Here is a 54,395-nt window from a genome sequence, read left to right as displayed (position 1 = left end):
GGGAAGAGCGGAAGGTGGTGCGGCGGTAGGGGCCTAGCGGGCGGCCGACAAAATTGGATTGGCCGGCGGGACAGCGCCCCCCTCTGTCCTGCCGGACATCTCCCCCACTTGGGGGGAGATCAGCTGTCACCGCTGCCTTCGCCAATGGTCAACGTTGCAGGATAAGAGCCGGCGCTCCAACTGCGAATCTCCCCCCTCGTGGGGGAGATGTCCGGCAGGACAGAGGGGGGCGCGAAGGAACGCGATACTTGCCATTCGCGGAGCGCCACCTCAATCATACAACCTCAACGACACCCCCAGCGACACCGGCAACGGGTTCCACCAGCCGGTGCGCAGGCCGGCGGTGCGCAGTGCCGCCGTCGTCCAGGTGTTGCAGCCGATCAGCGCGTTGAAATTGCCATTGGCCTCATAGAAGCGATCGAAGCTGGAATAGGCAGCACTGTCGATAACCATCGGCCCGTTCGACCCCTGTTGGAAATTCGCTTGAATGTAATCGAGCAGCGCGGAGAAATGCGCCTCGTCGATGTCGAAGCCGGCGACGTTGGGATGCGGCTCTTCAATTGCGCCGGCGACGTCGACATGCATGACCGAGGCATCGAGCGTCAGCGCCTTCAAGACAGGCGCGGCCTTCAGTTCGGACCAGTTTGGCGTCTCCAGATAGAAGGCGCGGCCGCCCCAGCCGAAGACGAAATAGCGTGCGGCCGGCGCATCGGCAGGCTGGCCGGCCTCGACGAGAAAACGGAAGCGCCGGCGTACATCATAATCCAGCGGTATCGCAATGTCGGTATGGATCGCGTTCTTCAGAACCAGTATGTGCCGGGTGCTCTCGCCTGCGGCTCTCGCTGCCGGCCAGAGCGGGTGCGGCACCAATGTTCCGATCGCCGCGGCTAGAGGCGCCGCCGCCACTAATGTCGCAAGGTATCGCAGGAATTTTCGCATCAGGCGCGGTAGGTCCGTCGCATTTGCCGCCGCGAGACTGGCCGAAGCCGTTCGTGACTTCGTCATCCTCGGGCTTGACCCGAGGATCCATGCCGTGACCTTTGCCGTAGGGCGCAACGGCGCAGAATTCTGAACCGCAACGAAGCCCCGATGTCACGGCATGGATTCTAGGGTCTGCGCCGCGTCGCTTCGCTCCTTGCTCCGCCCTAGAATGACGAAGCGGAGAGGCGCTTCGAGCACCCTGTTACCGGCCGCCGCTTCAGTGCAGGATCTGCGACAGGAACAGTTTCGTGCGCTCATGGCGCGGATTATCGAAGAACTCGGCCGGCGTGTTCTGCTCGACGATCTGGCCCTGATCCATGAAGATCACCCGGTTGGCGACCTTGCGGGCAAAGCCCATCTCGTGGGTGACGCACAGCATGGTCATGCCTTCTTCGGCAAGGCCAACCATCGTCTCCAGCACTTCCTTGATCATTTCCGGGTCGAGCGCCGAGGTCGGCTCGTCGAACAGCATGATGCGCGGGTTCATGCAGAGCGAGCGGGCGATCGCCACGCGCTGCTGCTGGCCGCCGGAGAGCTGTCCAGGATATTTGTTGGCCTGCTCCGGGATCTTGACGCGCTTCAGGAAATGCATGGCGATTTCCTCGGCCTGCTTCTTCGGCGTCTTGCGCACCCAGATCGGCGCCAGCGTGCAGTTCTCCAGGATTGTCAGATGCGGGAACAGATTGAAGTGCTGGAACACCATGCCGACCTCGCGGCGCACCTCGTCGATCTTCTTCAGATCGTTGGTGAGTTCCTTGCCGTCGACGATGATCTTGCCCTTCTGGTGCTCTTCCAGGCGGTTGATGCAGCGGATCATGGTCGACTTGCCGGAGCCGGACGGACCGCAGATGACGATGCGCTCGCCACGCATCACCTTGAGGTTGATGTCCTTCAGCACATGGAACTCGCCATACCATTTGTGCATGCCGACGATGTCGATGGCGACATCTGTCGTCGAGATGTGCATCTTCTTGGCGTCGACCTTGAGGTCTTCCGCGCTGACGGCGTTTTCGGTGGCCATGGCCAATTCCCCTTTTTATCGTTTGTAGCCGGTGTCCAGCCGGCGCTCGGTGTACATTGAATAGCGCGACATGCCGAAGCAGAACAGCCAGAACACGAAGGCGGCGAAGATCAGGCCGGACTTCGGGGTCTGCGGCGTCGCCCAGTTGGGATCGGAGAAATTCTGCTTCACCACGCCGAGCAGGTCGAACATCGAGATGATGAGCACCAGGCTGGTATCCTTGAACATGCCGATGAAGGTGTTGACGATGCCGGGAATGACCAGCTTCAGCGCCTGCGGCAGCACGATCAAGCCCATCTTCTGCCAATAGCCGAGGCCGAGCGAATCGGCGCCCTCATACTGGCCCTTCGGGATCGCCTGGAGGCCGCCGCGCACCACTTCCGCCATATAGGCGGCGGCAAACAGCGACACGCCGATCAGCGCCCTGAGGTACTTGTCGAAGGTAACGCCCTCGGGAAGGAAAAGCGGCAGCATGACGCTCGCGAAGAACAGCACGGTGATCAGCGGAATGCCGCGCACCGTCTCGATGAAGACGACGCAAAGCCATTTGACGATCGGCATCTGGGAGCGACGGCCGAGCGCCAGAGCGATGCCCAGGGGCAGCGACACGGCCATACCAACGAAGGAGAGGCTGAGCGTCACCAGCAGCCCACCCCAGCGCGAGGTCTCGACATGCGGCAGGCCGAACACGCCGCCGACCAAAAGGAAGTGGGCGACGACCGGCAGCACGAGGAAGAGCAGGATGGCGTTCAGCCCCTTGCGCGGCACGCGCGGGATCAGCATAGGCACCAGCAACACCACGAACAGGATGGCGACCAGGATAGGCCGCCAGCGTTCCTCGATGTGATAGGTGCCGAACATGAACTGGCCGAACTTGGCGTTGACGAAAGCCCAGCAGGCGCCGGTCCAGCCGTCGGGCTGGATACCGCCTTGCGAGACGGTGGCGCAGACCGTGCGGTCCGGCCCGGTCCACACTGCGTTTATGAAGGCCCAGTTGATGACCTGCGGCAGGATCCAGGCGACTATGGCGATGCCGAGGATGGTCAGGATAGTGTCGCCAACCGAGGCGGTCAGGTTCTTGCGCACCCAGGCATAGGCGCCGCGCTCGCCAGGAGGCGCCGGCTGCGCCAGCGTCATCTCGGTGCGCACCCAGGACATGTCGTGTTCCTGCATGGCTCTACCTCTCCACCAGCGCCATCCTGGCGTTGACCACGTTCATCACTGCAGAGGTGACGAGGCTCAGCACCAGATAGGCGATCATCATGAGAAACACGCCCTCGACCGCCTGGCCGGTCTGGTTGAGCACCGTGCCGGCGGTGGCGGTGAGATCGGGGTAGCCGATGGCGATCGCCAGCGACGAGTTCTTGGTCAGGTTCAGATACTGGCTGGTGAGCGGCGGGATGACGATGCGCATCGCCTGCGGGATCACCACCAGGCGCAGGATCGGGCCGGCACGCAGGCCGAGTGCAGCCGCCGCTTCGCTCTGGCCTTTGCTCACGCCCTTGATGCCGGCGCGCACGATCTCGGCGATGAAGGCGGCCGTGTAGAAGGAAAGCGCCAGCAGGAGCGACAGGAACTCAGGCTTGATCTGAAATCCGCCTGTCAGATTGAAGGTCGACTGCTTCGGGAAGTCGAAGGTAAGCGGCATGCCGGCGAGCAGGAAGGCGAGCACGGGCAGGCCGACGATCAGGGCGACCGAGGTCCAGAACACCGGAAATTGCTGGCCGGTGGCCATCTGCCGCTGGCGCGCCCGGTGCGCGACAAACCACGCCATGGCGAGCGCCACGACGAAAGCGACCAGAACCAGCCAGGAGCCGTCGCCCCAGACACCGCGCGGAAAATAGAAGCCGCGCTGGTTGAGGAAGGAGCCGAACGGCAGGTGATAGCTCTCGCGCGGCGGCGGCAGCACCGCGAGCACGCCCGAATACCAGAAGAAGATGACCAGCAGCGGCGGGATATTGCGGAAGATCTCGACATAGACCGTGCAGATCTTACGGATCAGCCAATTTTGCGATAGCCGGCCGATGCCAATGATGAAGCCGACTATGGTGGCCAGGACAATGCCGGCGGCGGCAACGATGATTGTGTTGAGCAAGCCGACGATGAGCGCACGGCCATAGGTTGCGTCCGACGTATAGGCAATCGGCGTGTCGGAGATATCGAAACCGGCCCTGTTCCTGAGGAACTGGAAGCCTGAAGCGATATGAAGGCGCTGGAGGTTCTCGATGACGTTGTTGACGATCCACCAGATCGAAACGAACAGAAGAATTACGACCAGCGTCTGAAAGAACAGGGCGCGTATTTTCGGGTCATTGATGAAGGAGCCGCGACCCGGCTCCTGCCGAAGGATTTCCTGCGAAGCCATAGACGATCCCCTGAAAAGAGAAACCGGGAGGCAGACGACCTGCCTCCCGGATCACATTTCAATCAGCGAACCGGCGGACCATATTGCAGGCCGCCCTTCGTCCACAGAGCGTTGATGCCGCGCGCGATCTTGAGCGGGCTACCCGAGCCGACATTGCGCTCAAACATTTCACCGTAGTTGCCGACCGCCTTGATGATGTTGACAACCCAGTCGTTGGAGAGGCCGAGATCGGCGCCGTATTTGCCATCGGGCTCAGTGCCAAGGAGGCGCTGGATGTTCGGATCGGTCGACGACTTCATCTCCTCGACATTGGCCTGCGTGATGCCGGCTTCCTCGGCATTGAGCAGCGCGAAATACGTCCACCGCGCGATGTGGGCCCATTGATCGTCGCCCTGGCGCACGGCCGGGCCGAGCGGTTCCTTGGAGATGATCTCGGGCAGCACGACGTGGTCGGCGGGCGAGGAGAGCGTCAGGCGGATGCCGTAGAGGCCGGACTGGTCGGTGGTGTAGGCGTCGCAGCGACCGGAATCATAGGCGGCGTTGACCTCTTCCAGCTTCTCGAACACGACGGGGTTGTACTCCATCTTGTTCTTCTTGAAGTAGTCGGCGAGGTTGAGCTCCGTGGTGGTGCCGCTCTGCACGCAGACCGCGGCGCCCGAAAGCTGCAGCGCGGAGTTCACACCTGGCAGCTTCTTGGCGTTGATCATGAAGCCCTGGCCGTCATAATAGGTGACGCCGACAAAATCGAGGCCGAGCGCGCTGTCGCGGTTGCTCGTCCAGGTGGTGTTGCGCGAGAGGATATCGATCTCGCCCGACTGGAGGGCGGTGAAACGCTCCTTGGCGCTGAGCGGCGTGAACTTGACCTTGGAGCCGTCACCGAAGACGGCGGCCGCGACGGCGCGGCAGAAATCCGCATCGATGCCCTTCCAGTCGCCCTTGTCGTCCGGCGCCGAGAAGCCGGCGAGGCCGGTCGAGACGCCGCACTGGATGAAGCCCTTCTGCTTGACGGTGTCGAGCGTGCCGGCCGAAGCGGCGGACGCCATGAGCCCGAGCGCGGCGGCGCCAAGCATGCCCAATGCAATGTGTTTCATGACCCACAGACCCTTTTCTGTTACAGGCGCCCCTAATTGCAGGCGACGCTTGATCTTTTTTCGTTTGTGAATGCAGCTCCCACTTAGGCCCGCTCCCGGACCCGCATCGTTTCGCCGATGCACTGCCTCCCATTCACGAAACGCATCGAAGGCGATTATTCCTGTGAGGTCAAGGGAAATGACCGAATTGCGACACGTTTGAAAACCGATTGCCGCAAATCACCGAATTGCAGCCAAAAGCGCTCGCAAATTGGTCAAGAGCTGCAGCCGGGACTGGCAAGTCCGGCGCCATCGAAATTTTGGCCATTACCTGAACTCCCGCCTCTTACTACTTGTTGGCGCCAATGGAAGGACTGGCGTGATTCGTAGCGAAGAAAGGCGCGCCGGGCTGCCTCCGGCGCATCGTCGCCGGAGGCCTGCAAGGGGCACGAAAGGTGAGCCGGCGACCTCTCATTTGGCCCATCCAAACACCATCGCTTGGCAGGTTCGCAGCGGTTGCGCGACCAGTTCCACCGCTCTATGGCTGAGCTCCTGACACACTGCGACGAGCGACGAACTATGGGCGACGAGCGACGAACTATGGCGACAGACGGCAGCAACATCGGCATCAACACGCGGCTTGCCCATTCCGGCAATAACCCGCGCGACTATTTCGGCTTCGTCAATCCGCCGGTCGTGCATGCCTCGACGGTGCTTTACCCCGACGCCGCCTCGATGGCCTCGCGAAGCCAGAAATACACCTACGGCACGCGCGGCACACCGACGATGGATGCGCTCACGCTCGCCGTCGATGCGCTGGAAGGCTCGGCCGGCACGATCGCCGTGCCGTCGGGACTGGCTGCGGTGACGATTCCCCTGCTCACCTTCGTCTCGGCCGGCGACCATGTTTTGATCGTCGATTCGGTCTATCACCCGACGCGGAATTTCGCCGATACCATGCTGAAGCGGCTCGGTATCGAAGTCGAATATTACGATCCGCGCATCGGCGCCGGGATTGCTTCGCTGATCAAGCCCAACACCAAGGTGGTGTTCACCGAGTCGCCGGGATCGAACACCTATGAGGTGCAGGACATTCCGGCGATCGCCAAGGCGGCGCATGCAGCAAATGCCATCGTCATGATGGACAACACCTGGGCGACGCCGCTCTACTTCAAGCCGCTCGACCACGGCGTCGACATCTCGATCCATGCGGCAACCAAATACCCGGCCGGCCATTCGGACGTGCTGCTCGGCCTGGTCTCGGCCAATGAGGCTTGCTGGAAGCAGCTCTATGAAGGGTTCTGCACGCTGGGCTGCTGTTCGGGCCCGGACGACATCTATCAGACGCTGCGCGGCCTGCGCACCATGGGGGTGAGGCTGGAGCAGCACCAGAAGAGCGCGCTCGAAATCGCGCGCTGGCTGGAGGAGCAACCGGGCGTGGCGCAGGTGCTGCATCCGGCGCTGCCGAGTCATCCCGACCACGCGCTCTGGAAGCGCGATTTCTGCGGCTCGAGCGGCGTCTTTTCGATCGTTCTGAATGGCGGCCGACAGAAGGCGCAGCACGCCTTCCTCGACGCGCTGACCATCTTCGGCCTCGGCTACTCCTGGGGCGGCTATGAGAGCCTTGCCGTGCCGGTCTTTCTGGGGGACCGCACCATCGCCAAGGGCTCCTATGCCGGGCCGCTGATCCGCCTGCAGATCGGGCTGGAAGACGTCGACGACCTCAAGGCCGACCTTCAGCGCGGCCTCGCCGCCGCGGCCGAGGCCTGAGCGACGGGCTAGTGCCGTTGCCAAACTGAATCCGCGGACGGCCGTAAGACCTTGGCGCGATTGAGAAAGCCGAGGCCGCTGGCAGCATGTCGCAGGCGATCCGCGCTGCAATAATATTCTCTCCAGCCGCGAATATACGGATTGGTTTGGCTTCCAAATCCGTGGCTTCGGCGGCATTGCGGGCAGCGCAAATTCCACCATTCGACAGTTCAAGCCATTCGACCTGGGGCTGCCATGGCGTTCCGCCTCTTCGTTCCGATCCTTGCCGGCGCGACGCTGCGCGAGCGCCTGCTTGCCTGCATCGGCGCGACCATCGGCATCGCGCTGACCGGCGTGATCAGCGGGCTCGCCATGGGCAACGGACCGCATGTGGCGATGCTGGTGGCGCCGATGGGCGCGTCCGCCGTGCTGCTCTTTGCCGTGCCGTCGAGCCCGCTGGCGCAGCCCTGGTCGATCATCGGCGGCAACACGATCTCCGCGCTGGTCGGCGTGACGGTGGCGCATTTCGTGCACAACCCGGTGATCGCCTCCGGGCTGGCGGTGGCGCTGGCGATCGCAGCCATGTCTTTCACGCGCTCGCTGCATCCGCCGGGCGGTGCGGCAGCCCTCACCGGCGTGCTTGGCGGGCCGGCCGTGATCAGCGCCGGCTTCCTGTTTCCCTTCGTGCCGGTGGCGCTGAACTCGATCATATTGGTGACGCTGGGTTTCCTGTTCCACAAGCTGTCGCGGCGCAACTATCCGCATGTGCATCAGCCCGCCGCCGGCAGCCACGGCACAGCCGACCGGCCGCCGGCGGAGCGCGTCGGCTTCCGGCCCGAGGATGTCGATGCCGCCCTGGCGGCACTCGACGAGACCTTCGACATCGACCGTGACGACATCGAAAGGCTGCTGCGCCAGGTCGAGCTGCAGGCGATGGTGCGCGCGCATCGGACGCTGCTCTGCCGGGACATCATGTCCCGCGACGTGATCTCGATGTCGGAGAACGCCACCGCCGACGAGGCGCGCAAGCAGCTTCTCGACCACAATATCCGCACCCTGCCGGTGGTCGACGCCGAGGCGAGGCTGGTCGGCGCCGTCGGCCTGCGCGAACTGACGCAAGCGACCGACACCGTGAAGGGCGTGATGTCGAAGGCCGGCACGGCCTCGCCCGAGACGCCGGCGATGAGCCTGCTGCCGCTGCTGACCGACGGGCGCAGCCATGCGGTGGTGATCGTCGACGCCGGACGGCATATTCTCGGACTCATCACCCAGACCGATCTGCTTGCCGCCGCCGCCCGCGCGCAGGCTGCAGACAGGCCGCCGCTGAAAGCTGTAGCATAGCGCGCGACTGGATCGGGAAAATCCGGGAACCTTTTGCCGGCAGGCGCGTCCAATTGCCCGGATGCAACACCTGTTGGGAGATCGGGGCGCGATGATGAAGTCAGCAAGTCAGGCCGCCGCGGTTTCGGCGGCGGAGGCCGGCGAGATGGCGTTGGTGCACCGGGCCCTGGCACGGGACCCGGGCGCCTTTCGCTTGATCATCAAGACGCACAACCAGCGGCTCTACCGCATCGCGCGCGGCGTGGTGCGCAACGACGCCGAGGCCGAGGACATCGTGCAGGAAGCCTATATGCGCGCCTTCGCCAGCCTCGACAGCTTCCGCGGCGATGCCTCGCTCTCGACCTGGCTGTCGCGCATCGTCATCAACGAGGCGCTCGGCCGGCTGCGCAAGAGAAAACGCATCGTGGCAATGCCTGAAAACCCTGACGCGCAGATCATCCGGTTTCCGTTGAATTCAAATGACTTGAACCCTGGCGACGATCCGGAGCGGACAATGGCGCAGCGGCAGATCCTCGGGCTTGTCGAGCGGGCGACCGACAGCCTTCCCGATGTCTATCGCACGGTCTTCGTCGCCCGCGTCATCGAGGGATTGAGCATCGAGGAAACCGCCGACCTGCTCGGCATCAGGCCGGAAACGGTGAAGACAAGGCTGCACCGGGCGCGTGCCTTGGTGCGCAAGGCGCTGGACGACGAGATCGGCCCGGTGCTGCTCGACGCTTTTCCTTTCGCCGGCCGGCGCTGCGAACGGCTGACGCGGGCGGTGATGAAGAGGCTCGGCTTCGAGGGCTGAGGCGCGTTCAGATTTCGCGAAGCCCGCGTTGAGGAGAGGCATCGCGGATGAGCTTTTCGGCCAATCTCCAACATGCAATGTCCAACATGTGTGTCCCGCGACTTTTCCCGGGAACGTTTCGCCCTCTCCCGCATCCAATGGCCGTCAACCCAGGATGAAGCCCGGTGCCTCTGTGCCGGGCGAAGGAGATGCCATGTTTATCCGACCGACCGCAGCCCTCGCAGCCTTCCTCCTCGTCAGCGCAGCGCCGCTGGCTGGAGCCGCCGAGAAGCCGACCGACCCGCAGATCGCCCATATCGCCTATACGGCCGGCGTGCTCGACATCGAGGCGGCGAAGCTGGCGATCCAGAAGTCGAAAACCAAGGAGGTCGTCGACTTTGCCAAGGATATGGAGCGCGACCACGAGGCGGTGAACAAGCAGGCTCTCGACCTGGTGAAGAAGCTGAAGGTGAAGCCGGAAGACAACGCCACCAGCCAGGCGCTGACCAAGGCGGCGAAGGAAGAGCGCGCCAAGCTGGCAAAGCTCGAGGGCACTGCCTTCGACAAGGCCTATATCGAGAACGAGGTCGCCTATCACAAGCAGGTCAACGGCGCGCTCGAAACCCTGCTCATTCCTTCGGCCAGCAATGCCGAGCTGAAGAGCCTGCTCGAGACCGGGCTGAAAATCTTCCAGGGACATGAGCAGCATGCCGAGCATGTCGCCGGCACGCTGAAATGAGGGCGGGCGCATTATCGCTGCTCGGCTCGCTGGCGCTGGCGCTTGTCGCGCCGCCGGCGCTCGCCGCCACCATCGAGGTGACCATCGACAGGCTGGTCTACTCGCCGGCGAGCGTCGAGGCCAAGGTCGGCGACACGATCGAGTGGGTGAACAAGGACGTCATCGCCCACACCGCGACAGTGAAGGGCGGCTGGGAGGTGATGATCCCGCCGAAATCGAAAGGCAGGATCACGCTCAAGCAAGCGGGAGCGGTCGACTATTTCTGCCGCTTCCACCCCAACATGAAGGGTCGCCTCAACGCGGCGCCCTAATCCGCCGCGGGATCGCGCCGAAGCGAGGCGCGCCGTGCCTCGCTGAGCCGGGTGACGTGCGTCCATGAGCCGTCATAGATGGGCTGGCGCCGCTCGATCCAGGCGCTGAGCCCTTCGCCGAGGTCGGCGGTCGGGGCCATGCGGGCGAACTGCTCGGCCTCGACCAGCAGGCCCTCGGCGATGCCAAGGTTGATGCCGCGCGCCACCGCGGTGAGAATGCCAGCCACCGCCGCGTGCGAATGGCGGATGATGCGGTTCGCAAGATCGAGCGCGGCCGGCATCAGCTCCTCATGCGGCACGACTTTGTTGACCAGCCCGAGTTCCAGCGCCCGCGCGGGCGAGAAAGGCTCGCCGGTAAGCAGCAGTTCGAGCGCGCGTTTGCGCCCGGCAAGCCTCGGCAGGCGCTGCGTGCCGCCGAAGGTCGGCGGCATGGCGAGTTTTATTTCCGGCTTGGCGAACAGGGCGCGGTCGCTGGCGACCGCCAGCGGCACCGCCTCGGTGATCTCGCAGCCACCGCCGAAGGCAAGGCCGTTGACGGCGGCGATGACCGGCTTGCGGAACGCTTCCAGCCGCGCCGTCAGCCGCTGGCCGCGCATGACGAAATCGCGCAGCGCGACATCCGTGCCTTCGGCCACGCTCAACGCGAATTCGTGGATGTCGCCGCCGGCCGAGAAGGCGCGCTCCCCTGCCCCGGTGAGGATCACGGCACGCACGGCATCGTCGGTCTCTATCCTGTCGAGGATCGCCAGCAGGCGGTCGATAAGGCCGTAATTCAGGGCATTGAGCTTTTCGGGGCGGTTGAGCGTCAGCACCGCGACGCGGTCGCGGATGTCGCAAAGCACGGGCTCGGTCATAGTGTTCTCCTTAGCCGTTCGTTTTCTCCGCAATTCCGAACGGAAGGCGCTGCGCAGTTTCCTGGAATTGCTCTATGGAACGGCTGCAAGGGATCAGCTTCCGGCTTGTTTGTATATTCACTAGTCGGTATACTTGACGGATGACCGAGAAGCCCAATCCAACCAGGAAACGCCTCGTCGACGCGGCGGCAAAACTCTTCTATGCCGAAGGCATCGGCCGCGTCAGCGTCGATGCCGTGGCGGAAAAGGCGGGGCTGACCAAGCGCACGCTCTACTACCACTTCAAGAGCAAGGACGAGCTGATCACGGCCTATCTCGACAGCCGCGACCAGCCGAACCTCAAGCAGATGGCCGGCTGGTTCGAGGCGGCGCAAGGCGGCGCGGACAAGAAGGTCGCGGCGATCTTCACCCATCTGGCGCGCGTGGCTCGGCACGTCAAATGGAAGGGCTGCGGCTTCCTGCGCACGGCCGCCGAACTCGCCGCGATGCCCGGCCATCCGGCGGTGAAGGCGGGCTCGCGCCATAAGAGCAATTTCGAGAAATGGCTGGCGGGCGAGCTTTCTAGCCATGGCGTGCGCGAGCCGAAGATGCTGGCGCGCGAGATCGTGCTTCTGATGGACGGCGCCTTTTCCAGCATGCTGATCCACCACAATCCCGACTACATCACGGCCGCCGGCCATGCCGCCGCGACGCTGGTGCGGGCGCGGATGGCAGCGGCGTAGACCCCGCCCGGCATCCTGACCCCGTGGACCGCGACGGGCGAGTCCGGCGGCCTCAGCCGCGCGCTGCCCCCTCCTCTGCCAGCAGCCAGTCGATCATGGTGGCGGCGGGCGCGGGCGGACGGTCCGGTGCGAGAATCGAGAGAGCGCGGCCGGTCGGCACGCGCAATTCGGGAAACGGCGCCACCAGCGAGCCGGCGGCAAGAGCGCGCGACACCAGCGCCTCATGGCCCATCAAAACGCCGGCACCGTCGACGGCGGCCTGCACAGCCATGCTGTAGAGCGAGAATTCGGAACCTGTCTCGATCGACGGGCCTTTCACGCCGGCGACTTCGAACCAAAGGCTCCAATCCTCCGTCCAGGTGGTGTCCCAGAGCAGGAACTGCGAGGAAAGTTCGGCCGGCGTCTTCAATTGTCTGGCCAACGCCGGCGCGCAGACAGGAAAGATGACGTCGTCGCAGAGCTTGAAGGATCGGCCGGCGCCCGATCTGGTGAGGAAAATAGCGAGGTCGAAAGGCTCGCGCCGGAAGTCCGGCGGCTCTTCCAGCGCATGAATGGAGGGGCGCAGCGCCGGATGCGCCGCGCGTAGGGCCGGCAGCCGCGGCGCCAGCCAGAGCTGCGCGATCGAAGGCAATGCCGCGACGCTGACCTGCGGCCGGGGCGCCGAGATACGCAATTCCTGGACGGCGAGCCCCAATGCGTCGAAGGCGGTGGAAAACGAGGGTAGCGCCGAACGCCCAGCATCGGTGAGGTGCAGGCCTTGCGCGTGACGCACGAAAAGCGGAGCGCCTAGCCAAGCCTCCAGCGCCTTCACCTGATGCGAGACGGCGGCGGGGGTCACGCCGAGTTCGTCCGCCGCCTTGGCAAAGCTTTCATGGCGTGCCGCCGCCTCGAAGGCCCTGAGGGCGTTGAGCGGCGGCATGCGCGGTCGCGGCGGATTGACGGCCATCTGCAGCTTTCCCAATGCCGCGCCGCCTGCCATGACGGCGCGGCAATGCTTCGAGCGAAAGAACGGCGACCGCCTGCGCTCGCCTCCAGGACCTCAAGTCTATTTGAGGGCCACCGGAGCGAGCTTGCCGTCGACCTTCCGCCACTCAAATACGACGAAGCCCGGCTGCTTGATATCCCCTTTGTCGTCATAGGAGATGGTGCCAAGCACGGTCGGGATGGCCGCTCCCGAATGGAGATACTCGGACGCCGCCTTCGGGTCGTCGACCTTGGCCTTGGCGATCGCCTCGGCGAGGATCTGGGTGGCGGCATAGGCGTAGAGCGTGACGGCTTCAGTGGGCACGTTCTTCGCCTTCAGGTCGGCGACCGCGTCTTTGGCTTCGGGAAAGCTCGCCGGATCGGGGAAGGACGTCATCAGCGTGCCGGCCGCGCCATCGCCGCCGATGGCGCCGAACTCGCTGTTGGATATGCCGTCGCCGCCCATCAGGACCGTCTTGACGCCCTGGTCGTGCATCTGGCGCACGATCAGGCCGGCCTCTGTGTGCTGGCCGCCGTAATAGACAAGGTCGGCGCCCGACTCCTTGATCTTGGCGACAAGCGCGCTGTAGTCCTTCTCGCCCGGGTTGATCTCCTCGCGCAGCACCTCCTTGCCGCCGCCGGAATTGTAGGCCTTGGCCATCTCGTCGGCGAGGCCCTTGCCGGCCGTCGACTTGTCGTCGACGATCGCGACCTTCCTGCCGGCAAAACGCTCGAGCACGAATTTCGCGGCGATGATGCCCTGCTGGTCGTCGCGGCCGCAGGCCCGGAACGCGTCCCATAGGCCTCGCTCAGTCACCATCGGGTTGGTGGCCGTGGGCGTGACGAAGAGCACGCCGTTTTCCGCATAAATCTCCGAGGCCGGAATGGTGACACCGGAATTGTAGTGGCCGACGACATAGTGCACGCCGTCGGCGACGAACTTGTTGGCGACCGACACGCCCTGCTTGGGGTCGGAGACATCGTCACCGACCGAGACGCTGAGCTTTTGACCGAGCACGCCGCCATTGGCGTTTATGCGCTGGATCGCCGTCTCGACGCCGACGCGGTACTGCTCGCCATAGGCGGCGTTCGGCCCCGACATCGGGCCGGCGACGCCGAGCACGATATCCGCCCTGGCGACGCCGGCGGCGGCGGCCATCAGGGCAGCAGTCATCAATCGCAGAATCATGCGCATGGTCATTCCCCTTTGTTGAAGAAGGCGGGCTTCTCGCCCGCGGCCCTTGCTTTTGACGAAGCGGGCTCCCTGCCCGCGGGTTCAGGCGCTCAGCTGACGAAATGCAGCTTCGTGAACCGGCGCCGGAATGCACTCACATCCGCCGCGACATCCTCCACGGCATCGTTGCCACGCAGTCCCCTGGCGATGAGGGCGGCAAGCTCGGGCATGTCCTTCTCCGTCATGCCCCAGCGCACGATCTCCGGCGTGCCGAAGCGCAGGCCGTTCATGTCGCCATCGACCCCCGTGACCGGCAGGCCGATGCCGCAGGTGAGGATGTTCGCACGCCTCAGCCGCTTCGCTGCCGCCTGGCCGCCGCCGAACTCCGCCGCCTCGATGGCGAACTGGTGCGAGGCGGTGTGCCCCTTCGCGGTCGAGAACACCGGCAGGCCGCGCTCAGCCAGCGCGCTTGCCAGCGCCTTGGCGGTGCCGGCCATGGCGGCGGCATAGGCGCGGCCATGCGCCTTCCAGTCGAGCATGGTGATGGCCAGGGCGGCCGCCTTGGCGGCATCGAAATTGGCGGTCATGCCGGGAAAGGCGATGCGGTCGAGCTTTTCGGCGATCTCGGCGTCGTTGGTGACGATCAGCCCCGAAGGCGGCCCGCCGAGGCTCTTATAGGTGCTCATTGTCATCAGATGGGCGCCCTCCTCCAGCGGCTGCTGCCAGGCCTGTCCGGCGATCATGCCGCAAAGATGCGCGGCATCGAACAGCACCAGCGCACCGACCTCGTCGGCGATCGCCCTGATTTCCTGGATGGGATGCGGCAGCAGATTGAAGCTGCTGCCGATGGTGATCATCTTCGGCCTGATCTCAAGGGCAAGCGCGCGGAGCCTCTCGACATCGACCGTGTAGCCGCCGGCATCGACGGGCGCGGCATGGATCTCCAGCCCGTACAGACCGGCGCAGCCCGCCACATGATGCGTGACATGGCCGCCGATGGCGGGCGGCGGCGCGATGATGGCGTCGCCTGGCCGCGCCGCGACCATGAAAGCGTAGAGGTTGGCGATGGCGCCGGAAGGGACGCGGATTTCGGCATATTTCGCGCCGAAGACTTGCGCCGCAAGCTCGGCGGCGATGACCTCGATGCGTTCGACGCCCTCCAGCCCCATCTCGTATTTGTCGCCGGGATAGCCGAGCGACGGACGCGAGCCGAGCCGGGCGGCAAGCGCGGCCTCCGCCTTCGGGTTCATCACATTGGTCGCCGGATTGAGGTTGATGCAGTCGGCCTCGTGGATTTGCCGGTTGAGCGCGATGCCGCCCTCTATCGCGGCGAGCACGGCGTCGTTCCCCTGCCCGCTTGTGGCGGTCGCCAGCGCCTGGATAAAATCCTCGCAATGGGCGGGAACCCAGGGCCTGCGGGCAAGAGCGGTCATCGAAGCCTCCCTGTTGCCGGATGCGATGTCCGGCTCGTCAGGGCATGGTGGAGGCTTGGCCGGCCGGGCGCAAACGAGTAGTTCTAGCGGCTAGGCTTAGAAAATTTAGGGGTAGGAATTAGGGCAATGCGCCTGACTTAGGTGGTGCAATGCAGGAAGCGGATGGTCATTATAAGGAGAGTCTTTATAACGGTCGATCTGATCATGACCACCAAGGGGAGACGATGCGCTACATACGTCCGCAATCAATAGAAGAGGCCGCCGGCCTGTTGGCCAGCGCGGCCGGCCCGGCCGCGATCCTTGCCGGAGGCAGCGACCTTCTGGTGAGGATGAAGGGCGGCTTCATCGAGCCCGAGCTGATCGTCGACATCAAGGCGATAGCGGGCCTTAGCGAAATCAAGGAAACGGCAGACGGCTTCAGCATCGGCGCCGCGGTGCCCTGCGCGGTGCTCGGCGAGAACGCGGCGCTGAAGAAGGCCTGGCCCGGCGTCGTCGAGGCGGCCAAGCTGATCGGCTCGAAGCAGGTGCAGGGACGCTGCACAATCGTCGGCAATCTCTGCAACGCCTCGCCCGCCGCCGACAGCGTGCCGGCGCTGGTGGCTGCCGGCGCTAAGGCTGTTGTTGCCGGGCCGAACGGCAGGCGCACGATTCCCGTGGAAGCCGTGCCGACCGGACCGGGCCGTACCTCGCTGGCCAAGGGCGAGATCATCGAGGCGATCCTGCTCGACAAGCGCGCGCCAAATGCGGGCGACGCCTATCAGCGCTTCATTCCGCGCACCGAGATGGACATCGCCGTGGTCAGCGCCGGCGTGAACCTGACGCTCGGCGAGGCGGGCGCGATCAAGTCGGCCCGCGTGGCGCTGGGCGCCGCGGCGCCCACGGTGCTGCTGGTCGAGGAGGCGGCCGAGGTGCTCGTCGGCTCGAAGCTGGATGAGGCGACGCTGGAGCGGCTCGCCAAGATTTGCGCGGGCGCCTGCCGCCCGATCGACGACAAGCGCGGCACCATCGAATTCAGACGGAAAGTTGCGGGTGTGCTGGCGAAGCGTGTCGCCACCACCGCCTATGAGCGTGCAGGAGGCAAATGATGGCCGGTGTAGCGGTTTCAACCACAATCAACGGCGATCACGTCGAATATCTCTGCCAGCCGGACGAGACGCTGCTCGACGTGCTGCGCGACCGGCTGGGACTGACCGGCGCCAAGGAAGGCTGCGGGACCGGCGACTGCGGCGCCTGCAGCGTCATCGTCGACAACCGGCTGGTGTGCTCTTGCCTGGTGCTCGGCGCCGAGGCCGAAGGCCGCCAGATCGAGACCATCGAAGGTATGGCGCATGGCGACCAGTTGCATCCGCTGCAGCAGAAATTCCTCGAGCACGCGGCCTTGCAATGCGGCATCTGCACGCCAGGTTTTTTGATTGCGGCCAAGGATCTGCTCGAGAAGAACCCCTCCCCGACCGAGGAGGAAATCCGCTTCGGGCTGGCTGGCAATCTCTGCCGCTGCACCGGCTATGACAAGATCGTGCGCGCCGTCCAGGACGCGGCAAACGTGATGAAGGGAGCCTGAGATGAATTTCGATCCGCGCTACTCGGGACGCAGCTTCTCATCCGTCGGCACGCGCCCGCTCCGCCCCGACGGCGTCGACAAGGTGACGGGACGCGCCCGCTACGGCGCCGACTTCAACATGGCCGGGCAGCTGGTCGGCCGCGTGCTTCGCAGCCCGCACGCCCACGCGATCATCAAGAAGATCGACACGTCGAAGGCCGAAAAGCTCGCCGGCGTGAAGGCGGTGATCACGGCGAAAGACCTGCCGGACCTGACCGATGGCGATGCCGGCATGTTCGACACCCTCGACAATTGCATGGCGCGCAAGAAGGCGCTCTATGACGGCCATGCCGTGGCCGCGGTGGCGGCGATCGACGCCCGCACCGCTAGGCAGGCGCTGAAGCTGATCGAGGTCGACTATGAGGTGCTGCCGCATGTGACCGATGTCGACGAGGCGATGCAGCACCACGCCCCGCTCATCAACGACGCCATCTTCACCGAGGGACTGGAGGAAAAGCCGGTCAAGCCGTCCAACGTCTCCAAGCGCACGCAATACGGCCATGGCGACGTCCACCAGGGTTTTGCCCAGGCCGATTTCGTCGTCGAGCGCTCGTTCAAGACCGAGCAGACGCATCAGGGCTATATCGAGCCGCATGCCTGCGTGGCGAGCGTCAATCCCGACGGCACGGCCGATCTCTGGGTCTGCACGCAAGGTCATTTCGTCTATCGCCAGCATTGCGCCCAGCTGCTTGGCCTCGAAGTCTCGAAGCTGCGCGTCACCTCTTCCGAGATCGGCGGCGGCTTCGGCGGCAAGACCCATGTCTGGGCCGAGCCGGTGGCGCTGGCCCTGTCGCGCAAGGCCGGCCGCCCGGTGAAGCTGGTGATGACCCGCGACGAGGTGTTCCGCGCCTCGGGGCCAACCAGCGCCACCTCGATCGACGTCAAGATCGGCGCGAGGAAGGACGGCACGATCACCGCCGCCGAAGCGACGCTGCGCTACACCTGCGGCCCCTATGCCGGCATGTGGGCGGAGATCGGCGCCATGACGGCCTTCGCCTGCTACAAGCTGGAGAACGTCAAGACCGTCGGCTACGAGGTGCTGGTCAACCGGCCCAAGACCGCGGCCTATCGCGCGCCTTCGGCGCCGATGGCGGCGTTCGCGGTGGAAAGCGCTGTCGACGAGCTCGCCAAGGAGATCGGCATCGACCCAGTCGAGTTCCGCATCAAGAATGCTGCGCAGGAAGGCACCCGCGCCTCCTACGGCCCGGTCTACGGCCCGATCGGCATCGGACCGACGCTCGAGGCGGTCAAGGAGCACCCACATATGCGCGCGCCGCTGGCTCAGAACCAAGGCCGAGGCATGGCCTGCGGCTTCTGGTTCAACTTCGGCGGCCAGACCTGCACCGACTTGAACATCGGCATGGACGGCACGGTGTCGCTCGCCGTCGGCACGGTCGACGTCGGTGGTTCCCGTGCGTCGCTGTCGCTGGTGGCGGCGGAAGAGCTCGGCATCGACTACAGCCAGGTCAAGGCGATCGTCGCCGACACTTCCAGCCTCGGTTACAACGACATGACCGACGGCAGCCGCGGCACCTTCTCCTCCTCGATGGCGACCATCTCGGCCGCCCGCAACGCCATCAAGGTGCTGCGCGAGCGCGCCGCGCAGATGTGGGACATCTCGGTCGACGACGTTGCCTGGGAAAAAGGCCACGCGGTCGCCAAGGGCGAGAAGCACGGCAATCTCGGCAAGCTGTCGCTGAAGGAGATCGCCGCACAGTCCGGCAAGACCGGCGGGCCGATCGCCGGCCATAGCGAACTCGTCGCCGACGGCGCGGGCGTCTCCTTCGCCACCCATATCTGCGACGTCGAGGTCGATCCCGAGACCGGCTCGACCAGGGTGATCCGCTACACGGTGGTGCAGGATGCCGGCAAGGCGGTGCACCCGACCTATGTCGAGGGCCAGTACCAGGGCGGCGCCGCGCAAGGCATCGGCTGGGCGCTCAACGAGGAGTATATCTACGGCAAGGACGGCCGCCTGCAGAACCCGGGCTTCCTCGACTACCGCATCCCGGTGTGCTCCGACCTGCCGATGATCGACACGCAGATCCTGGAAATCCCCAACCCCAACCACCCCTACGGGGTGCGCGGCGTCGGCGAGACCTCGATCGTGCCGCCGCTGGCGGCGATCGCCAACGCGGTGTCGAACGCGGTGGGCGTGCGCATGAGCCACATCCCGATGTCGCCGCCGCGGATTCTTGCAGCGCTCGAGGCCGAACGGGAAGGCTAGCATGCTGAAAAGCGCGAAGCGGTTTTCAGCTCACGTCACGGTCCAATGAGGATCAGGCGATAATGGTCCAAGTCACGCTCTGGGGCTCGCTCAGCGCCGCCGCCGGAGGCAAGGACAAGCTCGACATCGAGGCCAAGGACATCAGGGAGCTGTTCCGCAAGCTTGCGGAACAGCATCCCGCGTTCGAACCCCTGCTCGATCGCGGCATCGCGGTCGCGATCGACGGGACGATCTATCGCGACACCTGGTCGAAGGAACTGCCGCCGGGGGCGGAGATTTTCCTGCTGCCGCGGCTGGCGGGTGGATAGGCGGAGCGGCCGACCGCCTTCGCCGGATTCGCGCTGAGCCTCACCCCTTTTTGACAGAGCCGGCAGTGACCTCATCCTTGTGCGCGGCAAAGGCTTCCAGGACCTCGGTCTTTTCGGCCTTCGGAACCTTGAAGCGGTCGAGCGTCCGCCCCAGTTCCGCTGCGACCTCGTCGAATTCGGCGGGAGAAATCTTCAGCTCCTTGTGGGCCTCCTCGAGGCCGAGCGGCGTCGCGCCCGGCTCGGTGGCCACGAACTTGAAGGGGCCGCCGGAAACATCGCACACCCACAGCGTACGCATGAACTTGAGGCCCGGCAGCCGTTCGAGGTTCTTGGTGTGCCATTTGCGCAGTTGCGGGTTCTTGGACTTCTTGCCGACGATGGGGTTTTTCACGACGGCGTCGCTGAAGTGATCGACCACGGCTGCGATGACGAACACGCCCCCCAGCCGATCGTATAGACTCTTGTCCGGCGCGGTCTGCTTGGTCTGCGCCAGCGCATCGCCGGCGGGCAACATGGCGGTCGACGCGGCCGCCGCCAGCACGGCGACGACGCTTCGTCTCGAAAGAGAGGTCGAAACAGCCGTTTTCATCTCTGGTACCTCCGTTGGGCCAGAGCCGGCCGCTCTGGCGGCTTCAATGCGTGATTGCGGGACATATGCACTTTGCCTCAAACGGCATCGTATGAGGAACTAACGAAACTGCGCCCGAAATATTCCTCCGGCGGACCGGCAGCCTGGCGTCTATTCACGATGGCTAAAATTTTGCGTGACGGAGACGGATACATAAACGGCGTCGCGCGTTAATGCGCCTATGGCTGACGGGCTCTTCCATGAATCGTGGCCTCGCGGAAACGGCGAGATGGCGCGATTCATTCGTGAATATCCCTGGTCGGAAAGCCCGCTCGGGCCGATCGAGACATGGACGCTCAGCCTGAGGACGACGGTCGACCTGATGCTCGCGGCCGAAGCCCAGATCGTGCTTTTCTGCGGGCCGGAGTTTGTCGCGCTCTACAATGACGCCTACGCGCCGACCATCGGCGACAAGCATCCGCGCGCGCTCGGCCGTCCCGCCGAGGAAAACTGGTCCGAACTCTGGACCGACCTCGAGCCGCTGCTGCGCGGAGTTCTCGAAACCGGCGAAACCTTCTCGGCCAGGGACCGGCCTTTCTATATCGAACGATCCGGCCTGGTCGGCAAGACGGTCTATTTCGACATCTCCTATTCCGCGGTGCGGGCGCAGGACGGCACGGTTGAAGCCGTGCTCTGCATCGTTTCGGAGACCACGGCCCGGGTGCTGGCGGCAGCAAAGGTGCGCGAAAGCGAGCAGCGGTTTCGCGCGCTGGTCAATGCCAGCTCCGACGTGGTTTACCGGATGAGCCCGGACTGGCAGGAAATGCATGAGCTGGACGGCCGCGGCTTCCTGTCGAGCGCCCAGGGGCCGGCGATCCGCTGGCGCGACGAATACCTGTTCCCGGAAGACCAGGCGAGCATCCAGGCGGCGATCGAGCGCGCCATCATGGAGCGCGGCGTGTTCGAGCTCGAGCACAGGGTGCGGCGCGCCGACGGGTCCGCCGGCTGGACCACCTCACGGGCAATCCCGATCGTCGATGACACCGGCAGCATCCTGGAATGGTTCGGCATGGCCGCCGACATCACCGAGAAACGGGCGAGCGAACAGCAGATCCAACTCTTGATGCGCGAGGTGAACCACCGCGTCAAAAACCAGTACGCGGTGATCCTTTCCATGATCCGCGAGACGAGCAAGCGCGCGACCGACCCGCGCGCGTTCGAACACCAGATCCGCGAACGCATCATGGCGCTGTCGCGCTCGCACGACCTTTTGGTGCTGAACGACTGGCGCGGCGCGGGCATGGCCGACCTTGTGCGCGAACATCTGCGGCCGTTCGGACACGAAGAGCGCATCTCGCCATCCGGGCCGGACGTGACGCTGCGGCTGAACGCGGTGCAGAACATCGGCATGGCGCTGCATGAGCTGGGCACCAACGCGACGAAATACGGCGCCCTGGCCGGCGACGCCGGAACCGTGCGAATGGACTGGCGGGTAGCCCCGGCCCCCGAAGGCAGCGACTTCGAGCTGGTCTGGGAGGAACATTTTTCCGAACCTGCCGCGGCCGCGGATGCCAAGCCGCACAAAGGCTTCGGCAGCGTCGTTCTCCAACGCGTCGTCCCCACCAGCCTCTCCGGCAGCGCCTCCATGGAACGGCTGCCCGGCCTCGTTCGCTGGACGCTCTCGGCGCCGCTCCCCAACGTGGTTGTCGCCCGCGGGGCGGAGCTGGACGGCGATGAGCAGATCGGCGGGCTGACGTGACGCCGGTTTCATCCTGGGAGACCGAACAGGGCGGCTCGCCGCCACGTCGGAAGCTCGCTGGCGCCGCCGAGCCCTCGCCGTAGCGCCGTACGCCGAATGGCTTGCGCTGCTCCCATTTTTGCTTTCCCCTTCCCCACTTTTTTAGAACAGAAAAGCGCCAGCTTTTCTGTTCTGGACTCTGGATATTTGGACTCTGGATTCTGGCTTATGGATTATGGGGCTTATCCCAGGCCTTAACCCCTGGCTTATCCAAGCGCAGAATTCCATCAAACTTCCAAAGGCTTGGGCTACGGGTCCTCAGCATGCCTTTGAAGCGCGTGCGCACGGGCCGGCGATCTCCTGTTGCTGTCTGGCCAACAGTGAACAAAATGGGAACAAAAATGTCAAGCCGGGCACCGCTGACAGAGCTGGCGATCGTCGCCTTTGCCGTCATCGGCTTCCTGTTGCCGAGGCGCTTTAAGGAGGCAGGCTGGCAGCCGCCGGGATCTGATGGCAGAGAGATGCGGCTGGCCTGCTGCAGCCAGCCGCGGCCGGCGGCTTATGAATTCTTTGCTGCGGATCCGATCTCCACATCGTCCAGCCCCTTGGCCTTGTAGACGACGTAGGAGATCGCCCAGGCGGCGATGAAGATGCCGATAATGGCGAAGCCCAGATTGTTGAAATTGTCGTTGAGCGTGCCGACGCCGTTCCAGAAGCCGCCCGACAGACCGAGCTTGTCACCGATCAGGCCGAGCGCCTCGATGCCGCCGATCAGCACTGCGACAAGGACCGACACCAGGGTGATCGTCATGTTGTAGTACAGTTTGCGGATCGGCTTGACGAAGGCCCACTCATAGGCGCCGAGCATCATCACACCATCGGTCGTGTCGACCAGTGACATGCCGGCCGCGAAAAGCACCGGGAAGACCAGAATGGCTTCGAACGGCACGCCCTTGGCCGCTTGTGCCGCGGACACGCCGAACATGGCGACTTCGGTCGCGGTGTCGAAACCAAGGCCGAAGAGGAAACCAAGTGGGAACATGTGCCAGCTGCGCGACACCAGCCGGAACATCGGGCGGAAGACGCGGGCCAGGAAGCCGCGATTGTTGAGCAGCAGGTCCAGATCCTCCTCGACAAACGCCCCACCGGCCCGCACCCGCCGATAGCTTCTGTAGATCGAGAAGAAGATGACGATGTTCATCGCCGCGATGGCGAGCAGGAAGAGTGCGGAAACGCCGGTACTGATCGTGCCGCCAATCTCCTGAAGGCTTTGGAAACGGCCGAGCAGGGACGTTGCCGCCGCGATAGCCGCAGCGACGATGACGACGATCGTCGAATGGCCGAGTGCGAAAAAGAAACCGACGGAGACCGGCCGTTTGCCGTTCTGCATCAGCTTGCGCGTGACATTGTCGATGGCCGCTATGTGGTCGGCATCGACGGCATGGCGCAAGCCGAGGCCATAAATGACGAGAGCGACGCCAAGCAATGTCGGCTTGTCCTGGAAGGCGACGAAAGCCCACAGCCACGCCCCGACGTTGAGAATGGCGAGCGCGCCGTAGATTGTTATCAGTCTGGCCTTCAGGTCGGGCGCGCTTTTGTTCAGCATTTTCGATAGTTGGATCAGCATGGTTCTGCCTTTGACGTTGCCTGTCATCGCAGGGAACTCGCCCCGCCGTCCGGCCAGGCGCGCACACCGGATCACCCCGTCCGATGTTCTGCTTTGACGTCCATGATGGCAGGTCTCCTGGCTCGCGGATTGCCGCCGCTTTCGCCTTCCCGGCCCATGCAGCCAGTGGCATCGTGAAAACGGCATGCCGCTTACAGTTGCGGGGGCAGCCACGGCTTTGGATTTCTCCGCACCGCGTTCCCTTTTGATCCCCGAAGGGAACCATCAGCGCGAATTCGCCACACCGCGGTTGGCCAGTCAATCGACAACTCCGACGGCCAGAGGCCCCTCACGCCATCGTGACGAAAGGATTGCGGCAGGCGCTGCGAGGCGGGATGACGCTATCGTTGGCCCGATTGACCACAAGTAGGCCAAGCGGAAGGTTTCTACACCATTACATCGCGCTAATGTAAGGCTATCGTTATGCATCTTCCTGGCAAGAGGCGGCGGAAAGAAGATAGTGCTGTGTGAAGAACAAGCTGCGGCCTTTTTCTTAGTCACCCAAGCAAAAGAGAACATTTCCATTCCACAGCTGTGGATGGCCGCCTACTGCGCGCTCGCATAGCCAGCAAATATGTGCTCTACTCGCCGAACCTTGGGAGGCGGGACACAATGTATCGGGCTGTTGCTTTAATTGCCGCGCTGGCTCTAGCTGGCTGCGCAACTACATCAGAGATGCCGCTGGCTCCAAACGTAGTACGGTTGGATACTCACGCTAGCGGAGCTCTTTTCACTGGGTCTGCCGGCGCGATCACAATGAAGAAGGCGGCTGAGGCAACTCTGTCTCGCGGCTATACGCACTTTCGGTTTGAGCAAGCTTCAACTGCCTCCGGCTCCAGGTTTGTCGGTATGTCCAGCAATACGTTCGGTAGCGCAAATGCAACGGTAATGGGCAGCACGGCTTACGGTACTTACAGTGGAACAACCATTAGCACGCCCATGTATGCTCCGACGGCTGATATCGGTGTCACGGTCATAATGTTTCATGCCAATGAACCAGGCGCGCAAGGCGCTTTTGATGCCGCCGAAGTTCTGAAAAAAGGCGGGAGGGTGTGATGTGGGGCGAAGGAGGGCACCGCCCATTGAGTGCCTTCCAAGCCCCCAGCGTCGGCTCGGTATTCACCTCCAGCCTCTTCCGCTTGGTCCTCCTCGCCAAGCACCTCGCCCTTCACCCAGCGGCCGCCGATCCAGATTGGGTCGATCAGGTGGTCGCGCTAGGGTCTGGTGGTAGTGGGATGATGAGGATGCTCAGGCCGCCGGTAGTTTAGCATCAGAGGCGCATCAGAGGGGTGATCTGGCGAGACGAGGAAAGCGCGAGATGCATCGCTGCCATTCAAATTGGATCCTCATCGTTGACTAAGCTTTCAAGTAATCCCAACTATAAGATGGGCTTTGTTCTAAAGCGTTGAACGAACTATGTTCGCCAAATTTGAACGCAAAGCAGTACTCAATGTCCTCGGCGGCTTTCTTGCCGGATATGGGTTCACGGCTTTTGTCTGCTTCTTTGTCCTGATTCAAGTTTGGGAATCAGCCGCCCCTCATTTTCCCGATCCCGCGACAGGGTTAATCTACCGACACAATGAGCATGGCTGGGTCACCTACTTCTCAGCTTTTCAGGCGACCAGTTGTTGGCTCCTCTTTTTGACGTCGATTCCAATAGCGTTGGTCGGTGGTCATATCAGGCCCAAGCGCAACTGGAATGTTGTTGCAAGCAGGTTTGGCATCAGGTCCACCTATGAAGCAGACGACCCGCGTCGCGTTGGCCGATGGGGGTTTCTTGCAGGGGTATGTTTTGCTCCCGTCGTAATCGTCGTAGCAGCGCCGCCGCTGGTTCGTTGGCTGAATGGGATTGGGTTCGTCGCCAACTTCTGACGCCACTTTGCCACGAAAGGGCTGTCTAGATTATTTCCGTCATTGTTGGCCGATTACCCTGATTGAGGGCTCGACCTCCCCTCACACCCCCAGCGTCGGCTCGGTATTCACCTCCAGCGCCTCTTCCGCCTCGTCTTCTTCGCCAAGCACGTCGCCCTTCACCGGCAGCGCCCGGCCGATCCACATCGGGTCGATAAGGTGGTCGCGCTTGGGGTTGGTGGTGTTGGGATGGATGAGGATGCTTAGGCCGCCGTGGTTCAGCATCAGCCAAGGAACCAGCGTGGCAAAGATCTCGGTGGCGAAGGAGACCTGGTACATGGCTTGCTGGTGCGGGCCGACCGGCTCGTCGCGCCAATTGCCCAGGCGCACGCGGAAACGCTCTGCGATGCGCTGGCGCAGCCATTCGGCATGCTGCCGCTCGGCCTGCCCGCCGTAGTAGATATGGGCGTGATAGCTGGCGATCTCGGCGATCGGCCTGACTTCGTTCATCGCAATGCTCCCCTTCGATGATTTTTTGCGCCCGGCGGAACTCTAGCCGAAGCGCGGGCGCCTTGTCTGCAGCCGGCTGAGATCCGGACTGCGGTCGGCAGGGTTGTCGGATATGGCGCTCCCCCGCTCCGTCTCGGCTGCGCCGAGCCACCTCTCCCTTCCACCTTGTGGGGGCGAGGAATTGCCAAACCGCCGAGGTTGCAACCGGCAGGAAGGATGGCAACGGCCGTTGTGCCTTTGGCCTAAATCACCGCGGTGACCGCGCCCTTCGCATTTAGGCGGCAGCCGACTTTCGCCTGCCTCACTTCGATGCCGCCTCGCCTGTCATAGTCTATGCGCACCTCGATCGGCGCGTTGAGCCCGCTTCGGCGTTGACGCAAGGGGCCGGCGCTGACCGTGTAAACACGCACGGCGCCGAGGGGCTTGGCGGCCGCCGTGATCGCGGCGCGACAGGCGCGCACCACGGCGGCCGGCGTGCCCCGTATCGCCTTCGGAGGTGACAGCGGCGCGATGCGATAGCCTTTGGTGACCCGCCGGAGGTCGCCGCCGGCGGATCTGGAGGGCCTCAGCACTGGAGGCAGCACAATGGTCTGCGTCGCGCTCTTGGCCAAAGCAGGGGCTGTCGGCACCGCGGCCGGGTTCTGCGCAGAGGCAGCCGATCCGCTGACGGCGGAAGGATCGTCGCCCGCGGCGGCGCCGCCCACGCTTGTCGACACGCCTGTGCTGGTGCTGCCCAGATTGCCGCCGGCATTGACGCCGAGCGATCCGCCGCCAGTCGATGCGCCGACGTTTGCGCCGCCGACACCGTCGGCACTGGCGCCCACGCCCGCCGACACGCCTTGCGAACCGGCGCCCAATCCGGCGCCCACGCCGATGCCGCCGACCTTGCCGCCGACGCCGACGTCAAGCGCCGAGGCAGGCCCGATCGGGATGGCGATCGCCAGCGCGGCTGCTAGGTATTTTTTCATGGCCAGACCTTTGTTCCAAGGCCAACCTTGTGTGGCTCCTCATCGAGCGTCCGCTCGACAGCGGTCTGCGAAGCCTTCGTCGCGCGAATGCGTGCCGAGCGATGGCGACTTCTCGCCCTGCCAGGCATCGGCCTCGGCGGTGACCGGCGCGGCTGGAGGCCGCTCGAAAGACGAATGATAGAAAAGCGGTCTCGGCAACGCCAAGCACTGAAAAAGGCTTAGGACTTCTCCTTTCAACTTAGCTGTCGACAGCAGGGCAAGTTTGAGCTCGCCTACGCGCTGCTAACGGGCAACTTTCAAATTAGTTTCAACTAAAATGCAACAGAACAAGGACACCACCGTGCCAGCGCCGATTGCTGATGCCGACGCCGGGCTCTCGTCGGAGTGGCCCCGTCTCGCTTCGCCGGGCCAATTCTCCCCCACCTCCTGGCGTGCGCCGGCCTGGAGGCTTGAGAGTCGCCCAGGGCGGCAAGGCGCCCGCGCTACCGGCTCGAAGCCGCAACGCTCATCGCGCTGGCCGACAAGGACGCGGTGCTGGTCGGCCAGGCCGACCTGTTGCGATCGATGGTCGAGGGTGCGGCCGGCGATGCGATCCTGGCCAACAAGCGCGAGATCGAGACCGGCATCGCCGCCATCAGCGCCACATTGCGCGACAGGCAATCGTTCCTGCTGTGAGGGCCGGCTAGGCCTTGCCCCTGGAGCGCCTCACGCCTTTTGACTGGTGAGGCGCTCGAGCGCATCGACGATCAGGTCGCAGAATTTCGCATGGTCGAGCTTCATCGCCACGGTGTTGCGGAAATCGACCTGCTCGCTCGCCGTGCCGCCGAAATGGCGCATGCCGCCCAGCCTCTCGAAATTGCAGACCGTCATGCCCTTGGTCCAGCGTCCGGCAAGCTCGACGCGGATATCGGCCTTCTCGGTGGTGAAGACGCCTGCATCGATCATCGCCGCCACGCAGCAGGCGTCATGGACGGCGGGATAGGCTATCTGCAGCAGGCCGCCATGCGTGGTCGCGATGAATTCCCAGATGTCGAGGATGAATTTGGCGATCGGGCCGCCGACGGCGCGCACCCTGTCCTGCAGGTCTGGGGTGGCCAAGGCCTGGTGCGTGAGGTCAAGCCCCACCATGGTGACGTCCCAAGCGGCGCGGAACACCACGTCTGCGGCCTCCGGGTCGGCATAGACGTTGAACTCGGCCGCCGGCGTGATGTTGCCGCGCGTGAAACTTCCGCCCATCGCGACGACCCGCTTCACCCGCTCGACGATGCGCGGCTCCTTGCGCACGGCTAGAGCGATGTTGGTGTAGGGCCCGACCGGCACCAGCGTGACCGTCTTCGGCTCATGCGCCATGACCGTCTCGATGATGAAGTCGACGGCATGGCGCTGGTCGAGCTCGAACGAGGCGGGCGGCAACTCCGGGCCGTCCAGCCCGGTCTCGCCGTGGATCTCGACGGCCAGCACCTGGTCGATGATCAGCGGTCCGGGAGAGCCTTTCGCCACCGGCACCTTTATGCCGTAGGCCGTGCAGACGGAGAGCGCGTTGCGCGTGGTGTTCTCGACATTGTGGTTGCCCGAAACCGTGGTGATGCCGAGAAGGTCGATGTTCGGGTTGCCGGCCGCAAGCAGGATGGCGATGGCATCGTCGTGCCCCGGATCGCAGTCGAGGATGATCTTTTCCATGGGGTCGCCTCTCCCTGGCCTGCGGCGATTACAGACCGGGGCCTCTGGTGACGTCAAGGTTGCCGCCTGGCGGAAGTGCGACCCCTGCGGTCGATCGCTACAACGGACGCGCTTGCCGCCTTGATGCCGCCCTCAGCGGGCCTGGCCGCCTCTCGCCCCGCTCCCCCACAGCGCCCGCGCGAACACGTTGCGCTTGCCCCTGCGCGGCGCCAGCTCCACATCGCTGACCAGCTTCGCGCCGCCCTCGCGGCGCTCCAGCGTGATCTTGCGGCTGTGGAAGGCTTCCAGCTCCGCGCGGTGGGCGACGCTGATGACGGTGACCTTCGGCAAAGCCTGGATCACCGTCTGCATCATCTTGTCCTGGCTCTTCTCGTCCAGCGCCGAGGTCGCCTCGTCCAGCACGACGATGTCTGGCTCGTGCAGCAGCAGGCGCGCGAAGGCGAGGCGCTGCTTTTCGCCGCCGGAGAGCGTCTGGTCCCACGGCGCCTCTTCCTCGATCCTGTCCCGCAGGTAGCCGAGGCCGACCTTGTCGAGGGCGGCGTCGATCTCGTCCACCGTCCAGTTGTCGGCGGCGGCCGGATAGGCGACCGCGCGCCGCAGCGTGCCGGTCGGGATGTAGGGGCGTTGCGGCAACATGAACAGCCGCTTGCCGGCATGGAAATTGACGCTGCCGCCGCCCCAGGGCCACAGGCCCGCGACGGCCCGCACCAGCGTCGACTTGCCGGTGCCGGATTCGCCGGCGACCAGCACCCGCTCGCCCGGGTTGATCTCGACCTTCGTCTCCTTGACCACGCCGGTGCCGTCGTTGAGGGTGACGGAGAGATCGTCCAGGCTGAGCATGGCGCCGTTTTGCGTCTCGCCGCGCCGGATGCGCCCAAAGGACTCGCTCTCTTCGGCGCGCTCCAGCCCGTCGAGCGACATCATCAGCGAAGCGACGCGGCGCGCCGAGGCGTTCCAATCGGCCAGGCGCGGATAATTGTCGACCAGCCAGCCGAACGCGCCTTGCACGATGGCAAAGGCGGAGGCCGCCTGCATGACCTGGCCGAGCGACATCGAGCCTTCGAGGAATTTCGGCGCGCAGAGCAGCACCGGCACCACCGGCGCGAACAGCATCGACCCTTGCGAGACAATCGCGGTGCGCATGTGCTGTCCGGTCAGCAGCGCCCATTGCCTCAGCACATGGCCGAAATTCCTGTCGATTCCGCTGCGCTCCTCCGCCTCGCCGCCGAGCAGCGCGATGCTCTCGCCGTTCTCGCGCACGCGCGTCAGCGTATAGCGGAATTCGGCTTCCGCCTGGTTCTTCCGCTCCGAAAGCTGCACGAAATGGCGGCCGATGACCACCATCGAGGTCGAGGTGATGGCGGCATAGATGACTGCGGTGACGACGAGGAAGCCGGGGATGGTGATGCTCTCGCGGCCGAGCGGCAAGGTGAGCGCGCCGCCGATGGTCCACAGCACGACGATAAAGGTCGAGGCCGCCAGAAAGGCGTTGAGGACGCCGGAGATGAAATCGACGGGGGACTCGGTGGCGATGCGCAGATCTTCGGTGAGACGGGCTTCGGGGTTCGAGTGGTCGCCGGCGACGAGGTTGAGCTGATAGTAGCGGCCGCTGGCCAGCCAGCGCGCGATGACAGATGTGGTGAGCCAGGAGCGCCAGCGGCGCTGGATCGTCATACGCAGGTAGACCTGAACGACGACGAGGCTGGCGCTTCCGGCAACCAGCGGCACGAAGACGGCGCTCAGCATATAGACGGTGTGCACATTGCGCTGCTCGATGGCGTCGAAGAAGGCGCGGTTCCAGACATTGATGCCATACTGGAAGCCGACATTGACGCAGATCAGCACCAGCAGCCCAATCGTAAACGGCCATGCGAGCTTGTCGCCATTCCGGCCCCAGTAGCCGCGCCCGCTGATCCAGAACCGCCTAAAGAGGTACTTCCTGCGCGCCTGCTCGGCCTCCTCGGGCGTCAGCTTCGGACCGGGCTCGACGGATTCCGGCGGCGGCGGCGCCGGCTCGCCGACGGCCTCCGGCGTGGCTTCGGCCGGCTCCTCTTGCTCGAGCGATTGCCTCGGGTGCGGCTTCTCTTCGCGGGGTCTTTCCGGGTGCAAGCTTTCCGGCGGCGACTTTTCCGGCCGCGTCTTGCCCGGGGGTGCTTTCGCTGCGCCCGTCTTTGCGAGGCGCGACTTCCCGGCACCGCGCGGCTGCGCGCCGTCGGCCGATCTTGGCTTGAGCTTTGCTTCAGACATCAGCCGACAACGGCTCAAAAATCAGAAGGTTTCACGATCTCGGCGAGAGATGTTGCCTGCCCGCTCGGGCCTCGACCTCACCTCACCCGGCAAAACCCCGCCGCGCGGCGGCCATGCCTTCCCACATCAGCTTGATCCCCAGCGCGCCGACCGCGGCGCCGGCGGCGCGGTCGATCCAGTGCTTGGTGCCGAGATAGGCCGCGCGCGGCCGGCTTGAGGAAAAGGCGAAGGCGACGACCGCGTACCAGACGAATTCGTTGAGGAAAAGCAGCGGCGGCAGGACCAAGAGCATCCAGAGCGGCGGCGAGGCCGGAAGCATGGCCGCGAACATCGAGGCGTAGAAGATCGCCGTCTTCGGATTGGCAAGCTGGACCAGAAGCGCGCGACACAGCGCCCGCCAGAACGAGCCGGCGCGCGCCGAGGCATCGTTCGCGATCTCGATCGGCTGATTGGCGCCGCGCCAGATCTTTATGCCGATCCACAGCAGATAGGCGCCGCCGGCGACGCGCAGGAAAATGTCCAGCCAGGCGACCTGGACGAGCAGCGCGGTCAGGCCCGCGACCGCGATGATGGCGAAGATGAAGCCGCCGATGCCCATGCCGATCGCCGCCGCCAGGCCATCCGTGCGCTCGCCGGCCACCGCGATGCGCGAGACGACGACGAAGCTCGGCCCCGGGCTCATCGCCCCCAGCAGGAAAACGCCAAGGATGGAAAGGATGGTTGCAATCTCGGACAAGGCTTCCTCCGCAGGTCGGCTGCAATTGCCTGCGCAGTACAATGCACGCGCCGCGCGCCTTGTCACCATCCTGGCGGGCGATCGGCGAGCGCGAGCATGCCCAGACGGCGTCTGGTCAGGCAGGAGCCGCGCCCTATGTCTTCCGCGGCCCGTCCAGCCATCGGGCAAAACACCGCCTTTTGCGGAACAAGCGGCAACTGCTTGGGTTGGCAGCCGTGTTCAGCAGTCGTACGGTATATGGCGGAAGTGCCTCTGCACACGGGGAGACTTCAGATGAAAGCTGCCGCAGAACGCGACCCTCGCAGGCGCGAGCTTTTGAAGGATCACGGCCCAGCCGGACTGGCCGCGAAGTCTGTTTCCGGCCGCGCCGCGGCCCAGCGGCGTCGACGACGCGCCGCCCACAGTCAAGACGTCCCGCCGATCCGCTCGCGCCAAGCATGATCCGTTCCAGTGCTTTCCTTCCCTAGACCAAGGCGAGGCCGCTCGCCGCTCTGGATGGGCTTGATCGCAACGCTCTCGGGCTGCGCGGGCGGGGTGCTCGACCCGCAGGGCCCGATCGGGGCGGGCAACCGCACGATCCTGCTCAACTCGCTGGCGGTCATGCTGGTCATCGTCATTCCGACGCTGGTGGCGCTACTTTTGTTTGCCTGGATGTTCCGTGCCTCCAACCGCAACGCGCGCTACGAGCCGGAATTCACCTATTCGGGGCGTATCGAGCTGATCGTCTGGTCGATCCCGACGCTCACCATCCTCTTCCTCGGCGGTCTGATCTATTACGGATCCTACCATCTCGACCCGCGCCGGCCGATCGCCTCCAGCCAGCCGCCGCTCGACATCCAGGTGGTGGCGCTCGACTGGAAATGGCTGTTCCTCTACCCCGACCAGGGCGTCGGAACGGTCAACCAGCTGGTCATCCCGGCCGGCGTTCCCGTACGTTTCAAGCTGACCTCGGCCAGCGTGATGAACACCTTCTTCGTGCCGCAGCTCGGCAGCATGATCTATGTCATGAACGGCATGCAGACCGAGCTCAACCTGCAGGCCGACCGCGAGGGCGACTATCTCGGCCTGTCGGCGCATTTCAGCGGCGATGGCTTTTCCGACATGAATTTCCGCGTGCGCGCCGTCCCGCCGGACGAATTTGCGCGCTGGGCCTCTTCGCTGCATGGCGCCGGCGGCGTGCTCAACGCCCGCGCCTATGGCGAGCTTGCCCGGCAGAGCATCAACGTGCCGCCGGCCTCGTTCGGCGTCGTGCAGGACGGCCTGTTCGACGCGATCGTGCGCCAGACGCTGCCGCCCGGTCCGGGTCCCGCCGAAACCGCCGCCGGCGAGCCGCAGGTAAGCCCCAAGGCCCAGCCCAAGGCCGGGACGCCGGCACCTGCCCAACAGCCGCAGCCGAAAGCGGGAGGATGACGATGCTCGGCAAGCTCGACTGGTCTGCCATTCCCTTCGATGAGCCCATCCCGCTGGGCGCCGCCCTCATCGTCTTCCTGGCGGCCGCCGCGGTGCTGATCTGGGTCACGGTGAAAGGATACTGGCCCTATCTCTGGGACGAATGGATAACTTCGGTCGACCACAAGCGCATCGGCGTCATGTATATCGTTCTGGCGGCGCTGATGCTGCTGCGCGGCTTCGTCGATGCGGTGATGATGCGCACGCAGCAGGTGCTCGCCATCCACGGGCCGGGCTACCTGCCGCCCGAGCATTACGACCAGGTCTTTTCGGCCCACGGCACGATCATGATCTTCTTCGCCGCGATGCCCTTCGTCATCGGGCTGATGAACTTCGTCGTGCCGCTGCAGCTCGGCATCCGCGACGTCGCCTTTCCGACGCTGAATTCGGTGAGTTTCTGGCTGACGGCGACCGGCGCGCTCCTGGTCAACATCTCGCTCGTCGTCGGCGAGTTCGCCCGCACCGGCTGGCTGCCCTATGCGCCGCTGTCGGAGACGACCTACTCGCCGGGCGTCGGCGTCGACTATTATCTCTGGTCGATCCAGATCTCCGGCGTCGGCACGCTGCTCACCGGCGTCAACCTGGCGACCACCATCCTCAAGATGCGCGCGCCGGGCATGGGCTATCTGCGCATGCCGATGTTCTGCTGGACATCGCTCGCCTCCAACCTGCTGATCGTCGCGGCCTTCCCGATCCTCACCGCCACGCTCGCCATGCTGACGCTCGACCGCTACCTCGGCTTCCATTTCTTCACCAACGAAGCCGGCGGCAACCAGATGATGTTCATGAACCTGATCTGGGCGTGGGGCCATCCGGAGGTCTACATCCTGGTGCTGCCCGCCTTCGGCATCTATTCCGAGATCTTCTCGACCTTCTCATCGAAGCCGCTGTTCGGCTACCGGTCGATGGTCGCGGCGACGCTGTTCATCTGCATCGTCTCCTTCATGGTCTGGCTGCACCACTTCTTCACCATGGGCGCCGGGGCCGACGTCAATGCCGCCTTCGGCATAGCCACCTCGGTCATCGCGGTCGGCACCGGGGTCAAGATCTACAACTGGCTCTTCACGATGTATGGCGGGCGCGTGCGCTTCGACACGCCGATGCTGTGGGCGCTGGGCTTCGTCACCACCTTCATCATCGGCGGCATGACCGGCGTGCTGCTCGCCGTTCCGCCGGCCGACTTCATGCTGCACAATTCGCTCTTCCTGGTGGCGCATTTCCACAATGTGATCATTTCGGGCGTGTTGTTCGCCGCCTTCGCCGGCTTCACCTACTGGTTCCCGAAAGCCTTCGGCTTCCGGCTGCATGAGGGCTGGGGCAAGGCCGCGTTCTGGTTCACCCTTGCCGGCTACGTGCTGGTCTTCGTGCCGCTCTATATCGTCGGCCTGCTCGGCATGACGCGCCGTCTCCAGCATATCGACATGGACCTGTGGACGCCGTGGCTGGTCGTGGCGGCCTTCGGCATAGTGGTGATGATCGTCGGCGCCGCCTGCCAGGTCGCGCAGCTCGTCGTCTCGATCAGGCATCGCGACGAATTGCGCGACGAAACGGGCGACCCTTGGGACGGCCGCTCGCTGGAATGGTCGACATCCTCCCCGCCGCCCTTCTTCAACTACGCGCGGCTGCCGCATGTCGAGAACGAGGAACCCTACTGGACCATCAAGCAGCGGGCGATGGAGGAGCAAAGGCCCGGCGAGGACGAAAGCTATGAGCCGATCGAAATGCCGCGCAACAGCCCGACCGGCTTCGTCACCGCCTTCTTCAGCACGCTGATCGGCTTCGCCCTGATCTGGCACATCTGGTGGCTGGCGATCGTAGGCTTCATCGGCGCCTATATCACTTTCGTCGTCTTCGCCTGGCGAGAGCACGGCGACTACGAAGTCTCCGCGGAGGAAGTCGAGCGCATAGACCGCGACGGCAGGGCCGCACAGCTTGCCTGGCTGCGCAGACGGGAGCGCGTGGCATGAGCGACATCACGGCCGGCAGCGCGGCGCGCGATCCCTACCGGGTTGGACGGTCAGGCGGGCATGGTCATGGGGGACACGGTCATGGGGGTCACGGCCATGCGGGACACGGCCATGGCCTGCTCTCGGCGACCGGCCACGGCCAGGGCGGCCCGGCCTCGAAGTTCGTCACCGTGGCCTACGGCTTCTGGATCTTCCTCCTGTCCGACATCATCATGTTCTCGGCTTTCTTCGCCGCTTATGCGGTCCTGTCGACGGCGACCGCCGGCGGGCCATCCGGTAAGGAGCTGTTCGAGCTGCCGCGCGTTGCGGCGCAAACGGGGCTGCTGCTCACATCGAGCTTCACCGGCGGGCTGGCGACGCTCGCGACCCAGCGCCGGTCGATGGCCGCCACCCAGTTCTGGCTTCTGGTCACCGGCCTGCTCGGCGCTGCCTTCCTGTTCCTCGAGGTGCAGGAATTCGCGGTGATGGCGAGCGAGCAGGCAGGCCCTTCGCGCAGCGCCTTCCTGTCAGCCTTCTTCGCCCTTGTCGGCTGCCACGGCACCCATGTCGGGCTCGGCCTGCTCTGGCTCGGTACCATGATGGCTCAGCTCTGGGTGAAGGGCTTCCGGCCGGAAATACTGCGCCGGCTCCACTGCCTCGGCCTGTTCTGGCACGCGCTCGACATTATCTGGGTCGCCATCTTCACCCTGGTCTATCTCTTGGGAGCGTCGCCATGAGCGACATCGACAGCCGGACCGACGAGGAACTCGACCGCCGCGATTCGGCGCCGGGCGAGGAGCGCATCACCGAGCATGAGCTGGCGGGAGGGCTGTCCGGCTACCTGCTCGGCTTCGGCCTGGCGATCCTGCTGACCATCGCCTCTTTCCTCGCGGCGCAGACCGGCCTGATCTACCAGCCGGCGGTGATCTCGGCCCTGGTGGTGCTGGCGATCGCGCAGATGGGCGTGCATCTGGTCTTCTTCCTGCACCTGACCACTGGGCCCGACAACACCAACAACGTGCTCGCGCTCGCCTTCGGCGTGCTGATCGTCGCGCTGGTCGTGATCGGCTCGGTATGGATCATGGCCCATCTCAACCTGAACATGCCTCCGATGAGCGCCCATCAGGCCAGGATGATGCCATAACGCGGCTCAACCCGCCGGCAGAGGCGTTCTCCGGTGTGGGTCGCCACCGTCACAGCCGGCCCGATCGACGTCATGACCCCATGCCAAAGCATGGGGTCACATCGATGTGAGAGGGTTTTATAGACTTCCCGCCGGTCAGTGAATGGCGATGCGTCGCGTCACCTGACCGTTGCTTTCCCAGTAGGTATGCTTCTTGGCAATGATGGGATCGTCCATTGCGGGTTGGACCTGCCCTCCGGTACTAACGGCGCGCGAGGTGACTGTGTGCTCCCCGGCGGAGGGCTTGGGCCAGTCGACGGACCATATCTTCCAAGCGAAGTCCGCCTTTTCGGTTTCATCGATGGTCGCCGGCATCCATGGGCCGTCATCGATCTTCACCTCGACCCGCTCGATCGGCGCGCCCCAGGCCGCCCCGACGATCCGGTAATCATTGCCGATATGAGTGACCCGGGCCGGCGCAGACTTCAGGCGCGCCCTCCCGACAGAGGTTTCCATCCATACCGTCTCTCCGTTGTGCTCCTCCTCGCGCAGCGTGACATAATCGCGTCCCATGAACTGGTTCACGAAGCGTTGTTCCCTGACTTCGATACGCTTGAGCCATTTCACGTTCGCGATCCCGTACCAGCCCGGCGCAATCAGCCGCAGCGGGAACCCGTTATCAGCAGGCAAGGCAGTGCCGTTCATCTCGTAGCAGAGGATATTTTTGGGGTCCAAGGCGTCGGCGAGCGACATGCTGCGCGCAAAGTTCTGCGTAAACTTGACGTCGTCGGCTCGCTTGATTTCACCTTTATCGGTGCCCCAGAAGACAATCTCGATACCACTGTCGAGGACGCCGACCTCCAAAAGAATCGGGGCGAGCGGCGTGCCCGCCCAGCGAGCATTGCCAATCCCGCCATTGAAGAACGGCAGGCCAGTATTGCCCGAACATTCGACCGTGAACGTGACTTCCTGGCGTGGTCGAGCCTTGATGTCGGCAAGCGTCAGGGCTGTCGGCTTTTTGACGGACCCGCCAATTTCGAGCTTCCACGTGCTTTCGTCGATGACCGGCCGGTCGAAATGCGCGATTGAGAAGAACTTGTCGTTGGGCGTCACCCAGGAATCGAGATCCTCCCACACCAACTGATTTTTGATGACTTGCGGAACCGGGTTTGGCGGCAGCTGATCGAGCCATTTGATGACTTCCTCGCCGGCCCGGGTTGGAAAAGCATAGGCAATCCGCGATTGAAAGGACGCCAGCGCCACGAGCGTTGCCCCTCCTCGAACCATGAATTCACGTCTGGGAAGGTAATGCATGATCACTTCTCCTCCAGTGAAAAGCTCAGTTCTCCTTCAGTGAGTAAATGCGAATAGCGACCGCGATCGCGCAAAGCAGAAGCCGGACGCGGCGGGCAATGATGAGAGCGCGTGGAACAACCCCCGAGTTGGAAGTGCGCCCTAGTTGAAGCGACGTCTCCCGCTCTCAATGCGCCGGCGTGTCAGGTCCGAGCCGGCGGTCTTCAACTATACGCCCTATCTGTCGTCGTGGCGAGGGCAAGGGCTCGCATCTTCGCATCAGGACTCGATACCTGCATCGTGCTCCAGCTTGAATGCCGCCGACGATTGATGCGTTGCATCTTGTGAACGGCATGGACCTGGTCAGCACCGATGTCAGCTCTGAGGCGTTGCCGATCCTGCCAAAGTCCGACCCGTGACGTCCCACCAGGTCTTGACGAAGATCGGCGGGCCTGTTTGAGACTCGGGGTCAAATGGGGACACGTGCTCCACGGGGAGACAAACAGGCGGTGGGCAGGCTGTGAGGCGCGTTTTTCGATTGCTTGCCGCGGCGATCCTGGCGGCCGGCGTGGCCGGGTGCACCAGCATTTCCTACTACGCGCAGTCGCTGGAGGGCCATGTTGAGATCATGGCGGCGCGCAAGAATGTCGGCAAGCTGATCCGCGACCCCGCAACGCCGGAGGCATTGCGCGTCAAGCTGACGTCGGCGAGCGCCATACGCCGCTTTGCCACGGATGAACTGGCGCTGCCCGAAAACAGCAGTTACAGCAGCTATGTCGACATCGGCCGGGACGCTGTGACCTTGGCGGTTTTTGCCGCGCCGCAATTCTCGCTCACGCCCGTAACATGGTGCTTTCCGGTCTTCGGCTGCGTTCCGTACCGGGGTTACTTTTCCCGGAAATCGGCGGCTGAGAGCGCTGCCGAACTGCAGCGACAAGGGCTGGACGTTTACGTCTCGGGAGTCACCGCATATTCGACGCTCGGATGGTTCAGCGATCCGCTGCTCAGCACCATGCTGCGTCAGGACGACACCTATCTCGCAAGCCTGGTCTTCCATGAGCTGGCGCATCAGAAAATCTATGTGAACGGCGACTCCGCGTTCAACGAGGCTTTCGCGGTTTCGGTCGAAACCACCGGCGTCAGGAAATGGCTCCGCGCCACCGGCAATCGCGCGGGATTGCGCCGCTACGAAGCCAATCGCAAGCGCAGCGCCGATTTTCTCGGCCTGATAGCGAAAACCCGGGACGAGTTGCGGCAAGTCTATGGAAGTCCGCGTAGCCCGCAGCAGATGGCCGCTGCCAAAGCAGCCGCGATCGACAGGCTGCGGATGCGCTACCGGCGCATGCGCGATACGCGCTGGGCCGGATACCGGGGCTATGACGCCTGGTTCGATAGCCCGATCAACAACGCAAAGCTCGCCGCGACTGCCGTCTATGGCGAACAGGTTCCGGCGTTTCTTCGCCTGTTCGACTTGTGCTCCGGCGACTATCCAAGGTTCTACGCCGCCGTTCGAAGGATCGGGAATTTGCCCAGACCTTCGCGCGCGCAGACGCTGAAGACCGTGGCGGCGTGCGATTGACGCGAACAGGCAGGGGCCGGCCGCGCGTACCCGACATGAGCGAAGCCAACTCGGGCAGCCCATCACACAGGGCGCGCCATATGCGATTGCCCTTAGGCAGCCGCGCGGTGCCGCGACGCCCAAAAAGGCCTCTTGCGGAGCCTCGTCGCAACAGCGGCGCCCGGTCGGCGCGCGGCCCCTAGCTCGAAAACGTCACGGTCACGCCGCGCTGGCGGAAATAGGCCTGCATCAGCTTGCGGCCCGCGCGGTTGTTGTACGCCAGCTTGGCCGGCTCGAACACCGCCTGTTTCAGCCCTTCCCGCGCCATCGCCGCCTTGAGCGTCGCGATATGCGCATCGATGTCGGCGTTGTCCGCGCGGATCGAGGCATAGATGCTTTCGGTCGCTTCGGCCACGGTCGGTTCGCTCACTTTATGTCGTCCTTCGGTTGATTGCGCGGCGGCTTAACCGGGCCTGAAAACAAAAACAAGGCTCCATGGGTCCTTGTCGCACTCACCTCTCAGGAGAACCCTGCCCTATTCTCCCCGCCAGCTGCTTGGCGTTTTCCGGCGTGATCGCCCACGCCGACGCGATCGCCCCCACGTAAAGGCGTCCAACGGCTAGGAAGTGAGCGCCAGCCACGCCGTGCCGAAGGCCAGCGTCAACAGCGTCAGCGGCAAACCAACCTTGAAGAAAGCTGCGAAGGACAGTTCCTTGCCCGCCGCCCTCGCCTGCTCAGCGACGATGAGGTTGGCGACCGAGCCGAGCAGCGTGAAATTGCCGGCGAGCGTCGAGCTCATCGCCACGACCAGCCACGCGCGATGGGGGTTTTCGAGGCCCGGGATGAACGGCCTCAGCGCCAGCACCGCCGGCACATTGCTCATGACGTTGGAAAGCGCCGCGGTGAAGCCGGAGAGCCGCCACACATCGTCGAGGCCCATATTCTTCGCCGCGGCGATCATGTCGGGGGTGAGCAGCGTGCGCTCGGCGCCCGCCACGACCACGAACAGTCCGGCGAACGTGAAGAGCAGCGGGCCGTCGATCTCGTGGTAGATGCGGTGCGGCTTGATCGCGCGGGTGACGAGCAGGAAAGCGCCGGCAATGAGCGCCGCCTTGGCGACGGGCACGCCAGCGAAGAAGGCGAACGCCAGCACCACGCAGACGATGGTCGCCTTCAGCACCTGTCCCGGCAGCATGCGGCCGCGATAGACCTCGGGGCTGAGCTCGGCGGGGCGAGAGAATTCGCCGCGGTAGACGATGCGGACAATGACGATGACGGCGACAAGGCCGAACAGCGCCACCGGCGCGAGCGCCGCCGTGAAGGCCGGATAGGAAATGCCCGAGAGCGCGCCGATGACCATGTTCTGCGGGTTGCCGGTGATGGTGGCGACGCTGCCGCAGTTGGAGGCCGTGCAGGTGGCGATCAGATAGGGAACCGGGTTGCGCCGGATAACGCGGGTGACGTGGACGACGATCGGCGCCATCACCAGGCAGATCGCGTCATTGACCAGAAAGGCCGAAAGCACTCCGGTCAGAAGCGTCACCATGACGAGCAGCATGAAGGGCGCGTGCGCATGCTCAATGGCGAAGCCGCCGAGCGCCCGGAACGCGCCCGACACTTTCAGATGCGCGACCACGATCATCATGCCGAGCAAAAGCGTGATCGTGTCGAAATTGATGGCGCGGTAGGCATCCTCCATGCCGATCGCGCCGATGGCGATCATGGCGGCGCCACCGAGCAGCGCGATGCCGGCGCGATCCAGCCTGAAGCCCGGAATACGGCCGACGGCAACGCCGGCATAGGTGGCTACCAGGATGAAAAGCGCTCCCGCGCCGGTCCATGTCATTGCAGGAAGATCCCGTTGCCTGCCCTCACCCGGCGGAATCTGCTCGGGGGCCCTTTGCCGGACGAGCTTTAGCAACGGCAGCGCAAAGGGAAAGGGTCGAGGGATGAAACTTTCGTCATCCGTCCGGGGCTTTTATATCTCGGATAGCTAATGTAATGTCTTGAGAAAAACAGGACCGACAATCCAGTCGTTGGGGACTAAATGGATGAACGCGGTCGTTGAAGCGGAGCATCGCGTCTCGCCAAACGAGAATCTGATGCCCTCGGCGGAATGCCGGCGCTGCCATGGCGCCAGGAAAGTTTTCATTTGCGCCCGCTGGGTCGCCTCCAACGGCCATTGCTGCCCGGAAGGAACGCACCGGCTGAGCTGTCCGGGACACAGTGTGGTCTGCCTGGAATGCGGCGGATCGGGAGGCCAGAATGCCTGACCGGGTTCTTACCGACGTGGCGCTGACCGTCGCTTCGCCGTCCGTCCGACCGCGACAAGGCCGGTTGCGCAGACATCGTCATCGGCGGCGTCTTGCTGTTCGAAAGCCTTGCGGTGTTCCGGCGGCGAGCCATATTCGTACCGCAAAAGCGATCACTGAAAGCTGGCGCCTCGATGAAAAGCCTGACGAACGCCCTTGTTGCCGGCACGATGTTATGGACCGTGGGCGCCGCCGATGCGCGGCCCGACACACGCGCCATGACCTGTGGCGAGACGCAGGCGCTGATCCAGCGCCGGCATGCCGCCGTGCTGACCACCGGGCCCAACACTTATGATCGTTTCGTGCGCCAATTCGGCAATGAGTGCGACTGGCCGGAAGTCCCGATGTCGGTCGCGGTTCCGACCCGTGACGGTCCATGCCGCGTCTACCGCTGCGAGGAACCGGTCTTCGACTTCCCCGGTTGAGCGACGCACCGACCGCGCTGTGGAACAGTTGAGGCGGCATGCGAATTGTAGCGGATGGTGACACCAATGTCCCGGCTGCAGGAGGAACGGCCATGCTCAACGACGTCATGCGTAGCGGCAGCTGCCTGTGCGGCGGTGTCCAGTTCCGGGTTACCGGGGAGCCGCTGAGGGTGGGACTTTGCCATTGCAAGGACTGCCGCAAGACCAGCGGATCGGCGTATCAGGCTTTTGCCATATGGCCGCGCCAGGCATTCGAAAGCGCGGGTATCACCAGCACCTATGGCGGACGAAGCTTCTGTCCAACCTGCGGCAGCCGCTTGCCGTCGGTTCGCGAGGACGAGGCCGAGGTGATGATCGGCAGCCTGGATGTCGTGCCGACCGAAGGGCTTGAGCCCAGCTACGAATTGTGGATCGGTCGGCGCGAGCAGTGGTTGCATCCTCTGCCCGAGGCAAGCCAATTCGAGCATGACCGGACCGTCGCTGAGTCGGCGGCCGATGATGCCGAGCCGGAGGCCGTGCGGGAGCCCTATCGCGAATCGGCCTAAATGCCGAATGCCAGTAAGGCTTAAGTCGCAGAGCAAAGACGCATCGGTCCAGCGAGCCGGCGCCTATGCCCCTCAACGACCGGACGCTGAGCGCGAGGGCCTTGTCTTCTTCTGGAAGTCGGGCATTTTCAACCAACGGTCGGTTTGCCGGCGCGGCAGCGGCCGCTAGCATCCCCGGCGCGGCGAAACCGTTTGGAGGCCGCTTCGGCCGGCGCGGCTCAGGCAACACCAGCATTGCCGCGCCGGCCTTACAAGATGGATAGTATGTCCAGCCAGGCGTTGCGTCCGGGCGAACACAGCTTTTGATGTTGTCTTAGATTCGAAAGCTTCGTTCGCGCGTGAAGCACCGGCTTCATTTGCGACACGGAAATGAAAATTGTTTCGGCCAGAGAAAATTTTTCACCATCCGTATTTCCTGGATGATGCCAACTACGCGGCGTAGCTATGCAAGCAAGCGGCAGGCCCAATTATTTTCCTGCCTTGTACAAAAACTCACCTTTGTTTCTTTTTGATTTTAAGACATAGTACTGGCGAATCCTGAAACCGAACGGGGCGGTTTTCATGACACTGGCGCCTCAACGCAGCCGCAACCTGCATATGCGGTATCCACCGATCGACGGGTTTTGGACCTGGGACATCAAGCGCGACCGCATCTATGGGGACGCGAATCTGTCCGCTTATTTCGACCTGACGCTCGAGGAGTTCTCGCACGGCGCGCCGCTGGAGCGGTGCATGCAAAGCATAGAGCGGGACGATCGGCCGCGGGTTCGGCTGGCGATCCGCAAGGCGATCGAGCGCAGGTCAGGTTTTCGCGAGGTCTACAAGGTCCGCTCGGAAAAGATGGGGCTGCGCAAGATCCTTGCCGTCGGCCAGTGCTATGTCGATGACATGGGCGAGGCAGCGCTCTATCCCGGCTGGTTCATCGACCTGACGCAGGATGCCGCGGGCGAGGATCACTCGCTGCGCGAAATCCATGAACATGTCGAGCAGGCCAGGGAAATCGCGCAGTCGATCGGGGACGACATGCTTTCTTACCTGCTGGACAACATCCAGGAAGAGATCCTGCAAAGGCTTGGCGAGAGATCGAGGAGGCGCAAATCGTCCTGAGGCGATCTTTATCAGTTTCTCGGCCGGGTTCCGGGCTAGCTTCTGGGCGGAAGCCTGCCGCGCCTGCTTATCTCGGCCGTCACCAAGCGCGCGAAATGCGAGTGGGGCGAGCGGCGCTCGATAAGCTTGGCTCGCTCGAGGGCGGCGTCGCCGTAGAATTCGATCAGCACGTTGGCGGCCTTGGCGGCATCGGCCTGCAGCCTGCCGAGATCGGCCTGTCCGCTCCCGCTCGCGGGCTCGCTCCTGGCAATCACGTCAAGCATGGCTTGCAGCTTGTCGGGAGTGCTGCCCTCGTCTTCATGCATATTCGCCATCCGATTGGGGGCGTAAAATATCGACATTTTCGCGCGATGTGCAACAGCTTCATTGATCGAGCGTAGGTGCAACCGGGCGCAGCCTGGCCGCGAGCCAGCCGACAACCTTCGTACAAGTATAGTGAGCCAAACTTCCACGCAGACATTGGGGGCACCGATGGACCAGCCGAGCAAAATGGAAAACCTGCAGTTTGCGCAGGGCATCTTGCGCGAGCTTCGCCAGAAGGCTGAGGCCGATGGCGAAAGGCTTCTGACCTATCTCATCGACATGGCTTACCTTGAAGCCAGCGACCGCATCCGAGCCCACTGGATCGGCAGCCACGAAAACGAGAACCGCCGGGCCAAGGGCTAAGGCCACAATTCCAGCCGGAGCATGCCGGCGAGGTGCGGGCTTGCGCCCGGAACGCAAAAAAGCCCGCCAGGCCTTGCGGCACGGCGGGCGTGATAGTGAATACGGCTGCTGCGCAGCCCTAATTTTATGATGCGGCGGCCTTTTCGCGGACGGGCAGCTTCCAGCCCGGCCGAACGAAATGGCAGGTATAGCCGTTGGGGTAGCGCTCCAGATAATCCTGATGTTCGGGCTCGGCCTCCCAGAAGGCACCGGCCGCAGCGAGCTCGGTGACGACCTTGCCTGGCCAGAGACCCGAGGCGTCGACATCGGCGATGGTGTCTTCGGCCACCCGCTTCTGCTCGTCGTTGGTATAGAAGATCGCCGAGCGGTAGCTCGTGCCGACATCGTTGCCCTGACGGTTCCTAGTCGTCGGATCGTGGATCTGGAAGAAGAACTCGAGCAGCGTGCGGAAACTGGTCTTGGTCGGATCGAAGACGATCTCGATCGCCTCGGCATGGGTGCCGTGATTGCGGTAGGTTGCGTTCGGCACGTCGCCGCCGCTGTAGCCGACACGGGTGGAGATCACGCCGGGCAAGCGGCGGATCAGATCCTGCATGCCCCAGAAGCAGCCGCCGGCAAGGACCGCGCGTTCGGAAGAAGCCATGTCAAACCTCCTTGGATTTCTCCATAAGTGGGGATTGTGGCCCGCTTCTTCCAGCGGCTCAAGCACCTGGAAAAGGCGCCTGAAAAAGGCGACGGGAAAGGCGCCTGGAAAAGGGCGACTGGCAGGGAAACTGACCGAACCACGGTGCCCCAGTCTGCGCCGATTGCTCGCCGGTCGAGCAAACCGGCGAGCCTCGGGCTGAGCGCCAGCTTCACTTGGGCCCTTTATCGCCCCTGCCGTTGTCGCCTCCGCCATTGTTGCCCCGGCCGGGATTGCCCCGGTCATGGCCATGGCTTTCACCACCGAGGCAATTCGCGTCGCCGACGCCGCAACAGCGGCCGGCCCAGAGCTTGTTGGTCGGCGTGTTGTCGCATTCGTAGATCTGCTGGCCGGCCATCGCGGATCCACCCAGGGTGGATACGGCCAGGGCGGCGAGAAGTGCATTGCGAAGGATTGCAGGCATCGAAAATCTCCATGGATACACGGGTGTTCATTTGCACCGATGCGTCGCATGGCCACGCGAATTGGTTCATCGCGATTGGCAGAATTCTTGCCGGCCGATGTCGCCAATGCTCGGTACCGATCGGCACGGCTCCCATTCCGCGCCGCTCATTCTTCTGGTGCGGGCCTGAAGCGCCGCACCAGCACCTCGAACACGATGTCCGAAATCCACATGGCCGAGACACCGATCAGGAAGGCGGCGGCTAGAGTGGTGGTGTCGTCGGCGGCGTCGGGCATCGGCAGGCCGCTGGCCTCGACCCAAGCGACCGTGGGGAGCGTCAGATAGGCGGCGGCCAAGGCGCCGCAGATCGGCGAGGCGATCATCTCGCGCAACTTGTAGCGATGGCGCGACAGTGCCCTGAGCACCCCGCCGGCGAGCCCGGCGGCCACCACTTGGCCCTTGACGCCGAGCAGATCGAAGATGTCGTGCATCAGGGCCTCCAGCCACAGAGTTTTTCGCCCTTGCGGTTGTGGGCGAGAAGCGTCCGCGCCTCCTCGTTCGACAGCGTCTCGACGGCCTTGCCGGAAAGACGCAACGGTGAGGCAACCGCGCAGAAACCGCCCTTGGCCGTGGTGCAGCCGCAGAGCGCTGCGACGACGGCGGCGGCGATCAGTCCCTTGCCCATGACTTCAGCTCCTTCTTGACCGCACCGGCGGGCTGCGCGCCGATTTCGTTATCGACCTGGGCAGTGATATCGCGGGCTGCCGCCTCGCCGGCCGCCTGCCGGTCGCGCTCGGCCCGCGCCCCGGCAAGCCTTTGGTGAAAGCCCCAACCAAGTGCGGCAATGAAGGACGCCAGAACGCCCAGAATCGCCGGATTGCCGAAGAGGAAGGACAAGAGCGTCGTCATGCCAGCCACCACACGACGAGCGCCGCGATCAGGAGCAGCGCGCCGGTGACCCAAGGCAAAGCCTGGCGAATGAGTTCGGTGAAGACCTCGACCATTTTGCTACCTCATTTTCGACCAGTGAAATTTGCGGGCGAGCGCGTACCAGGCCTCGGCGGCGAAGCTGAGCGCCAGCCCGAGGGCGGTTTCGAGCGCCATCTGGATGTCGGGATCGGCCGAGAGCGCCTCGGCGTCCCCGGCGCCCAGCAGGCCGCGCGCGACGAGCACGCCGGCTCCGTAGCGCAGCGCTATGCGGATGATGACCCCGATCATTGGCAGAACACTCCGAAGAGATTGCAGGGAAGATGCGCGGCCCAGGCGGCGGCTGAGCCGAGCGCCAGCGCGACGAAAGCGAGAACGCCGGCGGCCCTGCGAGGCGATGGCTGCGAAGCGGCCGGCGGGGCGTCGTCGCCGCCAGAGGCGTTGATGGCCGGCTGCGCGGCGTCAGCGACCGAAACCCGCGACGAGGATTGAAGCGGCGCCTCCGGCTGCGCCGAGATGAGCAGCGCCTCGGAGCGCACCGAGGCGACGCGCGCGCTCCAGCCCTTGCCGAAGGTCGGCCAGATCGGCAGCCGCTGGAGGAAGGCAAGCCGCGCATCGCAAAGCATGTCGATGACGACGCCGGCGGGTTTCGCCCGGGCCGCGGCGAGCGTCGCCGGCCCGATGCGGCCGTCTTGGGCGACGCCGAGCATTGCCTGGAGGTATTTCGCCGCCCTGCCCGGCCCGCTGTTCACGGCAAAGTCGAAGACGGCATAGTCGACGCCGTCGGGGAGCTCGGCGCCGGATACGGCGTCCCAGTAGAATCGCCGATAGACGGTGGCCACCTGGCCGTCCGTGATCTTCCTCAGATCGCCCTTGCTGGCGTCGGCCTTCACGTAGCGGCGGAAGTTCGCGAGTGTGACGCCCTTCATGGTGGCGCCGCCGGGATCAGCTTTTCTGTCCGACCAGCCGCCTTCGGATTTGAGCACGAGCGCAAGCGCCCGCGCGAAGTTGCGGTCCATGAGAGGCTCCTTGGCTTGCTGGTTGGTGGGAAAAGCTCGGCCGGCGACTTGCGTTCGCGCCGATTCAGTTCTTTAGAAAAACCTTAATTGCCGTGTGGCAATGTCAGGAGACGGCGGTTGGGCTCCGCCGGTTCGTGGGGTTGAGGCGTTCACGCCGAGGGGTTGGGCAAGATGGGTTTGATGTTACCCGAAATGGGCGAGTGCCAGGACTGCGGCGGCACCGGCACGATTTTCGAATGCCCAAGATGGCGCAGTTCCAACGGCCACTGCTGCCCGGCGGGAACGCATCAGCACAGATGTCCGGGGGTGAGTGTGCGCTGCGCGGAGTGCGAAGGGACGGGTGGGGTTCGGGTGGCTGAGGGGTGTGCGGTGGAGAGCTTGCGGTAAGCACAGCCTGCCAACGGGTTCTAGGAAACAGTGGCTCCTACGCTTGCCTCGCGTTCCTCGACCTGTGCAACCGAATGGGCGCGATGATCCTGCTCGTAACCGCTTTCGGGCGAAACGATCTGTCGGTCGACGCCCCTTTTTCTACAAAATGCTTCGCCCTTTCCTTTCCGTCCAAGCGGCAGGCTGGTATGGTTCCGGGTATTCCTTTGAGGTGCTGACGGATATCGGGAACGCCAGTTGGGCTGGGGTTTACCGATAAGAGTTGGCGCGGAAGATGTAGAGAGACACCATTCATGGAAAAGCGCCCGACCAAGGGAGAGAAGACTTGGATAGCCGCGCAAGAAAGGTTCGAGGCTGAGGAAGAAATTCCTTCGCCCCCGCCCTATCAGTGGGCGCAAGCGATGTTCGAGATCCGTCTCGTTCTCTGGCTTTGCTTTGCCATGCTTTGCATCATCGCGTGGCGAATCTGGTAACTCTAACGTAGGACAGCGGCAACCAAACCGTAGTTGATGCCAGTCACACTTCGCGTTGCCGTGACCATTCTGCCCACTTCCGCCGCATTAGCTTGATAGCTCCCACCCGACGCTGATCGGCCCGACGTTCCGACTGTAAAGTCATATTCTTCTGTGATGCCCGCCCAAGTATAGGTTGGAGCTGAATTGCCGCAGCGCGCGCAGGCGAACAAAAGACCGTGGTCGTCGACGTTGATGGTACCTGTGCCCGGATTGGCGCTACTAACCAGGGTTGCGGTCGGGACTAAGCTTCTGAGGTTAAGGCACCGGTAAGACGCGATCGACATCATCTGTGCACCCCAAGATGCGCCGCAGACGATGCTAACGGTTTGGTTGCCCGCCGCTATACTTGATGGCAGCTTGGCTGCGACGATGGCTGCGTAGGTCGACGCCACTATCGTATCCACGAGGATGGAAAAAGCGACGCCGGCAATAGTTCCGGAGATCGAGGTAATGGAGCCCGAGTTGCCTGATCCCAGCACCTCACAAACAACGCTGCGCTCAGTCGCCGCTCCCGTGTCGACAGTAAAGTTATAACTCGACAATGAAATATCGTTGTATGCCGTTGCGATGAACGACTTACTGGGCAGCAATAGGCCAGCCTTAGGTGGAGCAATACCGGGTAGCATCTACAAATCAAGCTCCAAGACGATCTTCAACTCACTGACGGATATTTGGTAGGTGGCAAGCATAGCCGTAACCCTGTCCTTGGCAGTCGGAGGAGCTGGCGGCCGAGGGATGTCCTCGACTTCGTAGACCTGCTGGATGACAGCACCAGTTTCAACATAGGAGGGTGAACCCACCGTCTGCTTGCCGTCTGGCGCATTGAACGGGACAGCGATTTTGCCGCCAACGGCCTCCACTTCTTCGAGGGCCCAGATGCCTTGATCATAGAAGCCGCGCAGGCTGTCGCCGTTCATCTGGATTTCGATGGGGTAAGGGTCGCACGGCGTTTCCACCTGCCGACCGTCGCCGTAAACAGCGGTGTAGGTGCCTATCATCTGTATAACGATCGAGGAGCCGTGCCACTCCTGCCAAACGTCATCGATCTTGCGAACAAGAATGGACATTTCCAACTCCTTTAGGTGCGGATGACGCCGGTGACGACGATCCGGCTGGTGGTGTCGACGAAGCCGACAAGGAAGACGGTTTCCGATGTGCCGATTGTGATAGGGAACCCTTCGACGCCGGTAGCAACCGCGAAGTTGGCGCTAAGGCCCAGGGTGCGGGCGGAAGTAACGGCCGTGGCCTTCAACACGAAGCCAAAGAGCGGATTCGCATTAGTTGGATTGCCAAGGGTGGCGTTCGTGGATAGCGCCACAGAAGCATTATTGCCCAGCGACATGTCCCACGTGACCGTCGCACTCGAGGTGAGCGCCTGGTAGGCCACGGTCGTCTTCAGAGCCGCCGCGGACAGGAGCTTGCCCGCAGTGCCGAGCTGAAATTCGCTATTCGAGGCTATTGCCGCGGAAGCAAGCATCGCATAAGTCAGCACGCCAGCCGGAACCATGCCGGTCGTGATCTGCCCGAACCCCACAGCGCTAGACACACGCCGCAGGACCGTATCGTCGGCAGCAGCCGCAATGTCTGCGCGCACGCCGCTCGAATTGGCAGACCGGCCGAAAACACTGACGGCTCCGCCATTGTCCAATTTGGCGGGCGAGAAACTGCCATCCGGGACCGTCACCGTCCCCGTGAATGTCGGGCTGGCCTTCGGCGCGAAGCTCGTGTCCACATAGGCGGTGGTGGCGAGCTTGGCGCTGTTGTCGCCGGCGGCCTGTGTCGGCGCCGTCGGCGTGCCGGTGAAAGCGGGGCTTGCTTTCGGCGCCAAACTCGCCACCGCCACCCCGCTGTCCTTGCCGGCCTTCCCCGTCGTGCCGGCGAAGGTCACGATGTTGTCGGTCACCGAACTCGCCGGCCCGGAAAAATCACCGCTGCCAAGGCCATCCGCGCCTTTGTCGCCGGCGTGGGTGAAGATCAGCCAGATGCCGTCGGCGGTCGTGGGCAAGGTGCCGGCGCCACTGACATAGGCGAGCGTCAGTTTGCGATAGCCGCCGCCGTCCACCACCGAGCCGGTGACGCTGTAGACATAAGCGATTGCCGCTGACGCCTTTGAGCGCAGCGTGAGCTGGCCCTTGATCGGGTTGGTGCTGTCGTCGAACGTATCCAGGATGCCGGTCACCGTGGCGCCGCTGGAATCGAGGTTGTCGATATAGGCGGCTGTGGCCGAGGCGGCGCTGGTATTGTTCAGCCGCAGCGTGCCGTTGCCGGGGTCGGCATCGGCGGTGCTGGGGGAAAAGGTGTAGCCAAGTGCCGCCACGGCGTTGGCCGCGGCGGCGGCGCTCGCCGCCGCGTTGGTGGCCGAGGTCGTCGCATTGGTCGCCGAGCTGGCAGCGGCACTTGCTGAGCCCGACGCGGCCGTTGCCGAGCCGGCGGCGGCACTTGCCGAGGTGCCGGCGCCGGTCGCCGAACCGGAAGCAGCGGACGCGGAGCCGGCCGCTGCCGTCGCCGAATTGCCGGCAGTGGTGGCGCTGGTCGCCGCACTGGTGGCGGAAGTGGACGCGGCGGTGGCCGAGCCGGAAGCGGCCGTGGCCGAGCCAGCCGCATTGGTGGCGCTGGTGGCGGCGGCATTCTTGGAAGTGAGTGCCGCGGCAGCGCTCGCCGCAGCAGCATTCGCGGCGTTGACGGCGTCGCCGAGAGTGTCCTGCGACAGATAGAAGCTCAGCGTGATCGGGTCGGCGCCGATCGCCGGATCCAGCGCCTCGAAGGCATAGACCCGATCGGCCGAGACCGTTCCCTCCTGCACATGCACGGTCGTGCCCTTCTGCATCGTGCGCGCCGTGCGAGCGTCGGCGGCGCGGAACCACCGGCCCTCGCTCGCCGTGTAGATGCCGTTCTCGGTCTGGTCGGCCTGATCCTTGACCAGCACGCGGTCGCCGACTTCGGCCGCCACGCCGTCGATGGTCTGCAGGCCGTAAAGGGTGATGTTTGCGATCGTCGCCAGGCGCACGGGTTCGCGTTCGCCGGTCAACAGGCGAACGGCGGCAGTTGCAGGTCGGGCCATAGGGCTTGCTCCATGAAAAAAGCCCCGCGAAAGCGAGGCTTGAAAAGATCGGGATTAGCGCGCGGCTAGATTTGTAGCCGCACCGGAATCAGCTCTTTGTCACCGCGATTTTCGCCAACAGCTTCATTGAGCCTGTCCGCGCTCGGTATCCGAGCCATCTGAATCCAAAATTGCGCCCGCTCCAGCCGCCCCGCCAGCGGTGCCAGCGCTCCTGAAAGCGCGAAATGGCGGCCTGGGTGTTGTGATTGTTCTGGCGCAGCCGCGAGCCGTACAACATCGCATTGAGGTCGACCTGCCCCTGCCGGCGTTGGCCGCCAGCACTTCGGTCGGAGAACCGGAACTACGGTGACAGTGCATTATTTCTATGCGACTAACCCGAAGGCACCTCAAATGGTTACGAATCGGCTTTGCGGCGCATCATTCTCTGCCTAGGTCAGTGTGCCCACTTCGATCGTCGAACGGTTTGAAGCTAGCCATAGGAAGCCCCAGTTCATCCAGAACGTCCAGGATACGCTCCGACATGACGAGTCGCAGATCCGAGGCAATACCGAAGTCGGAGTGGCCGGCCTCTCCCTCTATCTTTAGCCAGACAAGAGGCGGAATCTTAACGTCGGAATAAACGTCACGAAAATTGTCGGAAATTGTGATTTCGACGTCAGCAAATGTCGCACCGGAGAAACCGGCCTGCTGCAACGCGAATTTGGCCTCCTCCGTGATAAGAAAGCAAGGAAAGCTTGCTACGAGAACATCGCCGGGCCAGCCGTCGACTTGAAACACAAGCTTGTTGACGATCGGCGGATGCACACTTACGTCCATCACAGTACCCTCATCCAGTTCGCCCACAACAATCGGCTCTACGTAGAAGTATTTCATTAATCACCTATAGGAGGAATTACGGTGACACTGCACTATTTTCTATCGACTGACCGGAGACAGACCCAAATAGTGGCTAGTCAGTTTTGAGGCGGATCATATCCTCCGCCCAGCTGTGCTCTATTCGTCGAACGGTTTGAAGCTGGCCAAAGGAAGCCCCAGTTCATCCAGAACGTCCAGGATGCGCTCCGACATGACGAGGTGGAGATTCGAGGCGATGCCGAAGTCGTCACGACCTGCCTTTCCATCAACCTGCAGCCAGACAAGCGGCGGGAGCTTTACGCTGGAAAAGACGTCGCGAAAATTGTCGGAGATTGTGATTTCGACGTCTGCGAATCTAGCACCGGAGAAGCCGGCTTTTAGCAGGGCGCGCTTGGCCTCTTCTGTCACAAGAAAGCAAGGAAAGCTTTCTATGAGAACATCGCCCGGCCAGCCATCGATCTGGTAGACGAGCTTGCTGACGATCGGCGGATGCACGCTTCTGTCCATAACAGTTCCGCGATCCATTCCGCCAGCGCTAACGGGATCTGCGCAAAAAATATTCCATCATTCACCTATTGGTGGGTCGAAAAGATGCCCGTACTTTTTGTCGATTTCGGTGGCTTTATCAATTACCTGCTGACGAGTGGCGGTTGGATGAGATCGATAAAAATCCATCCACTCGCTTTTAATTACCTTCTGGTGCAAATTTGTAGGGAATTATCCCCTTGACGTCTATCTCAAGGGGATAATTCCCATGCCTTTCTCTGTCTGGGCCGCGCGGCGCGCTGGCTCTCTGGCATGTTCGGCAAGGCAGCGGCGAACAGCCTGTCGAACAGGCCAGTCTTCACTACTCGGCCATTGTGCGGATCGACCTGGCCATACATGGCCTCATGCAGGCCCGCTGCCATCGGCCGGCGCGTTCGCCGTCGCCTCGTCTTCGGCCTGCGCGATCTCGCCGTCGAACCAGCGGCGCGCCAGTTCGGCATCGAACGCCTCCTGCTGTTCCTTCATCTGCTGGTAGCGCTCGGCGACGGCGGAGAGGTGATCGTCCAACCCTTGCATGGCGCCGCCGATCGGCGAGCCCTGGGGATATTGCACCGCATTGCCGGTCGAGCCGGCGCTGGGCGACGGAAAGAGGAATGATGTGTACCATTCAGGTGTTCCCTGCCCAACTTGCTCTGGAAAAGGGGGAGGCGCCGACGATCACGGCGTTGCCCGACTGCAGGCTGCCGGAACTCGGACTCTTGGTCGGGTCGTAGATTTTGGAGAGGCCGCCGATGAGGCTGCTGCCAGCGTTGAAGATCGAGGCGGTCATCGCCTGCTTGCCTTGGAAGCGCGAGACGGCGGCCTGGGTGTTGAGATTGTTCTGGCGCAGCCGCGAGCCGTACAACATCGCATCGAGGTCGACCTGCCCCTGCCGGGCGTTCGCCGCCAGCACTTCGGTCGGCGAGCCGGCAATGCCGACGCCCGAGGCACCGGCCTGGGCACGCGCCTGGGCTTCGAGCAGGTCCTGCTTGTGGCGCTCCTGGCTCCGCTCGAAGGCGGCGCTTTGCGCGTCGGCCTGCGCCTGCTGCTCATAGGCCTTGGCCTGGTAGTTGGCCAATTGCTGCTGCTGGGCGCCCTGCATCAGGGCGCCGCCGACCGAAATGGCCGTGCCGAGTAGGGCTAATGTGCACATGGTTCAGCCTCGCTTGGGTTTCTTGGTTGCGCCAGCGACGGGCGCGCGCAGCGCCGGGCGCGGGTCGAGCGCGCCGCCGGAGCTGATCAGCGAAAGAAGCAGCCGGTCGGCCGCCAGGCCGGCGCGGCTGAGGCGCGCTGGCGCGGCCGCGCGGGGACCGGCCATGGCGGCGCGGCGGGCGGCGGCCAGGCTCACCTTCCGGCTCGGCAGGCCGGCGGCGTCGAACAGGCCGTTGGCGGTGGCAATCGCCCGCGACAGCGCGTCGGCCTCGAACAGCTCCTCGCGCAGTTCCTCGACCAGCCGGCGGGCGGCGCGCCAGCGCGCGCCGAGCAGCGCCGCCTTGCCTTCGATCTCCTCGCTGAGCGCCTCGATGTCCGCGCGGGCCTCGGCTTGGGCCGCAGTGGCCTGGCGGCCGCTGGCGGCGGCGATGGTCTTTTCGAGCACAGCGATCGTATCGTTGCAGTCGTCGAGCGCGGCGCGCGCGGCGGCGAGATCGCCGCCGCCGAAAATGGCGCGGTCTTCCGCCTGCTTCAGGTCTTGGCGGCTGGCGACGGCTTCGCTGAGATCGGTGTCGAGCAGAGCGATGACGGCGGCGAGATCCGCAGCCGTCCGCGCCCTGCCGAGAGCTTCGGCATGGGGTGTCATGTGTGGGTTCCTTGGTGGACGGAGAGGCCGGCGGGACAGCACCCCCTCTGTCCTGCCGGACATCTCCCCCGCAAGGGGGGAGATTGGCAGTTCGGGCGATGTACTGTCACTTGCAAGGTCGGCAATTGGCGAAAGCAAAGACGCCAGCTGATCTCCCCCCTTGCGGGCCCTTGCGGGGGAGATGGCCGGCAGGCCAGAGGGGGGGGTG

Annotated in this window: 60 protein-coding genes and 1 riboswitch (1 of these 61 running past the window's edge); of the genes, 25 read left to right on the top strand and 35 right to left on the bottom strand. The window is 64.0% G+C overall.

Annotated features, from left to right (window positions below):
- Positions 1–29 carry the final stretch of an FAD-dependent monooxygenase gene (locus tag A9K71_RS15540; protein ID WP_066997161.1) on the top strand. 1,207 nt of this gene lie to the left of the window's left edge, so only the last 29 of its 1,236 coding nucleotides appear in the window; the start codon falls outside the window, past its left edge; it ends in the stop codon at positions 27–29.
- Between the two features lie 241 nt (positions 30–270).
- Here the strand turns inward: A9K71_RS15540 and A9K71_RS15535 are convergent, their stop codons facing one another.
- The 5 genes from A9K71_RS15535 to A9K71_RS15515 all read right to left on the bottom strand — a co-directional run bounded on the left by A9K71_RS15535 (position 271) and on the right by A9K71_RS15515 (position 5,458).
- Positions 271–939, bottom strand: a complete 669-nt coding sequence (locus tag A9K71_RS15535) for a TIGR02117 family protein (protein WP_066997158.1) — start codon at positions 937–939, stop codon at positions 271–273.
- 259 nt (positions 940–1,198) lie between these two features.
- The gene (locus tag A9K71_RS15530; protein ID WP_066997155.1) at positions 1,199–2,002 is read right to left on the bottom strand and encodes an amino acid ABC transporter ATP-binding protein; all 804 of its coding nucleotides are present in this window, start codon (positions 2,000–2,002) and stop codon (positions 1,199–1,201) included.
- 15 nt (positions 2,003–2,017) lie between these two features.
- Positions 2,018–3,175, bottom strand: coding sequence for an amino acid ABC transporter permease (locus tag A9K71_RS15525; protein WP_066997152.1), 1,158 nt, complete (start codon positions 3,173–3,175; stop codon positions 2,018–2,020).
- A gap of 4 nt (positions 3,176–3,179) precedes the next feature.
- A complete protein-coding gene (locus tag A9K71_RS15520) occupies positions 3,180–4,367 on the bottom strand; it encodes an amino acid ABC transporter permease (RefSeq protein WP_066997149.1) in 1,188 nt (395 codons plus the stop codon).
- A gap of 62 nt (positions 4,368–4,429) precedes the next feature.
- The gene (locus tag A9K71_RS15515) at positions 4,430–5,458 is read right to left on the bottom strand and encodes an amino acid ABC transporter substrate-binding protein (RefSeq protein ID WP_066997146.1); all 1,029 of its coding nucleotides are present in this window, start codon (positions 5,456–5,458) and stop codon (positions 4,430–4,432) included.
- A gap of 579 nt (positions 5,459–6,037) precedes the next feature.
- Between A9K71_RS15515 and A9K71_RS15510 the strand changes: the two genes are divergently transcribed.
- From A9K71_RS15510 to A9K71_RS15490, 5 genes are all read left to right on the top strand, one after another.
- Entirely contained in the window at positions 6,038–7,207 is a 1,170-nt protein-coding gene (locus tag A9K71_RS15510) for a cystathionine beta-lyase (protein ID WP_066997143.1), read from the top strand.
- 234 nt (positions 7,208–7,441) lie between these two features.
- Positions 7,442–8,527 (top strand): HPP family protein, encoded by a 1,086-nt coding sequence (locus tag A9K71_RS15505; protein WP_066997138.1) that lies wholly within the window; start codon positions 7,442–7,444, stop codon positions 8,525–8,527.
- Positions 8,528–8,621: 94 nt separating this feature from the next.
- A complete protein-coding gene (locus A9K71_RS15500; RefSeq protein ID WP_066997199.1) occupies positions 8,622–9,317 on the top strand; it encodes an RNA polymerase sigma factor in 696 nt (231 codons plus the stop codon).
- A gap of 193 nt (positions 9,318–9,510) precedes the next feature.
- Positions 9,511–10,035 (top strand): DUF4142 domain-containing protein, encoded by a 525-nt coding sequence (locus A9K71_RS15495; protein WP_066997196.1) that lies wholly within the window; start codon positions 9,511–9,513, stop codon positions 10,033–10,035.
- Positions 10,032–10,346 carry a cupredoxin family copper-binding protein gene (locus tag A9K71_RS15490; RefSeq protein WP_066997135.1) on the top strand — a complete coding sequence of 105 codons (315 nt, stop codon included), beginning with the start codon at positions 10,032–10,034 and terminating at the stop codon, positions 10,344–10,346. The genes A9K71_RS15495 and A9K71_RS15490 overlap by 4 nt, the downstream gene beginning before the upstream one ends.
- Here the strand turns inward: A9K71_RS15490 and A9K71_RS15485 are convergent.
- Positions 10,343–11,200, bottom strand: coding sequence for a crotonase/enoyl-CoA hydratase family protein (locus A9K71_RS15485; protein ID WP_066997133.1), 858 nt, complete (start codon positions 11,198–11,200; stop codon positions 10,343–10,345). The two genes, A9K71_RS15490 and A9K71_RS15485, sit on opposite strands and share 4 nt — an antisense overlap.
- A gap of 140 nt (positions 11,201–11,340) precedes the next feature.
- Here A9K71_RS15485 and A9K71_RS15480 point away from each other — a divergent pair, with 140 nt between their 5' ends.
- The gene (locus A9K71_RS15480; protein ID WP_066997130.1) at positions 11,341–11,922 is read left to right on the top strand and encodes a TetR/AcrR family transcriptional regulator; all 582 of its coding nucleotides are present in this window, start codon (positions 11,341–11,343) and stop codon (positions 11,920–11,922) included.
- Positions 11,923–11,974: 52 nt separating this feature from the next.
- Here the strand turns inward: A9K71_RS15480 and A9K71_RS15475 are convergent, their stop codons facing one another.
- The 3 genes from A9K71_RS15475 to A9K71_RS15465 form a co-directional block, all read right to left on the bottom strand.
- Complete coding sequence (locus A9K71_RS15475) at positions 11,975–12,868, bottom strand: LysR family transcriptional regulator (RefSeq protein ID WP_066997193.1); 894 nt, start codon at positions 12,866–12,868, stop codon at positions 11,975–11,977.
- Between the two features lie 99 nt (positions 12,869–12,967).
- Complete coding sequence (locus A9K71_RS15470) at positions 12,968–14,086, bottom strand: branched-chain amino acid ABC transporter substrate-binding protein (RefSeq protein ID WP_082980541.1); 1,119 nt, start codon at positions 14,084–14,086, stop codon at positions 12,968–12,970.
- 83 nt (positions 14,087–14,169) lie between these two features.
- Complete coding sequence (locus A9K71_RS15465; RefSeq protein ID WP_066997126.1) at positions 14,170–15,492, bottom strand: aminotransferase class I/II-fold pyridoxal phosphate-dependent enzyme; 1,323 nt, start codon at positions 15,490–15,492, stop codon at positions 14,170–14,172.
- Between the two features lie 224 nt (positions 15,493–15,716).
- Between A9K71_RS15465 and A9K71_RS15460 the strand changes: the two genes are divergently transcribed.
- The 4 genes from A9K71_RS15460 (at position 15,717) to A9K71_RS15445 (ending at position 19,627) form a co-directional block, all read left to right on the top strand.
- Positions 15,717–16,577, top strand: a complete 861-nt coding sequence (locus tag A9K71_RS15460; protein WP_066997123.1) for a xanthine dehydrogenase family protein subunit M — start codon at positions 15,717–15,719, stop codon at positions 16,575–16,577.
- Positions 16,577–17,053 carry a (2Fe-2S)-binding protein gene (locus A9K71_RS15455; protein WP_066997187.1) on the top strand — a complete coding sequence of 159 codons (477 nt, stop codon included), beginning with the start codon at positions 16,577–16,579 and terminating at the stop codon, positions 17,051–17,053. Before A9K71_RS15460 ends, A9K71_RS15455 begins: the two co-directional genes overlap by 1 nt.
- A 1-nt stretch (position 17,054) precedes the next feature.
- Complete coding sequence (locus A9K71_RS15450; protein ID WP_066997120.1) at positions 17,055–19,319, top strand: xanthine dehydrogenase family protein molybdopterin-binding subunit; 2,265 nt, start codon at positions 17,055–17,057, stop codon at positions 19,317–19,319.
- 62 nt (positions 19,320–19,381) lie between these two features.
- A complete protein-coding gene (locus A9K71_RS15445) occupies positions 19,382–19,627 on the top strand; it encodes a MoaD/ThiS family protein (protein WP_066997117.1) in 246 nt (81 codons plus the stop codon).
- 40 nt (positions 19,628–19,667) lie between these two features.
- Here the strand turns inward: A9K71_RS15445 and A9K71_RS15440 are convergent, their stop codons facing one another.
- Positions 19,668–20,168 (bottom strand): group 1 truncated hemoglobin, encoded by a 501-nt coding sequence (locus tag A9K71_RS15440; RefSeq protein ID WP_245299637.1) that lies wholly within the window; start codon positions 20,166–20,168, stop codon positions 19,668–19,670.
- A gap of 316 nt (positions 20,169–20,484) precedes the next feature.
- Here A9K71_RS15440 and A9K71_RS15435 point away from each other — a divergent pair, with 316 nt between their 5' ends.
- A complete protein-coding gene (locus tag A9K71_RS15435; RefSeq protein ID WP_066997111.1) occupies positions 20,485–21,954 on the top strand; it encodes an HWE histidine kinase domain-containing protein in 1,470 nt (489 codons plus the stop codon).
- A 538-nt stretch (positions 21,955–22,492) separates the two neighbouring features.
- Here A9K71_RS15435 and A9K71_RS15430 read toward each other — a convergent pair.
- Entirely contained in the window at positions 22,493–23,560 is a 1,068-nt protein-coding gene (locus tag A9K71_RS15430; RefSeq protein WP_066997184.1) for a HoxN/HupN/NixA family nickel/cobalt transporter, read from the bottom strand.
- 89 nt (positions 23,561–23,649) lie between these two features.
- A riboswitch (cobalamin riboswitch) is annotated at positions 23,650–23,841 on the bottom strand.
- 514 nt (positions 23,842–24,355) lie between these two features.
- Here A9K71_RS15430 and A9K71_RS15425 point away from each other — a divergent pair.
- Positions 24,356–24,655 (top strand): hypothetical protein, encoded by a 300-nt coding sequence (locus A9K71_RS15425; protein WP_245299636.1) that lies wholly within the window; start codon positions 24,356–24,358, stop codon positions 24,653–24,655.
- Positions 24,656–25,015: 360 nt separating this feature from the next.
- Positions 25,016–25,471 carry a hypothetical protein gene (locus tag A9K71_RS31550; RefSeq protein ID WP_156752690.1) on the top strand — a complete coding sequence of 152 codons (456 nt, stop codon included), beginning with the start codon at positions 25,016–25,018 and terminating at the stop codon, positions 25,469–25,471.
- Between the two features lie 81 nt (positions 25,472–25,552).
- On the opposite strand, the gene A9K71_RS15415 is transcribed toward A9K71_RS31550, so the two are convergent.
- Both A9K71_RS15415 and A9K71_RS15410 read right to left on the bottom strand, forming a co-directional pair.
- Positions 25,553–25,960, bottom strand: coding sequence for a DOPA 4,5-dioxygenase family protein (locus A9K71_RS15415; RefSeq protein ID WP_066997105.1), 408 nt, complete (start codon positions 25,958–25,960; stop codon positions 25,553–25,555).
- A 242-nt stretch (positions 25,961–26,202) separates the two neighbouring features.
- Positions 26,203–26,928 carry a hypothetical protein gene (locus tag A9K71_RS15410; protein WP_066997102.1) on the bottom strand — a complete coding sequence of 242 codons (726 nt, stop codon included), beginning with the start codon at positions 26,926–26,928 and terminating at the stop codon, positions 26,203–26,205.
- Between the two features lie 531 nt (positions 26,929–27,459).
- Here A9K71_RS15410 and A9K71_RS31545 point away from each other — a divergent pair.
- Complete coding sequence (locus tag A9K71_RS31545) at positions 27,460–27,603, top strand: hypothetical protein (protein ID WP_156752689.1); 144 nt, start codon at positions 27,460–27,462, stop codon at positions 27,601–27,603.
- A 30-nt stretch (positions 27,604–27,633) separates the two neighbouring features.
- Here the strand turns inward: A9K71_RS31545 and A9K71_RS15405 are convergent, their stop codons facing one another.
- From A9K71_RS15405 to A9K71_RS15395, 3 genes are all read right to left on the bottom strand, one after another.
- Entirely contained in the window at positions 27,634–28,608 is a 975-nt protein-coding gene (locus A9K71_RS15405) for a nucleoside hydrolase (RefSeq protein ID WP_066997095.1), read from the bottom strand.
- 132 nt (positions 28,609–28,740) lie between these two features.
- Positions 28,741–30,855, bottom strand: coding sequence for an ABC transporter ATP-binding protein/permease (locus A9K71_RS15400; RefSeq protein ID WP_082980539.1), 2,115 nt, complete (start codon positions 30,853–30,855; stop codon positions 28,741–28,743).
- 82 nt (positions 30,856–30,937) lie between these two features.
- Positions 30,938–31,537 carry a LysE family transporter gene (locus tag A9K71_RS15395; protein WP_245299638.1) on the bottom strand — a complete coding sequence of 200 codons (600 nt, stop codon included), beginning with the start codon at positions 31,535–31,537 and terminating at the stop codon, positions 30,938–30,940.
- Positions 31,538–32,086: 549 nt separating this feature from the next.
- Between A9K71_RS15395 and cyoA the strand changes: the two genes are divergently transcribed.
- The 4 genes from cyoA to cyoD are packed head-to-tail and all read left to right on the top strand — an operon-like array spanning position 32,087 to position 36,130.
- A complete protein-coding gene (gene cyoA, locus A9K71_RS15390) occupies positions 32,087–33,001 on the top strand; it encodes a ubiquinol oxidase subunit II (protein ID WP_066997088.1) in 915 nt (304 codons plus the stop codon).
- Positions 33,002–33,003: 2 nt separating this feature from the next.
- Complete coding sequence (cyoB, locus tag A9K71_RS15385) at positions 33,004–35,007, top strand: cytochrome o ubiquinol oxidase subunit I (RefSeq protein ID WP_066997176.1); 2,004 nt, start codon at positions 33,004–33,006, stop codon at positions 35,005–35,007.
- Entirely contained in the window at positions 35,004–35,723 is a 720-nt protein-coding gene (locus A9K71_RS15380; protein WP_066997084.1) for a cytochrome (ubi)quinol oxidase subunit III, read from the top strand. Before cyoB ends, A9K71_RS15380 begins: the two co-directional genes overlap by 4 nt.
- Positions 35,720–36,130, top strand: a complete 411-nt coding sequence (cyoD, locus tag A9K71_RS15375; RefSeq protein ID WP_066997081.1) for a cytochrome o ubiquinol oxidase subunit IV — start codon at positions 35,720–35,722, stop codon at positions 36,128–36,130. Before A9K71_RS15380 ends, cyoD begins: the two co-directional genes overlap by 4 nt.
- 135 nt (positions 36,131–36,265) lie before the next feature.
- Here cyoD and A9K71_RS15370 read toward each other — a convergent pair whose 3' ends face one another.
- The gene (locus A9K71_RS15370; RefSeq protein ID WP_066997173.1) at positions 36,266–37,423 is read right to left on the bottom strand and encodes a sulfite oxidase; all 1,158 of its coding nucleotides are present in this window, start codon (positions 37,421–37,423) and stop codon (positions 36,266–36,268) included.
- Between the two features lie 499 nt (positions 37,424–37,922).
- Here A9K71_RS15370 and A9K71_RS15365 point away from each other — a divergent pair, with 499 nt between their 5' ends.
- Positions 37,923–38,981, top strand: coding sequence for an aminopeptidase (locus A9K71_RS15365; protein WP_066997077.1), 1,059 nt, complete (start codon positions 37,923–37,925; stop codon positions 38,979–38,981).
- Between the two features lie 178 nt (positions 38,982–39,159).
- On the opposite strand, the gene A9K71_RS15360 is transcribed toward A9K71_RS15365, so the two are convergent.
- Positions 39,160–39,390, bottom strand: a complete 231-nt coding sequence (locus tag A9K71_RS15360; RefSeq protein WP_066997074.1) for a hypothetical protein — start codon at positions 39,388–39,390, stop codon at positions 39,160–39,162.
- A 189-nt stretch (positions 39,391–39,579) separates the two neighbouring features.
- A complete protein-coding gene (locus tag A9K71_RS15355; protein WP_066997070.1) occupies positions 39,580–40,806 on the bottom strand; it encodes an anion transporter in 1,227 nt (408 codons plus the stop codon).
- 600 nt (positions 40,807–41,406) lie between these two features.
- On the opposite strand from A9K71_RS15355, the gene A9K71_RS15350 reads away from it, so the two are divergent.
- The 3 genes from A9K71_RS15350 (at position 41,407) to A9K71_RS15340 (ending at position 43,349) form a co-directional block, all read left to right on the top strand.
- Positions 41,407–41,697 carry a hypothetical protein gene (locus tag A9K71_RS15350; RefSeq protein ID WP_066997170.1) on the top strand — a complete coding sequence of 97 codons (291 nt, stop codon included), beginning with the start codon at positions 41,407–41,409 and terminating at the stop codon, positions 41,695–41,697.
- 92 nt (positions 41,698–41,789) lie between these two features.
- Positions 41,790–42,242, top strand: a complete 453-nt coding sequence (locus tag A9K71_RS15345) for a GFA family protein (protein WP_066997067.1) — start codon at positions 41,790–41,792, stop codon at positions 42,240–42,242.
- A 561-nt stretch (positions 42,243–42,803) separates the two neighbouring features.
- Positions 42,804–43,349: a hypothetical protein gene (locus A9K71_RS15340; RefSeq protein ID WP_066997064.1), complete on the top strand. Its 546-nt coding sequence runs from the start codon at positions 42,804–42,806 to the stop codon at positions 43,347–43,349.
- Between the two features lie 35 nt (positions 43,350–43,384).
- Here the strand turns inward: A9K71_RS15340 and A9K71_RS15335 are convergent, their stop codons facing one another.
- Positions 43,385–43,654 (bottom strand): hypothetical protein, encoded by a 270-nt coding sequence (locus A9K71_RS15335; protein ID WP_095778311.1) that lies wholly within the window; start codon positions 43,652–43,654, stop codon positions 43,385–43,387.
- Positions 43,655–43,820: 166 nt separating this feature from the next.
- On the opposite strand from A9K71_RS15335, the gene A9K71_RS15330 reads away from it, so the two are divergent.
- Positions 43,821–44,015: a hypothetical protein gene (locus A9K71_RS15330; protein WP_066997056.1), complete on the top strand. Its 195-nt coding sequence runs from the start codon at positions 43,821–43,823 to the stop codon at positions 44,013–44,015.
- A gap of 124 nt (positions 44,016–44,139) precedes the next feature.
- On the opposite strand, the gene msrA is transcribed toward A9K71_RS15330, so the two are convergent.
- From msrA to A9K71_RS15295, 7 genes are all read right to left on the bottom strand, one after another.
- Positions 44,140–44,658, bottom strand: coding sequence for a peptide-methionine (S)-S-oxide reductase MsrA (gene msrA, locus A9K71_RS15325; protein WP_066997053.1), 519 nt, complete (start codon positions 44,656–44,658; stop codon positions 44,140–44,142).
- A 211-nt stretch (positions 44,659–44,869) separates the two neighbouring features.
- Positions 44,870–45,121 (bottom strand): hypothetical protein, encoded by a 252-nt coding sequence (locus tag A9K71_RS15320; RefSeq protein ID WP_066997050.1) that lies wholly within the window; start codon positions 45,119–45,121, stop codon positions 44,870–44,872.
- Positions 45,122–45,267: 146 nt separating this feature from the next.
- The gene (locus A9K71_RS15315) at positions 45,268–45,591 is read right to left on the bottom strand and encodes a hypothetical protein (RefSeq protein WP_066997047.1); all 324 of its coding nucleotides are present in this window, start codon (positions 45,589–45,591) and stop codon (positions 45,268–45,270) included.
- The gene (locus A9K71_RS15310; RefSeq protein ID WP_066997044.1) at positions 45,591–45,785 is read right to left on the bottom strand and encodes a hypothetical protein; all 195 of its coding nucleotides are present in this window, start codon (positions 45,783–45,785) and stop codon (positions 45,591–45,593) included. The genes A9K71_RS15315 and A9K71_RS15310 overlap by 1 nt, the downstream gene beginning before the upstream one ends.
- Positions 45,770–46,009, bottom strand: coding sequence for an ABC transporter permease (locus A9K71_RS15305; protein ID WP_066997042.1), 240 nt, complete (start codon positions 46,007–46,009; stop codon positions 45,770–45,772). Before A9K71_RS15305 ends, A9K71_RS15310 begins: the two co-directional genes overlap by 16 nt.
- Positions 46,010–46,108: 99 nt before the next feature.
- Positions 46,109–46,318, bottom strand: coding sequence for a hypothetical protein (locus tag A9K71_RS15300; RefSeq protein WP_066997039.1), 210 nt, complete (start codon positions 46,316–46,318; stop codon positions 46,109–46,111).
- Complete coding sequence (locus A9K71_RS15295; protein WP_082980536.1) at positions 46,315–47,046, bottom strand: glycosyl hydrolase 108 family protein; 732 nt, start codon at positions 47,044–47,046, stop codon at positions 46,315–46,317. The genes A9K71_RS15300 and A9K71_RS15295 overlap by 4 nt, the downstream gene beginning before the upstream one ends.
- A 680-nt stretch (positions 47,047–47,726) precedes the next feature.
- On the opposite strand from A9K71_RS15295, the gene A9K71_RS15290 reads away from it, so the two are divergent.
- Complete coding sequence (locus A9K71_RS15290) at positions 47,727–47,906, top strand: hypothetical protein (RefSeq protein ID WP_066997036.1); 180 nt, start codon at positions 47,727–47,729, stop codon at positions 47,904–47,906.
- Between the two features lie 2 nt (positions 47,907–47,908).
- Here the strand turns inward: A9K71_RS15290 and A9K71_RS15285 are convergent, their stop codons facing one another.
- The 8 genes from A9K71_RS15285 to A9K71_RS15250 form a co-directional block, all read right to left on the bottom strand.
- Positions 47,909–48,538 carry a hypothetical protein gene (locus tag A9K71_RS15285; protein WP_128373185.1) on the bottom strand — a complete coding sequence of 210 codons (630 nt, stop codon included), beginning with the start codon at positions 48,536–48,538 and terminating at the stop codon, positions 47,909–47,911.
- A 36-nt stretch (positions 48,539–48,574) separates the two neighbouring features.
- Positions 48,575–49,015, bottom strand: a complete 441-nt coding sequence (locus A9K71_RS15280; protein ID WP_128373186.1) for a hypothetical protein — start codon at positions 49,013–49,015, stop codon at positions 48,575–48,577.
- A gap of 11 nt (positions 49,016–49,026) precedes the next feature.
- On the bottom strand, positions 49,027–51,009 hold the full coding sequence (locus A9K71_RS15275) for a hypothetical protein (protein WP_066997027.1): 1,983 nt from the start codon (positions 51,007–51,009) through the stop codon (positions 49,027–49,029).
- Positions 51,010–51,426: 417 nt separating this feature from the next.
- Complete coding sequence (locus tag A9K71_RS15270) at positions 51,427–51,882, bottom strand: hypothetical protein (RefSeq protein ID WP_066997024.1); 456 nt, start codon at positions 51,880–51,882, stop codon at positions 51,427–51,429.
- Positions 51,883–52,002: 120 nt separating this feature from the next.
- Positions 52,003–52,371: a hypothetical protein gene (locus tag A9K71_RS15265; protein ID WP_245299635.1), complete on the bottom strand. Its 369-nt coding sequence runs from the start codon at positions 52,369–52,371 to the stop codon at positions 52,003–52,005.
- A 381-nt stretch (positions 52,372–52,752) separates the two neighbouring features.
- The gene (locus A9K71_RS32070) at positions 52,753–52,962 is read right to left on the bottom strand and encodes a hypothetical protein (protein ID WP_066997018.1); all 210 of its coding nucleotides are present in this window, start codon (positions 52,960–52,962) and stop codon (positions 52,753–52,755) included.
- Between the two features lie 55 nt (positions 52,963–53,017).
- On the bottom strand, positions 53,018–53,542 hold the full coding sequence (locus A9K71_RS15255) for a hypothetical protein (RefSeq protein WP_066997015.1): 525 nt from the start codon (positions 53,540–53,542) through the stop codon (positions 53,018–53,020).
- Positions 53,543–53,545: 3 nt separating this feature from the next.
- A complete protein-coding gene (locus tag A9K71_RS15250) occupies positions 53,546–54,187 on the bottom strand; it encodes a hypothetical protein (RefSeq protein ID WP_066997012.1) in 642 nt (213 codons plus the stop codon).
- Positions 54,188–54,395 lie beyond the last annotated feature (208 nt).

The organism is Mesorhizobium sp. WSM3873, from assembly GCF_001672445.1.
Lineage (GTDB): Bacteria > Pseudomonadota > Alphaproteobacteria > Rhizobiales > Rhizobiaceae > Mesorhizobium.
The sequence above is the reverse complement of the archived record's forward strand: the minus strand, read 5'-3'. Positions and strand labels throughout refer to the sequence as shown.

Bases quoted from the DNA above. Each gene is read 5' to 3' on its own strand.
- A9K71_RS15490 (WP_066997135.1), top strand. From the start codon at position 10,032: ATGAGGGCGGGCGCATTATCGCTGCTCGGCTCGCTGGCGCTGGCGCTT.
- A9K71_RS15530 (WP_066997155.1), bottom strand. From the start codon at position 2,002: ATGGCCACCGAAAACGCCGTCAGCGCGGAAGACCTCAAGGTCGACGCC.
- A9K71_RS15320 (WP_066997050.1), bottom strand. From the start codon at position 45,121: ATGCCTGCAATCCTTCGCAATGCACTTCTCGCCGCCCTGGCCGTATCC.
- A9K71_RS15515 (WP_066997146.1), bottom strand. From the start codon at position 5,458: ATGAAACACATTGCATTGGGCATGCTTGGCGCCGCCGCGCTCGGGCTC.
- A9K71_RS15425 (WP_245299636.1), top strand. From the start codon at position 24,356: ATGAAGAAGGCGGCTGAGGCAACTCTGTCTCGCGGCTATACGCACTTT.
- A9K71_RS15450 (WP_066997120.1), top strand. From the start codon at position 17,055: ATGAATTTCGATCCGCGCTACTCGGGACGCAGCTTCTCATCCGTCGGC.
- A9K71_RS15255 (WP_066997015.1), bottom strand. From the start codon at position 53,542: ATGTGCACATTAGCCCTACTCGGCACGGCCATTTCGGTCGGCGGCGCC.
- A9K71_RS15410 (WP_066997102.1), bottom strand. From the start codon at position 26,928: ATGAAAAAATACCTAGCAGCCGCGCTGGCGATCGCCATCCCGATCGGG.
- A9K71_RS15350 (WP_066997170.1), top strand. From the start codon at position 41,407: ATGAAAAGCCTGACGAACGCCCTTGTTGCCGGCACGATGTTATGGACC.
- A9K71_RS15275 (WP_066997027.1), bottom strand. From the start codon at position 51,009: ATGGCCCGACCTGCAACTGCCGCCGTTCGCCTGTTGACCGGCGAACGC.
- A9K71_RS15435 (WP_066997111.1), top strand. From the start codon at position 20,485: ATGGCGCGATTCATTCGTGAATATCCCTGGTCGGAAAGCCCGCTCGGG.
- A9K71_RS15265 (WP_245299635.1), bottom strand. From the start codon at position 52,371: ATGGACAGAAGCGTGCATCCGCCGATCGTCAGCAAGCTCGTCTACCAG.
- A9K71_RS15445 (WP_066997117.1), top strand. From the start codon at position 19,382: ATGGTCCAAGTCACGCTCTGGGGCTCGCTCAGCGCCGCCGCCGGAGGC.
- A9K71_RS15330 (WP_066997056.1), top strand. From the start codon at position 43,821: ATGGACCAGCCGAGCAAAATGGAAAACCTGCAGTTTGCGCAGGGCATC.
- A9K71_RS15335 (WP_095778311.1), bottom strand. From the start codon at position 43,654: ATGCATGAAGACGAGGGCAGCACTCCCGACAAGCTGCAAGCCATGCTT.
- A9K71_RS15380 (WP_066997084.1), top strand. From the start codon at position 35,004: ATGAGCGACATCACGGCCGGCAGCGCGGCGCGCGATCCCTACCGGGTT.
- A9K71_RS15290 (WP_066997036.1), top strand. From the start codon at position 47,727: ATGGAAAAGCGCCCGACCAAGGGAGAGAAGACTTGGATAGCCGCGCAA.
- A9K71_RS15250 (WP_066997012.1), bottom strand. From the start codon at position 54,187: ATGACACCCCATGCCGAAGCTCTCGGCAGGGCGCGGACGGCTGCGGAT.
- A9K71_RS15510 (WP_066997143.1), top strand. From the start codon at position 6,038: ATGGCGACAGACGGCAGCAACATCGGCATCAACACGCGGCTTGCCCAT.
- A9K71_RS31550 (WP_156752690.1), top strand. From the start codon at position 25,016: ATGTTCGCCAAATTTGAACGCAAAGCAGTACTCAATGTCCTCGGCGGC.
- A9K71_RS15400 (WP_082980539.1), bottom strand. From the start codon at position 30,855: ATGTCTGAAGCAAAGCTCAAGCCAAGATCGGCCGACGGCGCGCAGCCG.
- cyoB (WP_066997176.1), top strand. From the start codon at position 33,004: ATGCTCGGCAAGCTCGACTGGTCTGCCATTCCCTTCGATGAGCCCATC.
- A9K71_RS15465 (WP_066997126.1), bottom strand. From the start codon at position 15,492: ATGACCGCTCTTGCCCGCAGGCCCTGGGTTCCCGCCCATTGCGAGGAT.
- A9K71_RS15495 (WP_066997196.1), top strand. From the start codon at position 9,511: ATGTTTATCCGACCGACCGCAGCCCTCGCAGCCTTCCTCCTCGTCAGC.
- A9K71_RS15500 (WP_066997199.1), top strand. From the start codon at position 8,622: ATGAAGTCAGCAAGTCAGGCCGCCGCGGTTTCGGCGGCGGAGGCCGGC.
- A9K71_RS15370 (WP_066997173.1), bottom strand. From the start codon at position 37,423: ATGCATTACCTTCCCAGACGTGAATTCATGGTTCGAGGAGGGGCAACG.
- A9K71_RS15480 (WP_066997130.1), top strand. From the start codon at position 11,341: ATGACCGAGAAGCCCAATCCAACCAGGAAACGCCTCGTCGACGCGGCG.
- A9K71_RS15485 (WP_066997133.1), bottom strand. From the start codon at position 11,200: ATGACCGAGCCCGTGCTTTGCGACATCCGCGACCGCGTCGCGGTGCTG.
- A9K71_RS15460 (WP_066997123.1), top strand. From the start codon at position 15,717: ATGCGCTACATACGTCCGCAATCAATAGAAGAGGCCGCCGGCCTGTTG.
- cyoA (WP_066997088.1), top strand. From the start codon at position 32,087: ATGGGCTTGATCGCAACGCTCTCGGGCTGCGCGGGCGGGGTGCTCGAC.
- A9K71_RS15535 (WP_066997158.1), bottom strand. From the start codon at position 939: ATGCGAAAATTCCTGCGATACCTTGCGACATTAGTGGCGGCGGCGCCT.
- A9K71_RS15305 (WP_066997042.1), bottom strand. From the start codon at position 46,009: ATGACGACGCTCTTGTCCTTCCTCTTCGGCAATCCGGCGATTCTGGGC.
- A9K71_RS15300 (WP_066997039.1), bottom strand. From the start codon at position 46,318: ATGATCGGGGTCATCATCCGCATAGCGCTGCGCTACGGAGCCGGCGTG.
- A9K71_RS15395 (WP_245299638.1), bottom strand. From the start codon at position 31,537: ATGAGCCCGGGGCCGAGCTTCGTCGTCGTCTCGCGCATCGCGGTGGCC.
- A9K71_RS15310 (WP_066997044.1), bottom strand. From the start codon at position 45,785: ATGGGCAAGGGACTGATCGCCGCCGCCGTCGTCGCAGCGCTCTGCGGC.
- A9K71_RS15405 (WP_066997095.1), bottom strand. From the start codon at position 28,608: ATGGAAAAGATCATCCTCGACTGCGATCCGGGGCACGACGATGCCATC.
- A9K71_RS15280 (WP_128373186.1), bottom strand. From the start codon at position 49,015: ATGTCCATTCTTGTTCGCAAGATCGATGACGTTTGGCAGGAGTGGCAC.
- A9K71_RS15455 (WP_066997187.1), top strand. From the start codon at position 16,577: ATGGCCGGTGTAGCGGTTTCAACCACAATCAACGGCGATCACGTCGAA.
- A9K71_RS15415 (WP_066997105.1), bottom strand. From the start codon at position 25,960: ATGAACGAAGTCAGGCCGATCGCCGAGATCGCCAGCTATCACGCCCAT.
- A9K71_RS15345 (WP_066997067.1), top strand. From the start codon at position 41,790: ATGCTCAACGACGTCATGCGTAGCGGCAGCTGCCTGTGCGGCGGTGTC.
- A9K71_RS15475 (WP_066997193.1), bottom strand. From the start codon at position 12,868: ATGGCCGTCAATCCGCCGCGACCGCGCATGCCGCCGCTCAACGCCCTC.
- A9K71_RS15340 (WP_066997064.1), top strand. From the start codon at position 42,804: ATGACACTGGCGCCTCAACGCAGCCGCAACCTGCATATGCGGTATCCA.
- A9K71_RS15270 (WP_066997024.1), bottom strand. From the start codon at position 51,882: ATGAAATACTTCTACGTAGAGCCGATTGTTGTGGGCGAACTGGATGAG.
- A9K71_RS15430 (WP_066997184.1), bottom strand. From the start codon at position 23,560: ATGCTGATCCAACTATCGAAAATGCTGAACAAAAGCGCGCCCGACCTG.
- A9K71_RS15355 (WP_066997070.1), bottom strand. From the start codon at position 40,806: ATGACATGGACCGGCGCGGGAGCGCTTTTCATCCTGGTAGCCACCTAT.
- A9K71_RS15520 (WP_066997149.1), bottom strand. From the start codon at position 4,367: ATGGCTTCGCAGGAAATCCTTCGGCAGGAGCCGGGTCGCGGCTCCTTC.
- A9K71_RS15470 (WP_082980541.1), bottom strand. From the start codon at position 14,086: ATGACCATGCGCATGATTCTGCGATTGATGACTGCTGCCCTGATGGCC.
- A9K71_RS15295 (WP_082980536.1), bottom strand. From the start codon at position 47,046: ATGGACCGCAACTTCGCGCGGGCGCTTGCGCTCGTGCTCAAATCCGAA.
- A9K71_RS15505 (WP_066997138.1), top strand. From the start codon at position 7,442: ATGGCGTTCCGCCTCTTCGTTCCGATCCTTGCCGGCGCGACGCTGCGC.
- A9K71_RS15315 (WP_066997047.1), bottom strand. From the start codon at position 45,591: ATGCACGACATCTTCGATCTGCTCGGCGTCAAGGGCCAAGTGGTGGCC.
- msrA (WP_066997053.1), bottom strand. From the start codon at position 44,658: ATGGCTTCTTCCGAACGCGCGGTCCTTGCCGGCGGCTGCTTCTGGGGC.
- A9K71_RS15525 (WP_066997152.1), bottom strand. From the start codon at position 3,175: ATGCAGGAACACGACATGTCCTGGGTGCGCACCGAGATGACGCTGGCG.
- cyoD (WP_066997081.1), top strand. From the start codon at position 35,720: ATGAGCGACATCGACAGCCGGACCGACGAGGAACTCGACCGCCGCGAT.